Source organism: Rhizobium sp. NPDC090279 (assembly GCF_044769665.1).
Taxonomy (GTDB): Bacteria; Pseudomonadota; Alphaproteobacteria; order Rhizobiales; family Rhizobiaceae; genus Rhizobium.
Map to the genome: position 1 here is coordinate 1 of NZ_JBIVYI010000006.1, position 56,256 is coordinate 56,256.

The following is a 56,256-nucleotide window of genomic DNA, read 5'->3' on the forward strand; positions in this document are numbered from 1 at the left end:
CTCTTCCGCCTTGTGTCTTTTCGCTGCCATTTCAATGTCCTTCTTCGGCTCATAAGCCATACTTCAAGAAGGATCACTTTTCAGGGGGCAGACCAACATAGGGTTGCGCTGCCGGAGGTTGGAGTGCTGCTCGAGAAACGGCTGGCGGCGCACTCTGGATTGCGCCTTGCGGCGCCATCCCCGACGTCAAGATCATCGAGCCTGGGGTGTTTGCCGACGATCGCGGCTTCTTCTTCGAAAGCTTCAGCAAGGTGAAGTTCGAGCAGGCGATCGGGCGCGGCGCCGATTTCGTGTTCGTGAATTATCTGCGGGTTTGCGATTAGACGCGGTCGTCTACCTCCAAAATCGCCTTAATGACTCCCGCTTCAGGCCTCAACCATTCCTTGAATAGCTCCGACCCATCCTCAAGCAAACCTCGGTGCGTGTTCAGCGCCGCTGTTGGCACCAAGCCGTTCTCCATCTGCTTTACCACCTCGGCGAAATCGTCGGGCTGCGCATTGCGGCTGGCAAAGAGCGTGGTTTCGCGCTTGTGAAATTCCGGGTCGGAGAAGGTGATGTCGTCGCGCACCACGCTGACGAGGACGTAGCGGCCGCCGTGGGCGACGAAACCAAAGCCGCGTTGCATGGCGCGGGCGTTGCCGGTCGCGTCGATGACGACGTCGAAGAAGTCGCCGTCGGTCAGGCGCTTCGCTTGGGCTTCGGCGTCGTCGTTGGCAAGCAAAGTCCGGTTGGCGCCAAGCGAGGCGAGGGTGAACTCCAGGCGGTCCTCGCGCATGTCCATGACGGTCACGTCGGCGCCGCGCGCCTTGGCGAAGATGATCGCCGACATGCCGATCGGGCCGGAGCCGACGACGAGGACGCGGTCGGCTGCGATGATGCCGCCGCGCTTGACGCCGTGGGCGCCGATCGCCAGGAATTCTATCATGGCGGCTTCATCGAGCGAGGCCTTGCCGGCTGAGATGACATTCTGCTCGGGCAGGCAGAGGAATTCGGTCATCCCGCCGTCGCGATGGACGCCGAGGACGGCAAGGTTTTGGCAGGCATTGGTCACGCCGCGCCGGCAGGCGACACATTTGCCGCAGGCTAGATAGGGAACGATGTAGACATTCTCGCCCGTCTTGAGGCGGCTCGAACCGTTCGCATCCTCGACCGTGCCGGACAGCTCATGTCCCATGACGCGCGGATATTGTAGAAAGGGATGCTTGCCCTGATAGATATGGAAATCGGTGCCGCAAATGCCGATGCGCCTGATGCGCACGAGGACTTCGCCTTCTGTCGGGGTCGGAATATCGCGCTCGATCAGGGAGAGCCGGCCGGGTTCGTCACAGATCAGTGTTTTCATGGTGAAGCACTTTCGAAGGGTCGGAGAGGCCGACCGTTGGTGTTGCAAGTAAATACGCCATCGAAGCAGCAAGACCATGAACCGGGTCGGCCCGCTGTGCTCATCAGGCAACCCGTTGCCGTTGCCACTTTGCTGAAAGCGCCGGCGGGCGTCATGACGCAGCTTCGATCATGGGATAGCGCGCTGCGATCTGCCTTAGTGTTAGAGCGGCCGACTTGGCTCCGGCTCTATCCGCCCATTCCAGGAAGGTGTGAATGCGACGGACAACCTTCTCGCGGTGATGCTGGCTGATGTCGGAGATGCGATGATCCAGGTACGGATTGAGGAAGCGGTCGAGCGTCGTTGCGACATAGGCCTTCGCCTCGTCACGCATGCCGTTTGCGGCAAAGCCCGGCAATATTTCGTCGTGATAGAGGGCATCCAACCTTGCGCGCATGTCTTTGTCAGCCAGGATGACGCGCACGGTTTCGTCCGCTGGCCGGCTTTCGCGCTGCCAGATTTCGGCGAGAAACGTGTGACCGAGATTGAGAATGTGCAGTTTCAGCCGCTCATAGGGTTCGAGATCATCGGTCAGTACGATGCCTGGATGGTGGCACGGTGGACGGACGCCCGGAGCCCGCTTGATCGCCCAGAGCGCATAGGGTTCGGCAACGGCGCCGATCGGCTCTATCGGCTCGGAAACGATGCGATCGACCAGAGTCTCGGCAAAGGCGACATGCGCATCGAGCCATGTATGGAATTCGGCCGAAACATCGTTGTGTCTTGCGCAATCGACGACCGCCTGCTTCAAGACGCGGCCATTGCCCGTCATCAATTCGCAGGGAAGGATGACCAGGGGGCGGGCGGATGCCTGCCAGCGCCTGACGAGGAGAGCGGCAAGCTTGGCAGGAAAGGATCGGGGAACCTGGCCACCAGCACCAAAGCCATCTTCCTCCGGCCAGGTCCGGTAGCCGGTGTCGCCGGTATTCGAAATGACGAAGTCGGCATCCTCGGCGAAGAGCTTCGACAACTCCTCCCAATGTTCGACGGCCGAGAGGCCGCGATCGACGCTGGTGATCTGTATGGTGTGGTCGATGCGCTGCCCATCCTGCATGCCACGGATGATGACCGGATAGCCCTTCGGATTGGCGAAGGCGGCGACGCGCCCGCTGCGGCTGCTGTCGCCTGAAACCTGAACAACGGCAATGGGACCGACATCCTGGCCGACTTGTCTCGCCTCATGCACGAAGAATGCCGCATGCGCCTGCAGAAATCGGCTGGTGCCGAACTGGATGATCCGCGAACTCACGCCACGATCCTTCTGTGTTCAATGCTGATGGATACAGTTGCTCGATTGGAGCGGAACAGAAAATCCGCAGTCTTCTTGAGATTGTTTTTTATCTATAGAAAACATTCAGTCGTTCGGCGTCAAATGTTTTTTATGAAAAACAAAAAGACGTTTGAGCTGCATTCTTCAACCAGGGCCTCGGAAAAGCGATTACGACAAGGCCACCGCGGTGCTGACGAAGCTCTGCAAGGAACGCTTCGAACAGTTCGGCGCCGCGGGCCATGCCGCGCAGATCCAGCCGCTTTCCGTCGCCGAGATGGCAAAGCGCTGCAAGTCCGCTTCGCTGGACCCCATTTTCTTCCTGAAATTGACGATCAGCGCGCCGGGCTCGCCGCGCGGCGCAGGCTTTCTTCGCTCAGCGTTTGACCGTGGAATTTCGACAGCGACACGACGACATCGTCGATTTCCTTGGCCAGTCGCTGTGCGTCCCATTGCAGGGCGGCTGCCGCGATCGCGCCGATTTCACGCAGGCCCTGGATCGTCAGGAGGCCCTCGATCGCCATGGTCGTACGGCGAAAGACGATGTCAGACAAATGCACGACCAGTTCCTGCCGCACGATCCAATCGATTTCGAGCGTGCTGTGGCGCTGTGCGCCGCTGATGCGCTGACTGTCGCTGTACTTCGAGGCATGGCCGAGGATCGCCGCCGCGGTCGTGCCGTATCGGCCCAGGAGCTCATCCGCTCTGCTTGCCTCGGCGCCGGTCTTTGCCGCGACCGATTTGATCCAGCTCGCGCGCTCATTGGAGCCGACTGGAAAGTCGAGGCCGCCGCCAATGGCGAGGCGCTCGGTGGAGGTCTTGCGGCTTCGCTGAAGGCGCGCAAGCACGGTGTCGGCCACTTCCTCGGCAAAGCCGCGGAAGGTGGTCCATTTGCCGCCGACCAGCGAGATAATCGGGAATGGGCGTCCGGCCTGCGGTTCGAAAACGGGTGCAGAGTGATCGCGGCTAATGAGACCCGGCGACGAGGCGTCCGAGGCGGGCAGGGGGCGGATGCCGCTGTAACTATAGGTCACCTGATCTCGGTCGAAACGCAGGCCTGGCAGGAGCGTCCGCACGCTGTCGAGGAAATAGTCGATCTCCGGTTCCTCACAGCGCACATTGTCTGGATCGTCGCAAGGAATATCGGTCGATCCCACAAGCGCCTGGCCGAGATAGCCGTAGACAAGGCAGATGCGGCCGTCATCGGCTTCGAAATAGATCATATGGCCGTTCAGGCTGCGCACCAGTTCGGGATGGTCGAGGAGGATATGCGACCCCTTGGTGCCGCCGATCAGATGGGCAGGAGCGCCGAGCGCTGCGTTGACGTGATCGATCCAGGGACCTGCGGCATTGACGACCAGCTTCGGTTTGACCGAAAAGGCATAGCCGTCCGAGCGCTGGAAGGTCAGCACGCCATCGACAGCGGAAACAAGCCTTGTCGTATTCGCCGCCAGCGAGCCCTTGTTCGTCGCAAGCCCGTCATTGACCAGTTCATAGACCAGCCGTTCCGGCCGGCTGATCTTGGCATCGTAATAGATGCCGCCGGCGACGATCTCCGGCGTCACATGCGGCATTTCCTTCAGGGCACGGCCCTTCAACAGGAACCGATGGCGCGGCATGACGCGATTGCGCGAGCCGAAGAAGTCATAGAGCGCAAGCCCGATCTTGATGAGCACCGCGCCGCGACTGCGCGGTGCGGTGGTCGAACCCGTCAGCGTGCGAAGAGCGGCCCATATGCCGCGCGTCCAGGAGAAGATCGGCACGAAGGTCGGCAGTGCCTCGACGCAATGCGGCGCATTCTTCAAGAGCAGATTTCGCTCCAGCGCCGATTGCGCGACCAGGCCGAACTCGCCTGTTTCCAGATATTTGAGGCCACCGTGAATGAGCCGAGACGGTGCGGCACTCGTGCCCGAACCGAAATCTGCCTTGTCGACGATCAGGCAGTTGACGCCCTGCGCGGAGAGGTCGCGAAACAGCCCGGCGCCATTGACGCCGGCTCCGAGGATGACGACGTCGATATCCCCGTCTCGAAGTTGGGAGAAACGTTGTTTCAGATCGGCGGCCATATCGGTCATAACATATTCGTCCTGCTGAATTGCCGCGAAAGCACACTGTCTGCGCGGCGCAATTGGCGGTCTAGTCTTGGAAGCGCTGAACTGCGAGATCGCCGATCCGCGGCCAGAGCGGCGTCATCGCTTCGGCAATGTCACGGAAAAGATCGTAGCGGATGCGATAATCGGCGCTCCGGGCAGGGTCGGGATGATATGTCCTTGCGATCTTGCCGACATCGCGTGGGTCGTTTTCCGGGCTGGCGTAGACGCCGATGCCGGCGCCGGCGCAAAGGGCGGCACCCCAGGCGGCGGCTTCATCGGTTTCGGTGACGGTAACGGGCATGCCGAGCACATCGGCAAACATCTGCACGACAATCGGATTGCGCGATACGCCGCCCGCAAGCCTTGCCTGATCAAAAGAAAACCCGTCACTTAGTGCGTCAACGTGAATCTTGTGGTTGAAGGCGATGCCTTCCAGAACGGCCCGCAGCATGTCGCCGCGATCATGCCAGCCGCCAAGCCCGAAGAAGCTGGCGCTTGCGTCAGCGCCATAGGGCGAGCCAAACAGATAGGGGTGGAAGAGAGCGCTCGATGGCCGATTGAACGCCGCTTCGATCTCGGGACCGAGCAAGGCATGAATGGATTGGCCCGCAGCCTCCGCGCTTGCAATTTCGCTGGCGCAGAGCTTGTCCAGGAACCATTCATAATTTGCTGACGACGCCGGTGAGATCGACATGTTGTTCCATTGGCCCGGAGCAATGGCATTGCGGCAAAACCAGCGGCCATCGACGCGGGGTTCCGAGGACAGCGTTTCGTTGATCGAATAGGTGCCGGCGATCACGGCGACGACGCCGTCGGCATAGCCGCCGGCCCCAAGGGCTGAGGCGGTTACGTCATGCAATCCCGCAACGACCGGCGTGCCTTCTGCCAGTCCCGTGCGCTTCGCGACGGCTTCCGTCACATGGCCGACCACTTCGTCGGAGCGGGAAACGGGCGGCAGCGCACCAATCAATTCGCCCACGCCGAAGAGCTTAAGCGCGTCCGGTGAATAGTCCTGCGTCGAAACATTGGTGAAGGATGTGCTCGCCTCGGTCCGGTCCGTGCCGACGACGTCGGTCAGGCAGAAGCGGAGCCAGTCCTTGCAGCTCAGGATATGGCCGATCTCAGCAAAACGCTCGGGTTCATTGGCCTTGATCCAGGCAAGCAAAGCCGATGGAGCCGAGACGTGCGGCAACTGGCCGGTCAGCGCCAGCGCGTCGTCGGCAAGCGGGCTCCTCAGCCATTGTTCGACGATCGATCCGGCGCGGCTGTCGAGCGAGAGAATGGCGCGTCCGAGCGGCGTCCTTGTCTTGTCGAGCAGATAGATGCCATCGCCATGGGCGGTTGCGGCAATGGCCTGGATGTCGCTGGCGGGGCGGTTGCTGAGCTTGATTGCCTCGGCAATGGCGTCGGCCGTTCGGGCCCAGAGTTCGTCCATGTCGCGCTCGACATGGCGGGCCTTCGGCATGAACTGGGTCACACGGCGGCGTGCCACGGCAATCGGCGTTCCATCGATGTCGAAGATGACGGCTTTGGTAACCGTCAAACCGCTGTCAATTCCGAGCAGACTCGGCATTCTCTAGACTCCTGATCGTGAACAATGCGAGGCGGCCCTATCGGGCCGGCCGTCAGGACCGCTCCTTGTCGCTCTTGGCGACCACCACATTGATATTCTTGCTGCGCATGCGCTCCAGATGAGCGGTGGGCGTCTTCTCGTCGACGATGACGACATCGAACTCACTCAGATGCGCGAAACTATGCAGCGCCCGCCGTTCGAACTTCGTATGGTCCATCAGCAGGATGCGTTTGGCGGCGCTCTCAAACATCGCCCGCTTGATATCGACGATCTCTGGCGACTGATGGAAAGCGACGTCATCGATGATGGCCGACATCGAGATAAAGGTAACATCGGCCCGCAGGCGGTTGATTTCGTTGATCGTCATGCGGCCCATAAAGGCGTTGCACCAATTATAGTATTGGCCGCCAAGCGCCAGAAGCGTCACGTCGTGCATGTCCTTCAGCGCATTCATCAGCGTCAACGAGTTGGTGATCGCCGTCAACGGCACCTTGGCGGGCAGCTGCGATGCCATCTGCAGGATGGTGGTGGAATCATCGAGGAAGATCGCCTGGCCTAGTTCGATGAACTGCATGGCGGCAGCGGCAATCATCTTCTTTTCGCTCGCCTGCCGGTTGGCGCGATAGACGTCGCTCGATTCGATCAGGCTGGTTGCCGCGGCGGAGACAATGCCGCGCGTCTTGCGGAACAGGCCCCGGCTGACCAGCTCGTCGACATCACGATGCGCCGTCATCAGGCTGATGCCGAAGCGCTCAGTCAAATCCTCGATGCGCATGGAGCCTTCCGCCATCACCGCTTCGGCGATCATCTGGCGCCGGGCGATCTGACGGGAATGTCGGCTGTCGCTCGGCAGCTCGTCTTGCAGGAATGATACAGGGCTTGTCTTGTCTGTCACGTTGGCCTCTGACGCTGAGCCTTGCGGAGATTAACTTGCTGCAGCGAGTGTCATGCGATGGAAAATAATACAAAAACAGATCGCTACCAGGTTTTCTGCAAGTTCTGTCTGATGTTCAGCCACGGTGCTGTCGTTACGGTCAAGGGGTGGAGACGCCGGTTTCCGGCGTCCCCGATGTCATTACTCGGACAGAACGAACGGTGCCGTGTACTTGTCGACGTTGTCCTTGGTGATCAGGATGCAATCGAAGAGCTGCTTTTCGCTGGCGGCACCCGTCTTGCCGGTCTTGATGAAGCTGTCGGCCTGCTTGACCGCCTCGGCGGAGAAGACGGCAACCGGCTGCAGAACGGTGTACTGCAGTTCGCCGGCCTTGATGGCGGCGACAGCATCCGGCGAACCGTCGAAGCCGCCGACCTTGATGTTGGCGAGCTTGCCGGCTTCCTTGAGAGCGGCAATCGCGCCGAGCGCCATTTCGTCATTGCCGGAGATCACGCCGATAATGTCCGGGTGAGCCTGCAGGATGGACTGCATCTTGTTGTGGCCCTGGGTACGGTCCCAGTTGGCAACTTCCTGGGCAACCTTCTTCAGGTCGGGGTACTGGGTCAGAACGGTTTCATAGCCGTTCGAGCGGGTGGCGGCGTTGTTGTCCGAGGGGGAGCCGAAGAGTTCGGCATAATTGCCCTTGTCGCCGACAGCTTCGACCCACTGCTGAGCGCCGATCGCTGCACCCTGGGCGTTGTTGGAGACGAGCTGTGCCTTGGCAAGGCCTTCCTGGTTGATTTCAGCATTGACGAGGAAAACCGGGATGCCTGCAGCGATGGCCTTCTTGACCGCGCCGATGGAACCGTCGGCATTGGCCGGATCGAGGATGATGGCGACCGACTTGTTGGTGATGGCCGTGTCGATCAGGTTGCTCTCGGTATTGGTATCGCCCTTATGCGCGCTGACCGTTGCCGTATAGCCGAGCTTCTCGGCGGTCGCCTTGGCGATATTGCCTTCCGTCAGCCAGTAGGGGTTGGACGGATCATTGACGATAACAGTCATCTGGCCGGCAGCCCATGCTGCTCCCGTCAGCAGTGGTGCGACGGCAACCGCCGCCATGACGATGCGTAAACCTTTTTTAAACATTAGTCTCTCTCCCTTTGATGAGCTCTGGTGATACCGGTGAACCGGTGGTTCTTTCATCGGCCGGCTTTGTGTGCCAGCCGGTGACAAGTTCGTTTGCAGTGTCAGCTCGATTTGGTCCGACGGCCGTACTGGATGCTGTTCATCAGCACGGCGAGCACGATGACGGCGCCGGTAAAGACCGTCTGCCAGTAGGACGAAACGCCGATGATGACGAGACCGTCCGCCAAGAAGCCGATGACAAAGGCGCCGAGCATGGTACCGCGAACGGTGCCGCGACCGCCGGTCAACGCCGCACCGCCGATGACGACTGCGGCAATCGCCGTCAGTTCATAGCTCGTGCCGGCATTCGGGCCGGCCGATGTCAGCTGCGAGGACAGGACGAGGCCGGCAATAGCGGCGCAGACGCCCGAAAGGACATAGACGACGATCTTGACGCGCTTGACTGGAACGCCGGAAAGGTCGGCGGCGCGCTCGTTGCCGCCGGACGCATAGAGCCAGCGGCCGAACGCCGTTCGGCTGAGAACGAGACCGCAGATGATGGCGAGCACGGCAAGGACGATGACACCGATCGGGACGCCGGCAAGACGGTTGAAGCCCAACCAGTTGAAGCCGGTATTGCCGAGTTCGGCATGACCGCCGAGATTGTTGTAGGTGAGGCCGTTGGTCATCAGCAATGCGATGCCGCGGGCAACATAGAGCACGCCGAGCGAAGCGACGAAGGCCGGCACGCGCAGATAGGCGATGAGCACGCCGTTGACCGCTCCGACCACGCCGCCAAGGACGCAGGTCACCACGACGACGGCCCAGACCGGCAGATAGAGAATGACACCCAAGCTCGAAAGCGTGACGCCCTGCATCAGAAAGCCGGCGATACAGCCGGCAAGGCCGAGCGTCGAGCCGACCGACAGGTCGATGCCGCCGTTGAGGATGACGAGCAACATGCCGATGGCGAGGATGCCGAAGATCGCGACATGCGAGGCCATCGTCAGGAAGTTGCTGAGCGAGAAGTAGTAGGGCGACAGGAAGGAGAAGACCGCGATGATGACGATCAGCGCGAAGAAGGCGCGTCCTTCCAAAATCAGCCGCACGAGACTGAAGTTTCGCCGCTGTCCGTTCGCAATTGGCTTTTTATCTGTGATGTTCGTGACTGACATAATCAGTGCTCCATGAATGCGGCTAGTGCGCGACCACTGCTTCGCCCGAGGCGGCCATGATCTTCTCTTTGGTAACGTCCGGACCGAATTCGGCAGAGATCTTGCCGCGGTGCATGACGATGATGCGATGGGCGATGCTGAGGCATTCGGCGACTTCGGATGTCGAATAGATCACCGCCAGGCCTTCCTTGGCGCGCTCGGCAAGCAGCTTGAAGACTTCCGCCTTCGCACCGATGTCGATGCCGCGGCTCGGTTCGTCGAGCAGGATCACTCTCGGGTCCGTCGCCAGCATCTTGCCGATGACGACCTTCTGCTGATTGCCACCCGACAGCGAGCCGATCGCGGCATCGCCGCCATCGGTCTTGATATGAACCTTGCGGATGGATTCGTTCACCAGAGCCCGCTCGCGCCCGCCTGACGTAAGCAAACCCTTTGTGAAGGCGCCGATACTGGCAAGCGACAGGTTTGAGCCGACTGTCATCGTCTGAACGAGGCCGTCACGCTGCCGGTCTTCCGGCACCAGCACCAGGCCCTGGGCAATGCGCCCGGCAATGCTGAGGCCGCCGACATCGGTATTGCCAAGCAGCACGCGGCCGCTGCTCGATCTGAGCCGTCCCGCCACGCATTCGAGCAGCTCGGTGCGCCCGGCGCCCATCAGCCCATAGATGCAGACGATTTCGCCGGCGCGAACTGCAAGCGACATGCGGTCGACGGCATTATAGGCAGCGCCGGAAGGGCCGGGGACCGTGAGGCTGTCAATCGTCAGCGCGACATCGCCCATCTTGTGGCCGGTCGGCGGGCTGCCGAGGTCGAAATTGTCACCGACCATGTTGCGCACGATCCATTCGAGATCGATGTCCTTGCGCTCGGCATAAGCCGTCATGTTGCCATCGCGCAGCACGACGGCGTGGTTGGTGATCTGCAGCGCTTCTTCCAGATGATGCGAGATGTAGACGATCGATACACCGCGCGCCGTCAGGTCGCGGATGACCTTGAACAGAACCTCGACTTCGGTGGCGCTCAGCGCCGACGTCGGCTCATCCATGATCAGGATGCGCGAATTGACCGACAGAGCGCGAGCGATCTCGACGATCTGCTGCTGGCCGAGACGCAGATCCTCGACCGGCGTCATCGGATCGATATGCTCTTCCAGCTCTTCCATCAGCGCTCGGGTCTGGCGCTCTTCCTCGGCGAAATCGACCACGCCGCCCTTCATGATCTCGCGACCCATGAAGATATTGTCGCGGACGCTGAGGTTCGGCGCCAGGCTCAATTCCTGGTGGATGATGGAAATGCCGCAGGAGCGGGCATGGGTGGAGGAGGCAAAGGAGATCGGGGCGCCATCGAGAATGATCTCGCCCGACGTCGGCTGGATGACGCCGGATAGGATCTTCATCAGCGTCGACTTGCCGGCGCCGTTCTCACCGAAGAGCGTGGTGACTTCGCCACGGCGAATATCGAAATTGACGCCCTTCAGCGCATGGACGCTTCCATAGGATTTGGCGACGTTGCGGGCGGCGAGAACGACTTCGCCCGTCATTGTCCCATTGTGCTGGACCTGGCTCATTTCACGTCGACCTTGACCGGGGTGACGAGCCAGTTCTTCGGATTGATGAGCTTGAACACGCCGACGACCGTAGCGCTCTTGCCCGTCAGTTTTTCCGGATCGAGGCTGCCCAGCGTCGCCTTCTTCATCTCGTTGTTTATGGCGGAGCCGGCGTCCTGATATTCGATCTGGTTGGTGAATTGGCCGAATTGGATATTGCCTGTGGCGTCGCGAAGATCGGTACCGTTGATCGCAGGCCCGGTCTGTACCCGGACTGTGACGCCATCAGGCATGCCGTCAACCTTGAACTCGCTGAGGTTGGCCTTGCGCTCGCCGAACGTGCCTGACAATGAGACTGGAAGCACAGGGCCGGTACTGGTGGCAACGCCATATTTCGTGCCGGCGGCCTTCTTGTCGGCGAGAACGGCATTGGCGAGCGTCACAGCATCAACGGCGCGCTTTTCGACATCCGCCTGCACCTTCGGGAATTCCTCGGCGCCATAGGCCTCCGGCTGGAAGCCCTGTTCGCGCACATCATGCGCGGAGCCGATCTTGACCACCTTGGTATCGGCGGCGATGGCGCCGATCACGATGACTACCGCGGCAATGCCGGTGACGATCTTGAGCTTGGAGCCTGTCGGCTTGGCAGTTGCGTATTGAGCTTGCGTATTCATGTTCAAACGACCTTCGGCATGTCAGCCGGATTGCCTGATGGAGTGGGAGAGGAAGGTGTTGCGATCCGATCTAGCGGAAGCCCAGTTGGCGCAATTGAGCCTGCAGACGCTCCGCCCGGCTTCGGGTTACGCCGTCACCGGAAAGGAAATTCAACATCAGGAGCCTCCTCAGCATGTGGGCGACCGTCTCCTCCAGTCGCCCTTTTCGGATTCACAATCGCCACATCCATGCGACATTCGTGATATAAGTATGTTAATAACCGTATTTCATATGTTATAAATTCTTGAGTGTGTCAACCGCGATCTAGCGTGGTCTACATTCGGTCGGCCTGCATGCACACCTATGTTTTCACCCTTATCCTACTTGATGCTTCCGTTCGACTGGTCTCGCTCTGAGGTTTCATCGTCGGTATCGCTTCGATCGATCTAATATGAGGATGTCGATTTAATATATTGATATTACAATAAAATATCCTGAAACTGTCCGTAGTGCTTCGATCGCACCCCTGATCCTGTATGGGGTATGTCGATTGCTGGCCCGCTTTTCTTCACAGTGCTATCGCAGCTTTCGCCGCGGCGGTCAGGTAATTGATCGCATCTATTTTATATGAAAAAAATTACAACACCAGAAAAATATTACTACAACAGCGATATCTTTGTGTTATAAACGAGTGTACTGATTGAGGGATCGCAGCCGCGCCGGTCCTGTTGCGTGGCCGCTGTCGAGCATGTGCCGGCGCTTCGTTCGCGATCCTCCCTGTGGGCCGGAGTGCGATGGCGATGATATATGCGGCTTGGTGTAGATTATGCCCTTGGCCACGCTGGGAGGAATGAAAATGTTTGTGATGTATGCCTATGCCCCTGTCACATGGTGCGAGACGGTGGAGCTGGCGTGCAATGCCTAAAAATGACGGGATCATCATCGGGATCGATGCGGGTACCTCTGTTCTGAAGGCGGTTGCCTTCGAATTATCCGGCAAGCAGATCGCTTCTGCGTCGGCACGCAATCGCTACGAGACGGGTGAAGACGGGTCGGTCACGCAGTCGCTCGGCCAGACTTGGTCGGATTGTGTGAGCGCATTGCGCGGGCTCGGAGAGAAGGTCGAGAATCTGGCCGCCCGCACGGCGGCCATCTCGGTCACCGGCCAAGGCGACGGCACCTGGCTCGTCGGCTCCGGCAACGCTCCGGTCGATGATGCCTGGCTCTGGCTTGACGCCCGCGCCGCGTCGACCGTCACGCGTCTCAGCGCCACGGCAGGCAATCGCGCTCGTTTCGAGGCGACCGGAACGGGTCTGAACACCTGTCAGCAGGGCACGCAGCTTGCCCATATGGATCGCTTCATGCCGGAGCTCCTCGACCGGGCCGAGACGGCACTGCACTGCAAGGACTGGCTCTATCTCAATCTCACAGGCGTCCGCGCGACCGATCCGTCCGAGGCAAGCTTTACTTTCGGCAATTTCCGTAACCGCCAATATGATACCGTTGTCATCGATGCGCTTGGCCTTCAACGCCGGCGCTCGCTCTTGCCTGAGATCATTGACGGCACGGAAACAAGCCATCCCCTGACCGCAGTGGCGGCCAAGGCTGCGGGTCTGCTTGCCGGGACGCCGGTCTGCCTGGGTTATGTCGATATGGTCATGACCGCGCTCGGTGCCGGCGTGCGCACCGGTGGTGAGAATGCCGCCTGCTCGACGATCGGTTCGACGGGCGTGCATATGCGTGCCAAGGCCGTGCCCGATGTCCAGCTCAATGACGAGGGCACGGGCTATGTCATTGCCTTGCCAATCCCCGGCATCGTCACGCAGGTCCAGACCAATATGGGCGCGACCATCAATATCGACTGGGTCCTGCGGATCGCGGCTGATCTGATGTCTGCAGGTGGAAGCCAGGTTTCCAATTCCGATCTCATTCCCCGCATCGATGCCTGGTTTGCCGAAGCGCGGCCGACCAATCTTCTTTATCACCCCTATATTTCCGAGGCGGGCGAGCGCGGGCCTTTTGTCAATGCCCATGCGCGTGCCGGCTTTACCGGGCTTTCCACCCGGCACGGCTTTGCCGACATGCTGAGGGCCGTGGTCGAAGGCCTCGGCATGGCGACGCGGGATTGCTATGCGGCCATGGGCGACATGCCTTCGGAGCTGCGCATCACCGGAGGGGCCGCCCGTTCCCGCGCGCTGCGGGGCTCTCTTTCTGCCGCCGTCAAGGCGCCGGTGCGGATTTCGGATCGTGAGGAGGCGGGTGCCGCAGGTGTTGCGATGATGGCGGCGGTCGCGATCGGCGCCTACCGCGACATGGACAGCTGCATAGCGGATTGGGTGACGCCGCTGCTCGGTGAAGCCGAGGCGCCGGATCTGGAAAACGTTGAGCGCTATGACCGCTTGTTCGAAGCCTACAAGGATGTGCGGCAGGCGATCGCGCCTGCCTGGGACAAGCTGGCCAAGCACGAGGGCGAAAGCTGACTGGTGCGAGAGCGCCGCCGCGGAAATTTGATTTGATGATGCCGATGGCATCCGAAGGAGCATGACATGACGGAACCGGAAATCTTTGATCTTTTCGTGATCGGCGGAGGCATCAACGGTGCCGGCATTGCCCGCGACGCGGCTGGCCGCGGGCTTTCGGTTGTCATGTGCGAGAAGGGCGACCTCGCCGAGGGAACGTCCTCGCGCTCCGGCAAGCTCGTGCATGGCGGCCTGCGTTACCTTGAATATTACGAATTCCGTCTGGTGCGAGAAGCTCTGATCGAGCGCGAGGTGCTGTTGAATTCGGCAAGCCACATCATCTGGCCGATGCGCTTCGTGCTGCCCCATAGCCCGACGGATCGCCCTGCCTGGCTCGTGCGCCTCGGCCTGTTCCTCTACGATCATCTCGGCGGCCGCAAGAAGCTGCCGGGAACACGTTCGCTCGATCTGCATCGCGATCCGGAAGGGGCGCCGATCCTCGATCAGTATAGCAAGGGTTTCGAGTATTCCGATTGTTGGGTTGATGACGCCCGGCTCGTCGTCTTGAACGCGCTTGATGCATCCGCCAAGGGCGCGCAGATCCTGACGCGGACCGCTTGCGTCAGCGCCCGGCGCGAGCAGGGGATCTGGATCGTCCAGATGCGTGACCAGCGTTCCGGCGAAGTGCGGACCGTGCGTGCCCGCGTGCTGGTGAATGCCGCAGGGCCTTGGGTTAATGACATTATCGGCCGCGTCGTCGGTTCGAACAGCCAGCGCAGCGTCCGGCTCGTCAAGGGCAGCCACATCATCGTTCCGAAGTTCTGGGCCGGCCAGCAGGCCTATCTCGTCCAGAACCACGACAAGCGCGTCATCTTCATCAACCCTTACGAAGGCGACAAGGCGCTGATCGGTACGACCGACATTCCCTATGAGGGCAAGCCGGAAGAGGTGAAGGCCGAGGAGAAGGAAATCGATTATCTGATCACTGCGGTCAATCGCTACTTCAAGGAGAAGCTGCGTCGCTCCGACGTGCTCGAAAGCTTTTCCGGCGTCCGGCCGCTGTTCGACGATGGCAAGGGCAATCCTTCGGCCGTCACGCGCGACTATGTCTTCGATCTCGACGAGACCGGCGGTGCGCCGCTTTTGAGCGTCTTCGGCGGCAAGATCACCACATTCCGGAAACTCTCCGAACACGCGATGCAGAGGCTTGAAAAATTCTTCCCGAAGATGGGCGGTGACTGGACGCGTGGCGCCATTCTGCCTGGCGGCGAAATTCCGAATGCCGACTATGTCGCCTTTTCCGATACGCTGCGCGCCGCCTATCCCTGGATGCCGCGTGCGCTCGTCAATCACTACGGCCATCTCTATGGCGCCCGCACCAGGCAGGTCGTCGGCAACGCTACTTCGCTGGCAGAGCTCGGTCGCCATTTCGGCGGCAATCTCTATGAGGCCGAGGTCCGTTATCTCGTGGCTTCCGAATGGGCGCAGGCGGCTGAAGACGTGTTGATGCGCCGCACCAAGGAGGGTCTGCGCATGACGGCTGAGGAGAAGGCAGCGTTCTCTGCCTGGTTCGATGCCGAATTGGCGCTTGCCGCCTGAAACAACAGACCTGTCGGGAGACCGCAAATGCCGTTGACGCTTTCACTCAACACCAACCCGCTGGTGAACCGCTTTGCCGAGCCGGCCGACCTGATCGAAACGGTTGCGCGCGATCTGCGCATCCGCGATCTGCAGCTCACGCATGAATTCATCAATCCCAGCTGGCAGGCGCCGGTCATACGCCGGCTGACGCGGGATATGCAGTCGGCCATGAAGCGGACCGGCGTCCGCGTCACGTCGGGCATGACCGGCCCCTATGGCCGCCTCAACCATTTTGGCCATCCGGACAAGGATGTCCGGCGCTATTATGTCGACTGGTTCAAGACCTTTGCCGATATCACCGCCGATCTTGGCGGTCTTTCCGTCGGCACGCAGTTCGCGATCTTCACCTACAAGGACTACGACGATCTGGCCCGGCGCGAGGAACTGATCCAGATTGCGATCGATTGCTGGGGCGAGGTGGCCGAACATGCTCGTGCCGCCGGCATCTCCTATCTATTCTGGGAACCGATGAGCATCGGCCGCGAATTCGGCGAGACGATCGAGGCCTGCCTTTCCCTACAGGAGAGGTTGACCAAGGCTCCGTTCGCCATACCGATGTGGATGATGGCTGACATCGATCATGGCGATGTCACCTCGTCCAATCCTGATGACTATGATCCCTATGCGTGGGCGCGTGCCGTGCCGAAGGTTTCGCCGATCATTCACATCAAGCAGAGCCTTATGGACAAGGGCGGACATCGCCCGTTCACGGCGGAATTCAATGCCAAAGGCCGTATCCAGCCGGAACCGCTGCTGAAGGCGTTCGCTGAAGGCGGCGCCAAGGACAATGAAATCTGCCTGGAACTCTCATTCAAGGAGCGCGAGCCCAACGATCGTCAGGTCATCTCGCAGATTGCCGAAAGCATTGCTTTTTGGGCGCCTCATATCGACACGGGCGTCGCCGACTTGCATATCTAGCTGCTGGAGTGGCCGAGTCTTGATGTCGCAAGCACCTCATCTCTCAAAAGAGCGGGGCGGAGCGGGACTATTTGGTCGGATGGAAGGCGGGCGAGGGGCTATGCATATTGAAATGAAAAGGAACGGTCGATGACGGATGCGGATGCTTCACTCGCCGTGCGGGCGGCCTGGTTGCACTATGCTGGCGGGCTGACGCAGTCCGAAGTGGCAAAGCGTCTCGGGGTTCCCTCGGTAAAAGCGCACCGGCTGATCGCGCGTGCCGTCGCCGAAGGCGTCGTCAAGGTGACGATCTATGGCGACATCGTTGAATGCGTCGAACTCGAGACCCAGCTCGCAGCACGCTTCGGCCTGCAATATTGCGAAGTCGCCCCCGATCTCGGCGAGGAAGGCTTCGAATTTCGTTCGCTCGGGCAGGCGGGCGCCGGTTTTCTGCGACGTGAGATCGAGAGTGGCAACAACAGGGTCATCGGCCTCGGCCATGGTCGAACGCTTTCCTCCGCGGTTCATCACATGGCGCGCGTCAACGCCAAGGATCTGCGTTTCGTCTCGCTGCTCGGTGGCCTGACGCGAAACTACGCGGCCAACCCCTATGACGTGATGCATCGCATTGCCGAAAAGACCGGCATGCAATCGCATGTGATGCCGGTGCCCTTCTTCGCCAATACGCGGGAAGACCGCGACGTGCTGCTTGCCCAGCGCGGGGTGAAGGAAGTCTTCGATCTCGCAAACGGCGCCGATCTCAAACTCGTCGGTCTCGGCACGGTCGATACGGATGCACAGCTCGTCTTGTCGGGCATGGTCGAGCCGAAGGAGATCAGGGAGATCACCGCGGCTGGCGGTGTCGGTGAAATCCTCGGTCATTTCTTCGATGCCGACGGCAATATTCTCGAGACGACGCTGACGGCACGAACGCTGTCCGCTTCCCTGCCGCGCAATAGAAGCGAGCGGCTGGTGGCGCTTTCGGGTGGGTTGCCGAAGGTCGAAGCCATTCGCGCCGTGCTCAAGAGCCGCTGTCTTTACGGGCTGATCACCGACGAGAAAACAGCACAGGCGTTGCTGAAGGGCTAAGTGCATGACATCTGCGTGAAACACGATTTCATCACAATATAACAATAGAAATGTTGAGTTGTGAGATTTTTATGTTATATTATGCTTAGTGCTATTTAGGCCGGCGGCCGGGGTGCAGGGTGAAACGCGAAGAGCGCCAACAATCGATCATCAACTTGCTCGTCGAGCACAAGACCGTCGACCTCGACGATCTGGCCGACCGGTTCGTCGTGTCCAAGATGACGATCCATCGCGATCTCGACGATCTCGAGCAGGCCGGCGTGTTGCGCAAGGTTCGCGGCGGTGCGACCATCGATGCCGGCACGCAGTTCGAAAGCGATTTCCGCTTCCGCGAACGTCAGGGCCATGACGAAAAGCTCGCCATGGCCCGCTCGGCGCTCGAACTGGTCGAGCCCGGCATGACTGTCATGATCAACGATGGTTCCATGGCCGCCGTTCTCGGCGAAATGCTGCTGCAGAAGCGACCGCTGACGCTGATTACCAACAATGCCGCGATCATCGATCGCATGAAGAACGAAAGCGGCATCACGTTGATTGCGCTCGGCGGCGTCTATTCCGCCAAGTTCAACGCCTTTCTGGGCGTCGTGACCGAGGAGGCGTTGTCGCGGCTGCGGGCCGATATCGCCTTTCTGTCGACGCCGGCCGTTTCCGGCAAGCTCGCCTATCACATGGACGACAACGTCGTGCGCACGAAGCGGGCGATGATCGCATCGGCAGCCAAGAGCTGCCTGCTCGTCAACCATCACCGCATGGGGCACACCGCCCTGCATGTGATGGCAAACCTTACGGATTTCGATGCCGTGATCACCGATCACGCGCCTGATGCCGCCATCCTCGAGCAATTCCGCCGGGACGGCATCGCCCTGACCATTGCCTCGAACCAGGATATGACATGACAGAGAAGCCTCGTTATTGGATCGGCACGAGCTGGAAGATGAACAAGACGCTGGCGGAGGCGTGCGCCTTCGCCGAGGCCTTGCGTGCCGCCGATGCGCTTCGGGACGAGCGCATCCAGCGCTTCGTCATCCCGCCGTTTACCGCGGTGCGCGAAGTCAAGTCGATCCTCTCGGAAAGCTCCGTCAAGGTCGGTGCCCAGAACATGCATTGGGCCGATCGAGGCGCCTGGACCGGCGAGATTTCACCGCTGATGCTGAGGGATTGCAATCTCGACATCGTCGAACTCGGCCATTCCGAGAGGCGCGAGCATTTCGGCGAGACCAACGAGACCGTTGGACTGAAGACCGAGGCTGCCGTCCGCCATGGCCTGATCCCGCTCATCTGCATCGGCGAGACGCTGGAGGATCGCGAAAGCGGCCGCGCGACGGAGATTTTGAGCGACCAAGTTGTCGGCGCTCTGTCCAAACTTTCCGCTGCCCAGAAGCAGGCTGAGATCCTGCTCGCCTATGAGCCTGTCTGGGCAATCGGCGAAAGGGGCATTCCCGCCGAACCTTCCTATGCCGACGCGCGCCAGGCCGAGATCATTGCGGTCGCACAACATGTGCTCGGCCGAAAGATACCATGCCTCTACGGCGGATCGGTCAATCCGCAAAACTGCGAAGAACTCATATCCTGCCCGAACGTAGACGGGCTTTTCATCGGCCGCTCGGCCTGGAACGTCGAAGGCTATCTCGACATCCTCGCCAAGTGCGCCGCCAAACTCTGAGGAGCATACAATGAAGCTTGCAATTGCTGGAGACAGCGCCGGCGAGGGCCTCGCCAAGGTTCTTGCCGATCACCTCAAGGATCGTTTCGATGTGAGCGAAGTGTCGCGCACTGAGGACGGCCCGGACGACTTCTATGCCAACCTCGCAGACCGCGTCGCTTCCGGCGTGATCGACGGCACCTATGACAAGGCGATCCTGGTCTGCGGTACCGGCATCGGCGTCTGCATTTCGGCCAACAAGGTGCCGGGCATTCGCGCGGCGCTCACCCACGACACCTATTCGGCGGAGCGCGCAGCGCTTTCGAACAACGCCCAGATCATCACCATGGGCGCCCGCGTCATCGGCACCGAACTTGCCAAGGCGATTGCCGACGCTTTCCTGGCGCAGACCTTCGACGAGAACGGCCGCTCGGCTGGTAACGTCAAGGCCATCGACGAGGTCGATGCGAAGTATAACGCTCGCTAAGAGCGATTTTGGGGAAGCCGCGAAGCGATTTTCCGTCCGAAGCCATACAATGAGCGGTGCGGCGAGTCCTCGAGAACGTCGCACCGCCCGGATGGCGATTTCCCGAACGAAATAGAGCCCAACCACATGTCGGGCGGAAACGCTTAAAGCGCTTCCGCCTTATGATGTCTTTACCGGAAGGCACCATACGAGCCGCCTCAAGCGGCTGGCGCCAGTCGCTGCGTGGCCTGATTGCGCGCCCAAGCGATACCGTCCTCGAGCGAAGTCGCCCGGTAGGCGAGATCGGTACCGCCGGAGAATGCCGCCATGAACCGGCGTATCTTGCCGTAACTATTGTCCAGCACCGCATGCGGCCGTCCAAGCAGGATCGAGCAGATGTGGACATGAAGCCGGTCGGTCACGAGCGCCCGGCCGCGGGAGATCTGGCGGATGCCGCGCCGCAGTCGATTATGCGCCGCCGCGTCGAGTTTGCGCAACCGTATTTCAGCTGGTTTAAGGGCTATCAAAGCCGTCGCCGCGCCGAGTGCTTTGGAGATACGCACGCGCCTGGCGGATTCGGTCGTCCAATCCTCTTTCGGAATATCGGGATAGGCCGAAAGGTTGGCGTCTCCGACCTTCTCGAGATCCGATCTCAACATCGCAAGTACGTCAAATTCCGGTTCGTCCGGCTGGATCGTTCCGATGGAGAAGGCCATGTCCGGGCAAAGGCGCACCTCGCAATCGAAGTGCTTGAGGGCGAACTCCTTCGATTCTTCATCGCGCACCAGCAAGACGAAGTTCTTGTGGCGTCCGATGACGCGAGCGCTTTCATCCAGGCGGGCCTGGGACTTGTAGTGAATGGACTGCGGGAACTGAATGACCTGCCGATTGGGAAATCTCTCCAGCACCCGTTCGCGAAAATCCTGATGCGCGTCCCATATGTCGCCGAAATTGCCGCCGCCATGAATGAAGATCGGGCCGGTCGGCATCGTGCGCTCGAGTTGCTCGGGCGAAAAATCATCGATGCGCGAGACATAGGTTGGCCGCTTGCCGTATCGCCTATTGAGATAGGCCATTTCGCCCAGCCATATGGCAGAATCGCCGCAGTTGCGAATGTCCGGAAAGTCGAGGATCGCCAGAGGCTCATCATTGCTGATGTAGTCTTTCAGGCAACCATGGATCATGTTGTCCAGTTTCGCGATCAGCACTTGATTTGATAGTGATGTCATTTCCCCATTCCCCCATTCAGATAATAAGTCAGTCTTCGGCCGGTGTCGGCCGAACGTTCTCAGGCGGGACGAAGTCTCGGCAGCACTTTGCCGAGTATGTTTCGAACCTCCGTTTCCGGGCCGGCCGGCCGCTTCATCAACGTCCAGAGCAGCAGCGTCGAACCGCAATAGAGCAGGGCACCAAGCAGGATCAGCATCGCGAGATGCGTCACGAGCACGAGCTTGTCGTCCGTGGGGACCAGATGGCTCGAGGCAAGCGAAACGCCTGCCGCCATCACCGCCACGCTTGCGAGCGCCCGCAGGTTCACCGACAACTGCTTCGCAACACTGATTCCGGTGAAGCGCCGCACGAGCATCATGTTGACGGCGGTGCTGAAGAGGCCGGTAAACACACGGCCGGCAATGACCCCTGGCAGGCCATAGAGCATCAGGCCACCGATCATGATCGGCACCCGCAGGCAGAACATCTGCGTGTCTCGGACGAAGAGCACACGTGTCTCGCCCTTTGCCATGCCGAGCGGCTGTACCAGCGAGCCCAGCGTCTGCAGTGCGAAGACAGAGGCAAGCGACTGGATGATGAAGATGACAGGCGCCCATTTGTCGCCGAGCGCGAGCCTGACCAGTGGGTCAGCGGTCACGGCAACACCGATGCCGGCCGGAAGTGCGACGGCCGCGACCAGCGCCTGTACGCGCTGATAGGCGGCGGCGAGCCGGGTAGGGTCGTTGTGGATGCCTGCAAAGGCCGGATAGATCGTCTGCGTGAGGGGGGCGGTCGCCTCGCGCGTCGGCATCATGGCGAGGTTGCTCCCCACCGAGTAGTAGCCGAGCTGGATGCCGCCGAGCATCTTGCCAACGAGCAGATAGTCGAAGCGCCAGTTGAGCGTGCTGACGATCTGGCCGGCGGTCAGCCAGGCGGAAAAGGAGAAGAATTCCTTCATGTGCTGGAAGGTGATCCTCGGCCGGAACGGCAGCACGAGATAGGAGACGATGACATTGGTCGCCTGGCTGAAAAGCGTCCCGACCACCAGCGCCCAATAGCTTTGATAGATGATCGCGATCGCGACGGAGGCTACGAAGCCGGCGAACTTCTGTGAAACGGCGAGCACGAACTCCTGCCAAAAGATCAGATCGCGCTGCAGCATGATGCGCCGCGGATTCGTAAGGCCGCCCATCAGCATGCTGATGCCGAGAGCGAACATGACGACTGTCAGTCTCGGCTCATTGAACAGGGCCGCCGCCGGATAGGCGAAGATTGCAAACAGAATGCAAATCGCCAGCCCCCGCGCGGCATTGAGGGTCCAGGCGGCGCTGAAATGGGACTCGTCCGGCGCCGCATGACGGATCAGCGCTTCGGAAAGTGAGAGCTCGGTAATGGTCGTGACGATCATGAGGATCGTCATCCCCAGAGCGACGACACCGAAGTCGTCCGGCGCCAGATAGCGCGCCAATACGAAGGTGCTGAGTGTCGCAAGCCCGTTCACGATGGTGCGGGACAAGCTTAACCACATGCTTCCCTTGACGAGCCGTCCGGTAATGCTGGTCATACGATACTGAAGTCCCACTAGGCTGTGATGCGACCTCTTATCCGCACAGACATTCCCGTGCCGAACCAACATGTTAGGGCTGGGACGGCTGCGCAGAATTATGTAGGATTATATGGTCACTGTGGATGGGGCTGACCCCGGCGTCTCAGCGGGAACTAGTTCAGCGAATCCTTAAGTCAACGTTTCCGGTTCATTTTCGCGTCAGTTTTAATTCATTTTCACATCATTTTATTTGCGGTGCACCATTTGCCTTATTGGGGGACAATATCGGCTGTAGCTACTTATGGGTGCGTCGCGACCCGTAAAGACGCAGAAAGCCCGGACGATCAAAGGATCGCCCGGGCTTTTCCATCTGGTCTTTCAGCTAAAGGCCCAGCTATCTGCCGCTTCTGGTTGCGAGCCATTGCTTGAATTCGACGTTCGTGTCGGTCTGGATAGCACCGACGCCGGCGGCAACGAGTGCTCCCCAGACGCCTTCGGGGTCTTGGATTGCGCGGCTGTCGTTGAAGTCGAGATTGTATGAGACGTCGAGCGTGTTGATCCATAGCCGGATATTCTGGCGTTCCAGCTCGTCGCGTCCGGCGGCAAGGTCGGCGATGTCGGTAAACTTCACCTCGACCATCGGTGCTCTAAGCGGTTCGATCATCCGCAGGTCGTCGGCGAATTTCCCCGGCCGGACGAGAAACATCGGCATATGCGGGATGGAGCCGAACCAATCGGCGTCAAGCGTTGGGAAGCTGCCGCTCTCAGGCTCGACGTCCGACTTGATGATGACGTGATCCTCGGCGCCCAGCCGCCGCACTGCGGCGATGACCAGCGGCAACTCATGCGGAAACTTCGTGTCGATGTTGACGAAAACACGACCGCGCGCTTCTTCAAGCACTTCCTCGAGTGTCGGGATACGTTCATCCGTCAGTGCTGCCGTGTCGCCGCCAGCTCCGGCGCGTAGCCGCGCATCACGAACGGCTGCAAAACTGCTCGCTCCGACGATGCCCTTGGCGGATGTGGTGCGATCCAGCGTTTTATCGTGGATGACGACGAGGTGGCCGTCGGCCGTTGTCTGCGTGTCGATCTCGACGAATTCGACGCCGAGTTCGGCCGCCGCGCGGATTGCCGCCAGGGAATTTTCCGGTGCTGCCGACCAGAGGCCGCGATGCGCAATTGTTAGAATGTCCGGATTGGCGCGTGACAGAAGGTCGTAGATATCGGCAGTGCGAGGCGAGGGAGAGGCGGCGGTCTGGCTGTGCATGAAGGTGGCTTCCGTGCGATTTCGATTTTTCTGGCGAAATGAAGGGTTCGATGTCTGCAATCGAATGCGGTCATCGGTGGCTTGTATGGTTATTAATACACATAAAGTGTAATATTTATGACGAGCCGCCACGAACATGCAAGCACGCGGATTGCGCGCGGGCAGATGAACGGCTAAGGCGGGATCACAGGATCAGGATTGCAGTCATGGCCGCGCTTGAAAAATCCCCACTGGCAAGCGAGAACGAACGCCTCATCCTCGATATTGTCCGCCGACAAGAGCCGATCCCGCGGGCGACCATAACGGGTCACACCAATCTAACGCAGCAATCGGTGCATCGTCTCGTCGAGGCGCTGATGGCACGCGGCTTACTTCGCGCCGGTGCAGCGCACAAGGGTGCACGGGGGCAGCCAAGCCCGACAATCGAACTGGCACGGCAGACGGTGTATTCGGTCGGCATTTCCGTCAATACCGACGCGGCCACGCTGTCGGTTGCCGATTTCGGCTGCGATATCGTCGATCAGGAGACGGTGAGGGGCGTGCTCGCCGACCGCAAGGCAACGCTGGCCGTACTGGCCGAGAAACTGAATGTGATCCTGACGCGGCATGTCATCGAGCGCGAAAGCCTGATCGGGCTCGGTTTTGCCATGTCAGGCTTCTTCGTCGGCGATGATCGCCGCTTCAACGCTCCGGAGCCCCTGCGGGACTGGTCGCTGATCGATCTGCAGCCGGAGCTCGAGGATGTGTTCGCATTGCCGGCCTCGTTGGAAAACAATGCGACCACCGGCGCCATCGGCGAGAGCTTGCGTGGCGTCGGACGCTGGTGCCAGACCTTCGCATATCTGTCCTTCAATTATGGATTTGGCGGCGGCCTTGTCCTTGAGGGCAGGCCCTATCTGGGTTTCCACGGCAATGCGGGGGAGTTCAGCGTCATCTACAATCCGGACGAAGCGCCGCGGCGGCCGGCCCTGCAATATCTCATGCGCATATTGCGGGAGAACGGCGTCGACATAGGTTCCATCGAGGCGCTGAAGCAGGATTTCGACCCTTCGTGGCCGGGTGTCGAGAACTGGCTGTCAGAAACCATGCCGATGCTCGATAGGCTGATAGCCACGCTTACGGGGGTGGTCGATCCACAGGCCATCGTCTTCGGCGGGCAGCTGTCTCCCAAACTCGGGCAAATGATGATCGATCGCGCCCATGTGCCCTCACAGCGCCAGCATCGCTACGGCGCCGCGCCGTCGGGGCCTCGGCTGGTTCTCAGCGAGACGCAAGGCGATGCCAGCGCGATCGGGGCAGCCCTATTGCCGTTAAAATTCCGTTATTTCCTGTGAACCTGCTTAAATCGCGGCCTCATGACGGCTTGGCCGAAGGGATTTCAGTTCTGCATCATCAACTCTTCAGCATTCTGTCAGAATGCCTTGCTAACAGACTGCCGCACTTTCCGGACGATCGCATTGGCGCGTAAGACTGCAGTTATCGTTGGCAATGGAAATCTGGAACGCGATATCTCCGGTATCGTGGATAGCGCGCAATTCGTCATGCGCTTCAACGAGCCGAACCTCGCTGGAGGCATGAGCGGCGAGCGTACCGACATGATCATGTTGGCCGCCTCGAGCAAGACCTTGTATCGGCGGCTGCTCGATCCGGATTTTCTGGACAATGCGGCGCTGAAGGCCGCAGAGGTTCTGATGTTGGCCTATCACCCCGATATCATCCGCAAATATCATCCTCGCCCCAACATCTTCCAACGTCTGCAGGGTAGAAGAGCCGACTGGACGATGCAGGCGATCGAGTTGTTGGGCGGGGCCGGCAAGGAAATCCGCATCATGCCGCCGCAGACTTATATCGACGGCTGCAAAGAACTCGGCATTGCCGGGCCTCGCATGCACAAGGTCTTTCCCAGCACCGGCTTCCTTGGCATTGGCTATACCCTTGCAAGCTTTCCCGCGTCCGAATGGGACGTCAAGCTATGCGGATTCGGCTGGGAAGGATGGAAGCGGCACGATTGGCAGAACGAGCGTGCCTGGGTCGAAAACAGGATTGCCAACGATCGCGTCAGCCTGATCCTCTGATCCACCCGACGGTCCGAGATTGGAGAATTTTGCCGGCTTACTGGCTATTATTGCTGCCAAGCAGCCCCTGGAGCTCCGGTAGTTTGTCATTCACCAGCCAGCCATAGTAATTTTCTTCGGGCAGCTTCTTGCCGCCTGAGGCGTCCGCCGCCTGCCGCAAGGCAAGCGCGCGCCGGCGCGGCTGACCGACATTGTAAAGCGTCGCCGTCAGGCCGGGATTGCCGGTGATGTCGAAGCCCTGAGCGCGATAGGCGTCGATCGCGTCCCGCACGATTGCGGCGATATAGATCACGCTGCGATCGGGGTCCATGATGTCGCGATAGATTGCCTGCGGATCGTCGACCGACAGCTTCGGCAGACCGCTGGTCGCATGCACGAGATCGGTGACCTCGAGCGCGGTCAACGGGCTGATCTGTCCAAGACCGAAGGTCTGGCCGGCAAAGAAGGGCTGGAAGAAGGCGCGCTGGAACGTCATGTTTTCGTAGGTCACGCCATCGATGACCTTGCCGCGAAAACTCTTGTCCCAGGTCTCGTCGCGGCACTCCCACAGTTCGGCGCTGCCGGTAAAGGCGTCGCAATGGGCAAATTCCGGCTTCTTCAGGAAGGTCTGGACGGTCACGTCCCTGTAGGCGAACTTGAACTGCGATTGCGAATAAGCCATCGCCTTGACGTAGTAGGACTTCACCCTGTTGACGATGGTGATGTTGTAGGTGTGTTCGCCGACAAGGGCACCAACGATGTGGATGGGGTCGATCTGGTAGGCCTGCCCGGCCTTCTTGATGGAGGCCATCAGATCCTTGTCGTCGCGCAGCACGCCGACGATCTTCTGGTATTTTTCGTCATAGGTCGTGTCGAACGCCTTGGCCCGCAGCGCCGATGTGTTGGGAATGGGCGGTTGAACGCTGTTGCGATTGCCTGGCGGCACGCGGACGAGTTCATGTCCGAAACTGGCATTCGTCAATGCAAGGACAAGAAGGAGACCCAGTGCCGGGATTGTCGACAGGCGTGTTCGCATTCGCTAAGTGACTTTCCAAAGTTTTCCCCGGCGCGGGGACGATCTTCATACGCGATCGCTGCGTGAAGGCAAGAGCGCATGCTTTGTCTGCCTCGCGAATCACAATAAACTTTGCGTAAAGCAGCTTTCGGCTGCAGATGTGCATGGGACAGCGCCGTTTAAGGTTGCAGCCCTTTGCGTTGAGTTTCGAGAGGATGTCGGTGAAACATCTCGTGATCGCAGGAAGCGTCTTGCTTGCAGCCGCCCCGGGTGAAGCCCTGCCGACGATGGCGGATGTCCCGGCTTTGGCCAAAGCGGCGGTCGCGCGACGGATAGAGGTGCCGCCTTCTGCCATTCATATTCTGGCCGCCAAGCCGAGCGAACGAATGCCGGGCTTCGTTGTCTGCGGCCGTATCGATGCGTCGGCTTTAAATGACAGCGCCGGTGCGGAAGGCGGAGAACGCTTCTTCGTCGTCATCCCTGGCGATTTTGCCATCCTGGAACAGGATGGCAAAGGTCTTGTCGATAGCTATTGGTCTGCCAATCACTGCGATTGAGAAGCCAGCGCCTTGCTGATCATGGCAAGCTCTTCCGGCGTACGTCCGGATTCCAGCCGAACCCAGTTGTTCGGATTGTCGGCCGTCTGGCGCTTGATGAATGTGTAGCCGGTTCCGCTCCAGTTTTTGACCGTATCGGTGAGGTTGTCGAGGATCAGATCGCCGTCATTCGTGCGCGCCATCAGGACAAGATGTCCCTCGTTATGCGTGTCGAGAACGACCGTCAGCAGCAGTGCGGAGCGCGGCCAGCCTGCTTCCACAAGCAATTTCTTCTTCAGAAGGACATAATCGTTGCAGTTGCCGGCGCCGTCATCGGGATAGGTCCACCAGTTGATGATGCCGAGCTTGTAAATGCCATAATGGTCATTGTCGCCGACGCCCTGGATCTCGTGATTGACGAGGCTGTTGATCTGCTGCAGCTGCACCCAATGGTCGCGATCGAGGTTGACGAATTCCGCGCTCTTTTGACCGGCCGCACATTCGGCAGGCTGCGCGCTGCAGAAGCCGGCCCAGCCGACGGGCACGCTTGCATCCGTCACCTCGCGGGCGAATTGGTGCGCGTGTGCGGTGGTGGCATTTGCCACCGGTTTTGCGGTTGTTGCCGTTGAAAACAACAGGCCGGCAACGAAGAGAAAGCTTGCAGCGACTAGAAGTGAACGCATACTCGGCTCCATGAGTTGGGCTCATGAAATCCGATGCGGTCGAATTTACTCGAAACAAGATTGTTCGCATTTTATCGAATCGGCGCTTTCGACCCTCGCGTCGCTCGCGATTTTCAAACCGGAAGCCGCGTTTATGATTTACGATCGGTTACGAAAGGCCGCCGGTGATTGAAGTGGCCTAAATACGATAAGAAAAATACTGTAATATCAAATAGATAATCGGTTAACAGAAGGGTTTCGTCGCGTTTATGATTTATTTGTCTTAAATACGAATCCCTGCCGCGCAACGGCGGAGAAAAACCGGAAACTGGCTTGCTACGCGTCATCATCGGCGATCTGGCGATGGGATAATCTATGAAGGCATGCCGTGCCGCCCTTAGCCGCTGACATCTTTGCGCGCTAGGAGGCAAGCGGGCTGGCTGCCCGCAGAGCAAGGTTATGGGTGGTTCCAATGATGCGCGATCGCGGTTCGTTTCCGAGAATTATTCGGCTGCGCGTGGCATGCGCTCAACGGCGGCGCATGCGCTGGGGCGGTACCCGGCCAGAGAATGCGGATGCCTCATCCTCCGTGGCGGCGGGCTCGTCCTGAAAGATTTGCCCGACAGGCTTCGGTCGGCCAAGGAAGAAGCCTTGCGCCTCGTCGCAACCTTCGACGCGGAGAATTTCCAGCTGGTGGTTAGTCTCCACACCCTCGGCCAGAACCGGAATATCGAGGCTCTTGCCCAGCGTCAGCACGGCGCGGACGATCGCCTTTGCCTGAATGCTGTGATCCACCTCGCTCATGAAAGAGCGATCGAGCTTGATCTTGTCGAAGGGGAACGAGCGCAACGTATCGAGCGAAGAATATCCCGTTCCGAAATCATCGATCGCAACGGTCACGCCGAGAGCCCGAATTTGCCTCAGCACATGCAACGTTCGGCTCTTGTCCGCAATGATAGTGGACTCGGTGATCTCAAGTTCCAGTCTCGACGGCGACAGGCCGGTTTCGAGAAGGATCGCGTGGACGAGCTTGGCAAGATCGGCGTGAGAGAACTGTATGGGCGAGAGATTGACGGCAATCTTGTAGGGCTGCTCCCATGAGGCGGCCGTTCTGCAAGCCGTCCGCAACACCCACTCGCCGATGACAAGGATCGTACCGCTTTCCTCGGCAATGGGGATGAATTCCGAGGGCGGCACTGCTCCGCGCTCGGGATGATGCCAGCGTAGAAGCACTTCATAACCGCAGACCTCCCCGGTGCGAACGGAAGTCTGCACCTGATAGTGCAGGTCGAGTTGATCCAGTTCGACGGCACGGCGCAGATCCTGCGCGAGCGTATGACGGGCGCGGGCGGCTTCATCCATCTTGGATTCATAGAAGCAGACGGCGCGGCCAATATCGGCCTTGGCGCGATACATTGCGAGATCGGCATTGCTGACAAGGCGCTCCTGATCGATGCCGTCATCGGGATAGACGGCAACACCGATGCTGGCACCCGTCACCGTCTCGAAGTCGTCGATGCGGATCGGCTCGAACAGGACCTTCTCCAGACGGGCGACGAAATCGAGGAGCTCGCTCTGATCGCGGAAGCGCTTGGCGGCGGCAAACTCGTCACCCCCGACACGGGCGACGAACTCGCCATCCCGAACGAGGCGCAGCAGCCGGCGTCCAATCGCTTTCAGTGCCTGGTCGCCGGCCTTATGGCCACGCAGGTCGTTGATTTCCTTGAAGCGGTCGAGATCTATTCCGATGACCGCGATCTTCACGCCGTCTTCCTTGGCGTGCTCCATCTCGCCTTGAAGATGGTCGGCGAAGCTGCTGCGATTGGGCAGACCGGTCAGCAGGTCGTTGAGCGCCATATGCTGAAGCTTCTGGATCGATTCACGCGTGGCTTGCTCATCGATCATGTAACTTGCAACGCCAGTGCCGATGATGAGCAATCCGCCGCCGCCAACCGCAACGGCCATGGCCTTCAGCGCATAAGTATCCGCAAGAGCGGCGCCGGTTACGAGCGGTGTGACTGATACGGCTGTCATGGCCGTAAAATGGAGCGAGACCACTGCTATGACGAAGAGAGCGAGCGCGGCGATCCAGGAAAACTCCCAGGATCGGCGGACCGCCTGATTGAGCGCAAGTGCGGCAAAAATCATGGCAAGCAGCACGGAGCCGACGACGTAGCCCTGGTTCCATTCGACGATGCCATCGACATGGTAGGCCATCATGCCTGTATAATGCATGATGGTGATGGCAAGGCCGACGACGGCCCCACCAAACTCCGGCGCGATGCGGGGCAAGTGCGACAAGGCGATCGCAAAACCCGCGGCGCAGCCGACAACAGCCAGAAGAAAGGAGGCCATGGTCAGGATCGGATCGAAGGTGACCGGTGCGCCGACCTCATAGGCCAGCATGGCGATAAAATGCGTGCACCAGATCGATGAGCCGGCCGCGACGGCGGTCAGGAAAATCCAGCCGCCACGTTGAAGTTCGCGCGTCTTTTCGGCTCGCTTGAGCAAGTTGAGCGTGATCCATCCGCCACTGACGCAGACGAATGCCGCGAGAAGAACGAGCCACAGATTGTGTTCGGTGAAGATGCAGGAAAGAACGCGCACGCAAATATCCCAACTACAACAAACAGAGCGAATGCCGTTCCAACCACGGCGGCCGCTCCTGAAATCGATGGCCATTGCATCGCGGGTAAATACTGAAAATCGAGTAAAGATACTTTGATCAAATCTGTGATAGCGCGTTATTTTTGTACCGATCAAATCTGCGTCCGTTACATAAAACATGCTCCTTTTTCACGAGGCAGTCGATTTGACTGCAAACCGAGGTCGATATCCCAAAATACGCTGCTGTATTTTCATCGTTTCACCTGCGATCGCCGGTAATGTATATTTTGGATTCTTGGTGAATTTCTTTTTAAAATATCAATATAAAATGAGAAGTTCGCTTTTATTGGAATCTAAATATTTTAGATTTATACTATAAATAAGTATATTTGAAAGTTTTAATACTTTCAATTCGCGAACGTTTTGAAAATGCAACTTATACTATAGCGAGCTTTCCCGTGAAGAGATTCAGGATCTATCCACAATCGTTTGATGCATTGCGTAAGCTCTCCGTGAAGCTGCTTCTGGACCGTTCGGGCAATTTCGGCATAACGACGGCGCTCGTTGCCGTTCCGTTGATCGCGGTGGGCGGCCTCGCACTCGATGTCACCAATGCGATGCTCGTCAGAACGGAATTGCAAAATGCCGCAGACGCGGCTGCCGTCGGCGCAATCGCGGATTCGTCTCCGGCGGTTGCTGCCGCGATGGCCATGACGACTGATGGTACCGTCAATATCGGTCAAAGCGATGCCAACAAGCTCTTCTTCGGCCAGGCGTCAAGCGACCTGCAGAACACACAGGTCAGTGTTAGCGCCGCGATATTGCGCACGGGGAATATCGTCTCATCGACGGTCAATTTTTCCGCTGCTGTGCCGACTACGCTCAGCCAGATCATTGGAAAAACATCCATTCCCGTCAGCGGCTCGGCATCCGCGCAGTATCAGACGGCTAACTTCATGGATTTCTACATGCTGCTGGATAACACGCCATCCATGGGGATTGGCGCTACTCTGACCGACATTCAGACAATGGTTGCAAATACGCCAGATAGCTGTGCCTTTGCATGCCATAATCTCGATACGACCAACAATTATTATAATCTTGCCAAGAACGTTCTCAAGATCAACACCCGCATCGACGTCGTTCGCCAGGCGACCCAGCAGCTTACCGATACGGCAGCAGCCAATCGGGTAACGCCCGATCAGTATCGCATGGCGGTCTATACGTTCGGCACGCAGGCAGAAAATGTCGGCTTGACGAGCGTGTCGGCGCTGTCGTCGGATATGACACAGGTCAAGAGCACCACGAGCGCAGTCGACCTGATGACTGTTCCCTATCAGGGTTACAACAACGATCAGGATACGAGCTTCGATACGATGCTGACGCAGCTTGGGCCAATCATCGGAACAGGCGGCAGCGGCACGACCAGCGCCGATCGCCAAAAGGTCCTGTTCCTTGTCACGGATGGGGTCGGCGACAGCTACAAACCCAACACCTGCACCAAGGCGACGACGGGTGGGCGCTGTCAGGAGCCGCTCGATACATCCTTCTGCCAGCCGTTGAAGAATCAGAACGTCAAGATCGCCATTCTCTATACGACCTACTTTCCGTTACCGACGAACGGTTGGTACAATCAGTGGATCGCACCTTTCCAATCGCAAATCGGCACCGATCTGCAGAACTGCGCATCAGCGGGCCTCTATTTCGAAGTGAGCCCGACGCAGGGTATCTCGGACGCCATGAACGCCTTGTTCCTGAAGGTCATTCGCACGCCGCGCATCACAAGTTGACGACGGGCGTGCGGCGGTGCCGACAGCGCAAAATGAGCTAGTTGAAGGCTAGCGACTTGACCAGGCCGACGATCTTCTGGCGTGTCTTTGCATCCTTGATCTTCGCAAAGGCCCGGTTGAGCGCGACGCCTTCTTCCGAAGACAGAAAGTTGACAAGATCGTTCCGGATGGATCGCGCCTCGTCGGCGGAGGCCGGATTGTCAGAGGCGGCATTGTCGAAAAAATGCGAGATCGGAACGCCAAGGCAGTCTGAAACACGTTGCAGGCGACTTGCGCCGACGCGATTGGCGCCCTTTTCATATTTCTGAACCTGCTGGAAGGTGAGGCCAAGCTTTTCGGCGAGGGCCGATTGGCTCATGCCCAGCAGGCGCCGTTGTTCACGGATGCGTTTGCCAACTTCAATGTCGATCGGGCTGGGCGGCTTTCTTTTCGGGATATCTTGCACGGGTTCCTCTTCCTGACCGGGAAGCCGCCCATCGAACCGGGAGGCCGATGGCGAATGCCGCGGAGCTCCTGAATGTTCTTTTGGCAAAGCTTTCAGGGTATGACTGCCCAGCGGCGTCGGAGACGGCAATCACGATTCACCTGGATCGCCATGAAGCCCTGCATTTCATGCGCATTTGGTACAAATACTGCGTAATTTGACCATTCGACGGCGTGTCATTGGGGAATTGAGGGCGCTGCTGGCTATGCGGTGGCCGACTCGCGATTGATCTGCCGCACCGTGTCGATGAAGGCTCTAAGCTTTGGCGCCAGCTCGGCGCGACGCGGGAAATAGAGGAAAAGTCCTGCTTCCGTCACCGCATAGTCGCTTAGAAGCTGAACCAGCCTGCCGGATGCGATCTCCGCCTGCACCAACGGTTCGAAGACATAGGCCAATCCCACGCCCGCCAGGGCCAGTTCGATGGCCGAGTGCGATTCCGTGACGATCGCCTGGCCTTTCACAGTGACCGCCACATCCCGTCCATCCTCGACGAATTTCCATTGATAGAGGCCACCGGAGCGGATCAGGCGGTAGCCGATGCAATTGTGGCTGGAGAGATCCGCAAGTGTGTTCGGGCGCCCGAAGCGCCCGATATATCTAGGAGAGGCGACCACGACCGATCGGAAAGAAGGCGTGAGGCGAACGGCCACCATGTCCTGCGCGATCATTTCGCCGACGCGGATGCCGGCATCGAAACCTTCGGAGACGATATCGGTCAGTCTTTCATCGGAAAAGATCTCCACCTCGACCTCGGGATAACGCTCCGCCATGGCTGCGATCACGCGGGTGACCGCCAGCGGCAGGCTGATACGCGAGGCGTTGATGCGCAGCAGGCCGCTTGGCCTTCCCTTGACGGACTTGATGCGCTCCATGCGCTCATGAATATCCTGCAGCGCCGGATTGATGGTGGCGATCAGGCTCTTGCCGGCCTCGGTCAGCGCCACGCTGCGCGTCGTGCGCGCAAACAGCGGCTGGCCGAGCCTTTCCTCCACCAGCCGCACGGCATGGCTGACGGCCGATGCGCTCATGCCCAATTCGCTGGCGGCGGCGGCAAATCCTCCGCGGCGGGCCACGGCGGCGACAATGGGAAGATGTGTCAGCAGATCGCGATCCATTGCTGCACGATATCGCATAATACATGCAAATTAAATGATCTTATCGAACCGTCCGAAAACAGCGAACCTCGGCCCATCGCATCGCCACGGACCTGCTCGATCGTCGAACGAAGCCCCGCGATGTCAAAGAGGAGTGAAGCGATGAGCATGGAATTCTATACGCTGGGAAATAGCGGTCTGAAGGTCACGCGATTGGCCCTCGGCACCATGACTTTCGGCACGGAATGGGGCTGGGGAGCCGACAAGGAAGCGGCACGCGCTATCTTCAATGCCTATGTCGATGCCGGCGGCAATTTCTTCGACACCGCCGACGCCTATACCGGCGGCACGTCGGAAAGCTGGCTTGGCGAATTCATCGCCGAGCGCGGGCTGCGTGACGACGCGGTGATTACGACCAAATTCACCATGAACCTTGCGGCTCATACACCGAACGCCGCCGGTAATGGCCGCAAGAACATCCTGCGATCGGTCGAGGGTTCGTTGAAGCGGCTCAACACGGATTACATCGATCTCTATCTCATGCATTGCTGGGATCGTTTGACGCCGCCGGAAGAGGTGATCCGCACCTTCGATGATCTCGTCCGCTCGGGCAAGGTACGGCACGTCGGTCTGTCCGATGTCCCCGCCTGGTATGCGAGCCGCGCCCAGGCCATCGCCGAACATCGCGGCTACGAGCCGATCTCGGCGCTGCAACTCGAATATTCGCTGGTCGAGCGCAATATCGAGAATGAATTCGTACCGTTCGGCACGCGCTATGGCGCCGGCATCATGGCCTGGAGCCCGCTTGCGAGCGGCCTGCTCAGTGGCAAATATCGGCCAAGCGGTGAAGGGGAGACCCCCGGTCGGCTCGAAACCGTGCGCGGCACAACCAATCCCGGCTTCCAGAAGTTCAACGAGCGCAACTGGGCGATCGTTGCCGAACTCGAGAAGGTGGCTGTAGAGCTCGGCCGCAGCATGGCGCAGGTCGCGGTCAATTGGGCCATGACGCAGCCCGGCATTGCCTCGATCATCGTCGGCGCCACGAAACTAGAGCAGCTGAAGGATAATCTCGGCGCCCTGGAGTTTGCGATACCGCATGAGCTGCGCCGGCGTCTGGACGAGGTCAGCGCCCTGCAGCCGACCTTCCCTTATTCCTTCTTCGGCCCCGAGATCCAGGGCGGTCTCACCGGCGGTCAAACGGTCGGAGGCAAGCCGGCAGGCTACTATCCGGATCTGAATATCTCGGGCAAGTTTGCCGGGGTCAGCTGACGGCCTCGCGACTACGGGCAACAGGCCGGCAGCTGCCGGCGTGTTGCCATGAGACCAAGGGATGCCTTGTTTCTACCGGGTTCTGCTGCTAGAGAGCCCGCAGTGGCTTCCAGAAGCCATGAAATCCGGTCGCAGCCCACCCGGTCAAAACAAGGGATCATACATTATGAAGACTATCGTCATCTGCTCCGGCGGATTGGACTCCGTTTCGCTCGCCCATAAGGTCGCAGCCGAACATCAGCTTATCGGCCTCGTCTCTTTCGACTATGGCCAGCGGCACCGCAAGGAACTGGAATTTGCCGCGGCCTGCGGCAAGCGGCTCGGCGTACCGCATGAAATCATCGATATCACCGCCATCGGCAAGCACCTTAGCGGATCGGCACTGACCGATAATATCGAGGTGCCGGACGGGCACTATGCCGAGGAAACCATGAAGGCGACGGTCGTGCCGAACCGCAACGCGATCATGCTGGCGATCGCCTTCGGGTTGGCCGCCGCGCAGAAGGCGGACGCAGTTGCCGTCGCCGTTCATGGCGGCGATCATTTCATCTATCCCGATTGTCGCCCCGGCTTTATCGACGCCTTCCAGCAGATGCAGAACCGGGCGCTCGACGGCTACGCCAGCGTTTCGCTCTATGCGCCCTACGTGACGATCTCGAAGGCCGATATCGTTACCGACGGCGATCGGCATAAAATCCCCTTTGCCGAAACCTGGTCCTGCTACAAGGGTGGCGAGCGTCATTGCGGCCGCTGCGGCACCTGTGTCGAGCGGCGCGAAGCCTTCCATCTCGCCGGCATCGCAGATCCGACCGATTACGACGATGCCGATTTCTGGGTCGCGGCGACGGCGGGTTTTTCGGCCGAAGAGGTGAAGTGATGTTTCGCATCACCAAGGAGTTTCATTTCTCCGCCTCGCATCAGCTCTCGCATCTGCCCGACGATCATCAATGCGCGCGCATGCATGGGCACAACTACATCGTCGTAGTGGAGCTTTCGGCGGACGAACTCGATCAGAACGGTTTCGTCCGCGACTATCACGAGCTGCAGCCGCTGAAGCGTTACATCGACGAGGCGTTCGATCATCGCCATCTGAACGACGTCCTCGGACATGACCGCGTTACATCAGAATGTCTCGCCAAGCATTTCTATGACTGGTGCAAGGAGCGCTTGCCGCAGACATCGGCCGTGCGGGTCAGCGAAACGCCGAAGACATGGGCGGAGTACCGGCCATGAGCGATGCGCGTATTCGCGTCAGCGAGATCTTCGGGCCGACGATCCAGGGCGAGGGGATATTGATCGGCCTTCCCACGATTTTCGTGCGCACCGGCGGCTGCGACTATCGCTGTTCCTGGTGCGATACGCTGCATGCGGTCGACAGCGATTATCGCGATCAATGGCAGCCGATGTCGGTCGATGAGATCTGGCGGGAGGTGACGCGGCTTTCCGGCGACAAGCCGCTGACCATCTCGCTTTCGGGCGGCAATCCCGCTATCCAGCCGCTCGGCCCGCTGATCGCGCGCGGTCACGCGGAAGGCTATCGCTTCGCGCTGGAGACGCAGGGGAGTGCCGCCAAGGCGTGGTTTAACGAACTCGATGTGCTGGTGCTGAGCCCGAAACCGCCGTCAAGCGGGATGATGACGGACTGGGCGGCCTTCGACGACTGTCTGCGGATGGCGGGCGATGGACCGCAGGTCGCGATGAAGATCGTCATATTCGACGATCCGGACTATGCCTATGCGCGGGAGGCTGCTTCGCGCTATCCCCACCTGCCTCTCTATCTCCAACCCGGTAATCACACGCCGCCGCCTGCCGATGCTGAAGATGCCGTTGTCGATATCGACGGCATTGTCGAGCGTATGCGCTGGCTGGTGGGAAAGGTCAGCGATGACAGATGGTTCGAGGCAAGAGTGCTACCGCAATTGCATGTGATCATCTGGGGGAACAGGCGCGGCGTTTGAACAATTGCCAACCGCGATCGCGCGTCTGCGCCATCCGTCGGCATCCGAAGATTTCAATTGGCGGCCGAAATCGGCGAAGCTCGCCGGTGTAATGTCATGACGTCTCGTCGTGAGCGTCACGGTCGATGGCATTCGTTGCCGGCTTGAGCTCGACGTCGAAGATCCCCGCGAGCGTCTTCAGGATCTGCAGAACGCCCGGATGGTCGCAGGTATAATATCTGAACTGCGCCTGCCGGCGCACTTTGACGATACCGGAGTGATGCAGGCGTGTCAGATGCTGGCTCAGTGCCGATTGTGATATGCCCAGCTTCTTGGCAAGGCTATTCACATCTTCCTCGTGGCCGGAAAGATGAATGCAGACCTCCAGGCGTTTGGGATTGGAGAGCTGGCTGAGAAGATCTGCGTGATAGATGAGACGCTCGTCTTCCGTAGTTTGATCTGAGTACATCGTGCGGCCGATCGTTGATGTTAAACTATAAAGCCCCCGGCATCACGCGATCATAAACGCAAAAGTTGCAAAATTATGGTCTAAATTATTGCAAAAACGTTGCGCCTTCGCGGAGCAAACGGACCTCCCACTTAGGCCGATCACAAATGATCAACCCTTCCTTAGCCGACAACTAGGGTCCTATTGTATTTTGGGAATATGTCCCTCCATTCGATTTGCGATTATTCTGTAACAAAATCGAACGAACTGCCTTGTTTTTGTCCGGCTTTTGACATCGCACTGCTAATTAAGCCGTTTATCTTCTGCTTTAACGAACAGGAGGTAACCATGACCCAAAGGGACTTGACGATCACCGAAGTTCTTAGAGACCCGCTGATCCGCCAGGTCATGCGCGCAGATCGCATATCCGTGGCCCGGATGGCGAACCTGCTGCAAGACGCGGCGCGCAAGCAGGAGCGGGCCCTGTCCGCCAATCTTGTGCCGATCGCGCATGCGGCCGTACGCTCCGTACCGCAAGCCGACTTGCGTTGATATCGCTCCATGCGGAAACGACAATCGCCGCGTGATCGGCGATTGTCGCTGCAATATTTCTGTATCCCAACCTCTCCACCAGTACCCCATGCAGCCAAGGATCGCTGCCTCTTCATCCGGGACCTCGATGAAGTTGCCGTCATTTCCAACCCTCTCTACGGATCGCCTGGCAATGAGTTGGTCCCGATGTCAGAGGGCGCCGCTCCGGTTGAGCGAGATGGCGTAGACGCTGGTGGTTCCCGTCATGAAGAGCCTGTGTTTGCCGCGCCCGCCGAAGCACAGATTGGAAACCGTTTCCGGCACCAGGATCTTGCCCATGAGATGACCGTCAGGCGCGATGCAATGCACGCCATCGGCTGCCGACGACCACAGATTGCCGTCGGTATCGACGCGCATACCATCAGCGCAGCCCGGCGAAATTACATGAAAGACTTCGCCGCCGGACAGGCGCCAATTCTCGCCGACATTGAAGACCCGGATATGCTGCGGATCGCTGCTATGGATACGACCGGTATCGGCGACATAGAGCTTCGTCTCGTCTGGACTGAAGGCTAGTCCGTTCGGGCAATTGAAATCCGTCAGAACCGCCTGTATCGAGCCGGAGGGATCGACGCGATAGACATTGCACGGCAATTCCTGCTCGCTCCTGTGTCCTTCGTAGTCCGTCGCGATGCCATAATGTGGATCGGTGAACCAGATGGCACCATCCGAGGCGACGATTACATCGTTGGGTGAATTCAGGCGCTTGCCTTGATAGCCGTCTGCGATCACCGTGATCGATCCGTCATACTCCGTACGCGTCACGCGCCTGCCGCCGTGCTCGCAGCTGACAAGCCGACCCTGCCGGTCGCGCGTATGGCCGTTCGAAAAATTCGACGGTTCGCGAAAGACACTGATGCCGATGCCCGGTATCCAGCGCATGATGCGGTTGTTGGGAATATCAGAGAACAGCAGGCAGTTCAGATCTCCGAACCAGACCGGCCCTTCCACCCAGTCGAAGCCGGTGGCGATCTGCTTGACGGGAGCGTTGCCAAGAACGAATTTCCCGAAGGCCGGGTCCATGGTCTCGAAGAACGACATTGTAACAATACCTCCCATAAGGTTACATCGAGGGGTCGATGTGTTATCGATAACATATTCAATAGGGTCCGCAAGTCGGGAGGATAGTGCATGAGCCATATTCTGACGTCGAGTGTCTTGAGCGACGAAGGGGTGATGACATTGTTGAGCGCTGCGATCTCGACGGCCTCGCAGATGGAGCAGCCGCAATGCATCGTCATCGTCGATCAGTCCGGCGTGACGCTCGGCTCCTTCCGCATGCGTGGTTCGCGGTTTCAATCACTGAAAAGCGCGCTTGCCAAGGCGCAGACGGCCGCATCCATCGACGCACCGAGCCATTCACTGCCGGAACATGCGAGGGTGCCTTTGGCGGTTGCCACCCATGGCGGGATGACGGGTTTGCGCGGAGGCTTGCCGATCCGCGTTGGAGGTACCCTTGTGGGCGGCATTGGCGTCGGTTCGGGTTCGGGCGAACAGGACGAACAGGTTGCGCGCGCCGCCCTTAGGGCAATCGGTGCTGATCTCGATTAGTTTGGGTCTCGGCGCGAAATCCGTCCACGCTTTCGATGGAGCGGATTTCTCGCCGTTTTTCCCTCAGGCGAAGACGATCTGCGCCTTCATGGCTCGGCTTCGATCCGAGGCGATCTCGAAGGCGCTGATCGCATCGGCAAGCGGCACCGTATGGGTGATGAGCGGCCGCACATCGATAAGGCGCTTGCGCATCAGATCGACCCCCACAGCAAACTCCTCGTGAAAGCGGAAGGAACCGCGCAGCTCCAGTTCCTTGGCGGTGATCGCCAGCATCGGCAGGCTCATGTCGCCGCCGATGCCAAGCTGGACGATGATCCCGCGCGGTCTGAGCGCCGCAATGCCGCCGACGAGGGCCGCGGTGGCGCCCGAGCATTCATAGAGCACGTCGAAAGTGCCCTTGTCCGCGGAATAGGCGGCAAGTGCCTCGGGCTCGTTCTTCGTGTTGATGACCCGGTCGGCACCCGCTTGCCTGGCGAGCGACAAGGTGAAATCCGAAAGATCGGTCGCCACGATTTCGGCGGCGCCCGCGCGTCTCGCGGCCTGAATCGACAGGACGCCGATCGGGCCGCAGCCGGTCACGAGGATGCGCTTCCCAAGCATTTCGCCTGCGCGTCGTGTGGCGTGCAAGGTCACTGCCAGGGGTTCCGCCATTGCCGCTTCACCCGGCGTCAGGCCATCGGCCGGCACGCATTGGATGGCATCGGCAACGAGCGTCTCACGGAATGCGCCCTGAATGTGCGGGAAGGGCATGGCGCTGCCATAGAAGCGCATGTTGAGGCATTGATTGGGCAGGCCCTGCAGGCAATAGCGGCAGGCTCGGCAGGGGCGGGAAGGCGAAACGGCAACAAGCTGGCCGACTTGGAGCTCGTCTACGCCGGGGCCGAGCGCAATCACGGTCGCGCTGACCTCATGGCCGAGAACCATCGGCTCCTTTAATCGCACGGTACCGAAGCCGCCATGATGGTAGTAATGCAGATCGCTGCCGCAGACGCCGCCGGTTGCGAGCCGCAGTTTGACTTCTCCTGCACCCGGTTCTTCGTCCGGATAATCCTCGATCCGCACATCCTTGGCGGCGTGAGCGACGATGGCTTTCATGTCTTCCTCCTCAAAGAACGGGTGTCGGCAATGCCTGGCCGGCAAAATGGGCGGCGAGATTGTCGCGCACCAACTGACCCATGGCCTTGCGCGTCTCCACCGTGCCGGAAGCATGGTGGGGCTGCAGCAGCACGTTATCAAGCGCCAGGAAGCGCGGATTGAGCTTCGGCTCGCCTTCGAAGACGTCAAGGGCGGCCGATCCGAGCTTGCCGGTCTCCAACGCCTCCAGCAGCGCTTCCTCGTCTATATTAGAAGCGCGGGAGATGTTGAGCAGCATGCCCTCCGGACCGAGCGCTTCGATCACCTTCCGACCGACAATATGCCGGGTCGCCGCGGAGGCGGCGAGAGTGACGAACAGGAAATCCGACTGCCGAGCCATTTCGACGGGATCGGCCACGAATGTCAGATCTGGAGCATAGGACTTTGCCTCGACATCGGAGTAGACAATCTGCATGTCGAATCCCTTCAGGCGCTTGGCAACCTCGAAGCCGATGCGGCCGAGACCGAGGACGCCGGCGCGTCGACCCCAGACGCGGCGCTTGAGGGGATAAAGACCCTTTTCGGCCCAGCTGCCGTCACGCACCCAGGTGTCCGCACCCATCATGCCGCGCGACAGGCAAAGCATCATCGCGATCCCGAGATCCGCGACGTCGTTGGTCAGCACGTCGGGGGTATTGGTAACGCGGATTCCGCGTTCGCGGCAGGCCTGCAGGTCTATGGCGTCGAAGCCGACGCCATAGACCGAAATGACTTCCAGATTGGGGCAGGCCTCGATCATGGGACGGTTGGCGCCAAGCTCGCCCCGCGTCGCGATGCCCCTGATCGATGGTCCGACATCGGCAAGCAGTTTCGCCTTGTCGGCGGCCTCGAAATAGCGGTGAACCTGAAACGCCGCGTCGAGCGGCTCTTGATCCCATTGAGGGTAGGGGCCAATCTGCAGGATCGCTGGCTTTTCCATCTTTCGCATCCTCTCTTGACTTCAAATGTTATCGATAACATAAACAAGGGAAGCGATCACTGTCGAGATAAAAAACGGAGGAAACGATGTCTCTTGGCCTCTTCGATCTGAAAGGGCGGCGTGCCCTGGTGACGGGTTCTTCCCAAGGCATAGGACTTGCACTCGCCAAGGGGCTGTCGGCGGCAGGGGCGGAACTTGTTCTCAATGGCCGCGATCAGGACAGGCTCGCCAAGGCGGCGGAAGGCTTCGAAAACAAGGTGCATGTATTGCCATTCGACGCCACCGACCACGAGGCCGTGCGTCATTCCGTAGATACTTTCGAGGCTGAGACCGGCGCAATCGATATCCTCGTCAACAATGCCGGCATGCAGTTTCGCACGCCGCTCGAGGATTTTCCGGCAGACGCCTTTGAGAGGCTTCTGCGCACGAACATATCGAGCGTCTTCAATGTCGGTCAGGCCGTCGCGCGGCACATGATCAAGCGCGGCGCCGGCAAGATCATCAATATCGCAAGCGTGCAGACGGCGCTGGCACGGCCATCGATCGCGCCCTATACGGCAACCAAGGGTGCCGTCGGCAATCTGACGAAAGGCATGGCGACGGATTGGGCCAGGCATGGGCTGCAATGCAACGCCATTGCGCCGGGCTATTTCGATACGCCATTGAACGCGGCCCTGGTCGCCGATGCCGACTTTTCGGCATGGCTTGAAAAACGCACGCCTGCCGGCCGCTGGGGACGTGTCGAAGAACTGGTCGGCGCCTGCGTCTTCCTCGCCTCCGATGCCTCCTCCTTTGTCAACGGTCACGTGCTCTATGTCGACGGCGGCATCACAGCTTCGCTCTGACGGCGCTGGGCTGCGCCGTTTCGTCGTCATGGGCGTCAGCGGCTGCGGCAAGTCGTCCGTCGGGTCGGCACTCGCCGCGCGCATTGGCGGCATCTATGTCGATGGGGATGATCTGCACCCGACGGCCAATGTCGCCAAGATGAGCGCCGGCATTCCATTGACCGACGCCGATCGGTGGCCCTGGCTCGACAAGATCGGTCAATGCCTCGCTTTGGCGGATGAGACGGCGCTCATTGGGTGTTCGGCGCTGAAGCGGGCCTATCGCGATCGGATTCGGCGTGTCGCCGGCGCACCGGTTTCCTTCATTCATCTCGCCGGCACGAAGGAAACCATCCTGAGACGTCTGCAGGCAAGGCGGGATCATTTTATGCCGCCGGCGTTGCTCGATAGTCAGTTTGCCGCGCTCGAACCGCCCGGCGCCGACGAGCAGGCGATCACCGTCGATATCGATCAGCCGCTGGATATGCTCGTTGCGGCCATCGTCGCAAGTTTGGAGGAGACACAATCATGAGCAACAAGGTGGCGCTGATTGGCGCCGGCGCGATGGGGGGAGCCATTGGTAACCGCCTGGTGGAGACAGGCAATCAACTGACGGTTTTCGATCTCGACAAGGATAAGGTCGCGGCGCTGACGGCGAAAGGTGCAACGGCAGCGGCCAGTGCCGCAGAAGCAGCCGCGGTTTCCGATTTCGTTGTCTTGAGCCTCAACTCGCCGAGGATTGTCCACGCCGCAGTCTTCGGATCAGAAGGTGTTGCAGCGGGCGCAAGACATGGCACGCTGATTATCGACATGTCGTCGATCGATCCCGATGCGACCAAGGCGCTTGCCGCCGAGGCGGCAGAAAGGGGCCTGCGCTGGGTGGACAGTCCGCTTTCCGGCGGCGCGCCGAAGGCGCTCGTCGGGCAATTGACCCTGATGGCCGGCGGCAGTGAGCGGGATGTCGCGGATGCGCATCAGGTCCTGCGCCATGTGGCATCGAACTATACGCATATGGGCCCGGTCGGCGCGGGACAGACGACGAAGCTCATCAATCAGGTGCTTTGCGCATTGAACTTTCTCGCGGTCGCGGAGGCGACGCAACTGGCGCTCGATGCCGGTGTCGATGCCGCCAAGATCCCGCAAGCGCTGAAGGGCGGCCGGGCCGATAGCGCAATCCTCCAGGAATACATGCCGCGCTACGTCACCAAGGATTATCGTCGCACCGGCCGGATCGACAACATGGTCAAGGATCTGAACGGTGCGCAAGACCTCGCCCGGCGCACCAACACTGCCATGCCGCTGACGGCCGCCTGCGCCGAGATCCACCGCATGCTGACGGCCGCCGGCCTCGGCGGCCAAGACCAGGCGGTACTGATGGAATTCTTCAAGGGTCCGAACAAGGAGATCGCCGGATGATTACCCGCTACGCATTATTCGAAGGCAAGGTCAGGGATGGGGAGGCAGAGGCGTTTCGAACGGCGGTCATGGAAACGATCCTGCCGAAATGGAAGCAGTTTCCGGGCGCTCTGGATGTCCGCGTGTCTTTCGCCGAAGCGCGGGACGAGGGCGCTCCCGAGTTCCCGATGATTTTGGCCGTCGATTATCCGGACATGGCTGCGGTCGAAGCAGCGCTCGCAAGCCCCGTGCGCAGCGAGGCCCGCGCGGCGACGGAAGCGGTGCTCTCCCGCTTTTTCGAGGGGCGCATCCATCATCATGTGACGCGTGCCAACGAGTTCGTGCTGGGTGCCAATAGCTAGGCGATACCGAAAGGTGCTTCCACAGACATTGTTTCGGCGGAAGAGCCCTGGTTTCGCGGGTACATAGGATGGTGCCCGCGACGAGTGCTCATTACCGCAGGAATATGCCGATCAGCATCTTGGCGCATAGCCAGAGCAAGACGAGCGCCGCGAGGCAGTAGCTGGTTCGAAACCAGATTTGGGAAACCTGTGTTCGTTTCACTCTGGAAGCAGCAAAGGCGATCATCGTGTGCGTCGCGAGGAAAATTATGATGAGCGTTCCGCCGTATGTTCCAATTTGCGCGACGGTTGAGTGTGGTGAATGAGGATCAGCGAACTGGGGCAGCAGCCCCATATAGAAGGCAATCGCTAAGGGATTGAACAGGTTTAGGAAAAGACCCACTGCGATGAGGTCCTTCTCGGACTCCGTTCGTCCCTGGACGGTCGCCGGAGCAGGGCCACGATAGGCCTTCAGCAGATATATTGAGGCAAAGTAGATGAGAAAAACCGCGCCGATAATGGCAATGATGCCGCGGAACATCTGGCTTGAAACGATCAGAGCCCCAAGGCCCACCGAAACGAGGGTGACGTGAGCCGTGTCCGAGAAGAAAATACCCAAGGCAAGCTTGAATCCGGGCCGAAAACCACGGGATGCGCTCGTCGATAGTAACAGAAGTTTGGCTGGCCCGGGTGTCATGATCAACGATGCGGCGGCGGCGGCGAATGGCACGATCTTATCTGGTTCAAACACGGCTTTGACTTCCTCCTCAGGCATCGTGTGAACCTATCAACGGCTTTAAAGCGCTTCAATGTGTCGCCCATGAGTTGTGATGTGATTTAACAACATTCTGTTGAAAGGGTTGGCCAATGGAATGCTCGCAAAGAGAGGGTTTCGCGCTTTCGTTCCCGGATCGGCAAGGCAGCGCTCTTGCCATTCGGGGAAGAGGCATATTACTCTGATGGTAACGATAACATAGGCCATTAATGAGTAACGATCGCAAAGCGCCCACCATGGCAGACATAGCCCGCGTCATGGGAGTTTCTCCGATGACCGTATCGCGCGCTTTCAAGGCTGACAGCCTGGTCAGCCCGGAGACGCGCGAAGCCATCCTGAACGCGGCGGAAGAACTGGGTTATGTTTTCGACAGCACCGCAGCCAATTTGCGCTCGCAAAAATCCGGCTTTGTCGCGGTCACCATTCCTTCGATCAACAACGCTAACTTCGCCGACACGGTCGGTGGTCTTTCCGATACCTTGTCCAGGCGGGATATGCAGATCCTGCTCGGCTATACCAACTATAATGTCGAGGAGGAGGAGCGGCTGATCGAGCAGCTTTTGCGTCGCAAGCCGCAGGCGATCGTCGTGACCGGCGGGACCCACACCGAGCGCGCCCGTCGGCTCCTGCAGACGGTGGCGATCCCGGTGATCGAGACCTGGGACATTCCGGTTGATCCGATCGGCCATTATGTCGGCTTTTCCAACAGGGCCGTCATGCGCGATATGGTCGATCATTTCGTCGAGCTCGGCTGTCGGCGTATTGCCTTTATCGGTGGCGATGTCGAGCGGGATTCACGTGGCAGCGAGCGCAGGCTCGGCTTCATCGAGGCCATGCAGGGGCATGGCCTCGAGGCTTCCAGGCTGATCGCTGTGGGCTCACCGCCGATTTCGATGCGCGAAGGCGCCAATGCCATGGCAAGGCTGATCGAAACCTATCCGGATACGGAAGCGGTCGTCTGCGTCTCGGACCTTGCCGCCTATGGCGCGCTGACGGAATGCCGGAGGCTCGATATTCCGGTGCCGCAACGTTTTTCCATCGGCGGCTTCGGCAATTATGAGATCGGCGAGGTCTGTGTGCCGACACTGACGACGATCAACGCCTTCGCACGGGAAATCGGCGAGCAAACCGCTGAGCTGATCCTCGATATTCTCGATGGCGCGCAGCGGGCTGGCAATGTCCGGATTTCGCCGCAGCTGATTGCGCGCGATAGCAGCCGCCGAGTTTAGTCATCCCGTTGAGGGAAGTGGCGCGACCTAAAGGCCGCGCCACTTCCTGTTGCTGGGATCACTTGCCCCAGATCTTCTTGTATTCGTCCTTATAGCCGTTATCCGGGTCAAAGGCATTATTGGGGCCGCCATCGGACTTAATATTGTCCGCCGTCACCACATGCAGTGGCGAGAGATAGCCGGACCATTTCTCGCCGGAAAAGGCGCGATTGAGCTCGTCGACCAGTTGCCAGCCCTGGAGGTTCAGCGGCTCGGCCACCGTCACCTTCTGATATTGGCCGGCGCGGATGCGCTCATAGGCCGATTGCGAGCCGTCGCCGGCGGCGACATTGATCGGCGCGTCGGTGCCGCCCTTGCCGGCCGAGGCAAGCGAAGGACCCATGAAGTCGAAATAGAGGTCGTTGATGGCGAGTGAATGCGTCCAGCTGTCGCCGTACTTCTGCAAGAGGGACGTGGTCAGCTGCGGCATGCGCTGCGATGTCTCGGCGATCGGGGTGTCGACATATTCGAGCACCTTACCGCCAAGCCGTTCGATCTCCTGCTTCATCCTGTCCGCCTTGGCGATGGCGATCGCATAGGTGGAGTCGGTGAAGATGATGACGCCCGGCTTGCCCTTGGCGTCGACGAAGGCCCAGTCGGCTGCCGCCTTCGAGACTTCCATGGCGTCGGTGCTGACATTGGCGAAGAGACCGTTTTTGTCATCGGGGCCGATGGTCGGGCCGGCATGCCAGGCGACCAACGGAATTTTAGCGGCCTTTGCCTGTTCCAGCGCCGGAGCCTGCTCGACGGCATCGAAGCCATCGATGATGATACCGGCAGGCTGCAGCGCTATCGCTTGGCCGAAGGCGGCCGTGCGTCCGCCGATGGAGCCCGCGCCATCGAGAACCTTGACCTGCCAGCCGATCGCCTTTGCCGCCTCCTCGACGCCGTTGCTGACGCCGAGAATGCCGCCATTCTTGAGGTCGCCTGCGAGCACGACGATGGTCTTGCCGGCCTGCGCCTTTGGCCCGGTCGTCGGGCCGTCCCACTTGGTCACCGGCGTCGCATATTTATCGACGACAGCTTTTGCATCCGCCATGGGGTCGGCATAGGCTTGGCCGGCGTAGAGCACCAGAACGGCGGTCGTGGCCTGCAGGAATTGTCTACGGTTCATGTCTTCTCCTCCCTGACATTTGAACTGAGATGATGGTCATTTCTCCGCCGGTTTGGCGGCAAGCTGTGATGCTTGGGGCGGCGCCATGCGTCCGGCATGGCTGCGGCGGCGCTGCGCATAGCCGGCAATACCGATCGCGACGAGCAGGGTGACGCCGTTGAACAGGGGCTCGACATAGAAGGAGCCGCCGAACTGCTGGATGCCGGCGATGCCGACCGCCAGGATGATGACGCCGATCATCGTGCCCCAGACGTTGACGCGGCCGGGCTTGATGGTGGTCGATCCGAGGAAGGCGCCGACCAGCGCTGGCAGGAGATATTCAAGCCCGACGCTTGCCTGACCGATACGCAGCTTGGAGGCCAGCAGAACGCCGGCGATGGCGGCAAGCGTGCCCGAGGTGACGAAGGCACCGATGACGAAGCGGCGAACGGGGATACCATTCAGGGCCGCAGCCTTCGGGTTGGCGCCGATTGCATAGATGTAACGGCCGATCGGCAGATACTCGAGGACGATCCACATGACGAAGGCAAGCGCGAGAACATAGATGCCGGTGATAGGCAGCCCGAAGACCATCGTGCCGTTCAGCGCATAGAACCCTTGAGGCAGCATGCCCACAACCTGCCGGCCGCCGGTATGCCAGAGTGCGATGGCATAAAGGACCGTGCCCGTGCCGAGCGTCGCGATGAAACTGTCGATCTTCGCAATCTCGACCAGAAGGCCATTCAGGAATCCGGTCAGCGCGCCAAGGGCGATGACAATAAGAACGGCGACCGGCCAAGGCAGCCCGAACATCGTTTGTAGGCTGATCGCAAGCACGTGCCACAGCACGATACCGTAACCGATCGTCAGATCGATGCGCCCCGCCGCCATCGGGATCATCGCCGCAAGCGACAGGATGGCGATGATCGTCTTGTCAGAAATGATCGAACGCAGGTTGAGCATCGTCGGAAATGTCTGCGGCAGCAGAATGGAGAAAAGCAGGATCAGGAAGACGGTCAGGATGACGAGGCCATAGACCGGCAGGAGACGTTGAATCTTCTGGCCGAAGCTCATGGTCGACAGCTCGGCGCGGGTCGGTTCGAGCGCGTTGGATTCGATCGATTGCATGGTTTCCCCCTCCGGTTCAGGCCGCTTCGGATGCAGATGCGGCGGCGATGACCGCCGGTGTTGTGAGTTCAGTGCCGCTGAGTTCGCGCACGATCCTCCCGCGCGAAAACACCAGGGCACGATGGCAGATATGGGCGATCTCCTCGAAATCCGTGGAGACGACAAGAACGGCGAGACCCGCTTCAACGGCCTCGGCGATGAGGCGATAGATGTCAGCCTTGGCGCCGACATCGACGCCGGCGGTCGGGTCTTCGGCAATCAAAAGTTTTCGGCCCGTCGCCAGCCAGCGTCCGACGACGACCTTCTGCTGGTTGCCGCCCGACAGCGCCTCGATGGCAAGGCTCTGGTCGTTGGGCCTAAGGCCGACACGGCTCCCAAGAGAATAGGCAGCTTCCGCTTCCCGGCGTGGCGAGAGGAACGAAAACAGGCGTCTGCCGGAGGCTCCCGGGTTCAGGAAGGTATTTTCACGCAGGCTGAGCGACATGGCGACAGACTCTTCCGTGCGATCCCTGGCGATCAGGCCGATACCGGATGCCATCGCGGCGACCGTGCTGGAAAGATCGGGCTCCGCCCCGTTCAATCGCACGCTGCCTTGCGACGGTTCGCAGCCGAAGAGGGCACGTCCGATCAGCTCTTGTCCGGCGCCTCGCAGGCCGACGAGACCGAGGAGCTCGCCCTGGCGGATATCGAAGGACACCGGTCCGGCGCCGCGGCAGGAAAGCTCCTTCACTGAAACGATCGCAGGTCCAGCGCTTCTTTCTGCTTTGACAAAGAGCTGGTCCGCCTTGCGCCCGACGATCATGCGGATGAGTTCATCGGGCGTCGTCTCAGAGACAGGCTTCTGGCCGACCAATTGCCCATCGCGCAGGACCGCAACGCGGTCGGCAATACGGAAAATCTCGTCGAGGCGATGCGAGACGTAGATCATGGCCACGCCGCGCTCCTTGAGGGGGCGGATGGCGGCAAACAGCTTCTCGACTTCGTCGGCAGGCAGGCTGGCCGTGGGTTCATCGAGAACCAGCACATCCGCCTCGACGGCGAGCGCGCGGGCGATCGCGACAAGCGATTTTTCCGTGCGAGTCAGTTCCTGAACGCGGGTCGAGGGGTCGAAGTCGCAACCGACGAGCTTCAGGGCTTCGGCGGTGCGCCGTTCCGTCGCGCGCCAATCAATCAATCGGCCGCGCAGGGAATAGCCCTGGGCCAGCCCGACATTCTCGCCCACCGTCATCCATTCGATCAGCCCGAGATCCTGATGGATGAAGGCGACCGGCTGGCGCTGGTTGGGTTGCGGCGGGCGGTGGTGATAAGGCTTGCCGCGAAACAGGATCTGCCCGCCATCCGGCTTATAGATGCCCGCCAATGTCTTGATGAGCGTCGATTTGCCCGCACCATTCTCTCCGAGAAGAGCGAGAATTTCGCCCCGCTGCAAATCGAGCGATACGTTCGATAGCGCGCGCGTTCCGCCAAATTCTTTGGTGATATCGGAAAATTCGAGCAGCTTTCCGTCGTCCATCCTGCTCCTCCCAAAGCGTCGATTGGGAAAGGCTATGTTATCGATAACATTCCGTCAAGAGGCATGGCGATGGCTGGCGAACACTCAAGCGTTTGGCAACGCTGAGGGAAGGATTGACGTATTACCCATAATAATTCTTTACACTTAAAATATATTTGGCCAGTTGAGATGATAGTATGAAATTATATAAGTATAATCAAAATATATGCGATGACATGCCGATGTATCCGTGTGGTTGTAAAAGTAATATTTATTACGAAATCCGTTGATTTTGTTCGTCATCTGGAGTTATTTCGTATGGGGATGCGGGCGAGGATTTACTTTCAAGACCAATAGTCGAAGTCTGAGAGGCGATCTGCGGCGCTGCATATGAGGAGATCATTTGACCTACCCCGCGCGCTCGGTGTTCAAAATCGACAAGGCTGACGCCGAGGAAATGACGGCGCATTATGCGAGAACCTTGTTTCCCGCCATTGTCGAGCCTCTTGCCGCGCGCGGCACAATATCGGTGGAAGATCGTCACTATACGGTCGGCTCTTACGGCGTCTGGAGCGGAAAATGTAACTCCGGCATGAGCGTCGCACTGCCGGGCGGCCCCGATGCCTACGGCCTCTATCTGCCGACTGCGGGCGGGATGCTGATCGACACTGATAGCCGGCTGTTGGAGTCAGTGCCGGGCAGGGGACTGCTGGCGGATATGTCATCGTTCAAACAGCTGACATTGTTTGAACAGCGCGGCCATATGGGTATCGCATTCGAAAAGTCTGCCATGGTCAGACAGCTCAGCGAATTGCTGGATGCACCGGTTCCGGGCAACCTGGAATTTGCGGGTCCTGTCGATCTGATGTCGGAGCGGGGGATGCAGATTGCCGCGCTCGGAAATCTGATCTGGCACAACCTGACGGCAGGCGGAGCAGACAGATCCTCTGCCGCGTTCACCGAATGTCTTCTGCAGGCCATGATGATTTCTTTGCTTGAAACTGTACCGCACAACTATTCGGCGCAGCTGCAAAGGCCGGCGTCACCGGCGGTCCCGAGACAGTTGAAACGGGCGATGGAATATATGCACACCAATGCCGGCGCCGACATCAGATTGATCGATGTCGCACGCGAAGCTGGAGCAAGCGTGCGGTCCTTGCAGGCCGCTTTTCAGCAGTTCAAGAACACAACGCCCATTGCCTATCTGCGGATGATCCGCCTGCAGGGCGCGCGCAGAGCCTTGATGGATTCAAGCCACTCACGGCTGATTGCCGACATCGCTCGCGATTGGGGATTTTCCCACATGGGGCGCTTCGCGGCGCTCTACTATCAATGCTTCGGCGAAATGCCCTCCGAGACCGTCAAACAGCCTCGGCACGGGGATAGATAGCGTCGCGATCTGCTCGCCGGCAGAGCCTGGCTTACTCGCCGACGGCATTCACGATACGGCAGAGATTCTTGCTGACACCCGGCGCCACTTGCCCGGCCTGCACGATGAATACAGCATCGACACGACTGCCCTTGCCGCTCTTGCGCACGACGACACGCAGGGTTTGCGGTCTGCCGGAGCCGCTCGTTTCCTGCTGCGCGGTCAGCGTACCGAGCTTCTTTTCGACGTTCACATCGACGAAGCCTTCCGCCAGAACGGCGCGGGATACCTTATCAAAAGCGGCATTGGGATTGACGGATGGAAAAATCATCCAGGTTTTGTAGGTGATGCCCGTGACCAGAGGAACACCGCTGCTCTCATAGTGGTCTGCACAGCCGTCTGCCAGCGCCGGAGAAGCCGAAAGAACTGCAAGCGCGAACGCAAAACCTATTCTTGTAAGCATCATTACGTAGCCTCTTGGTTGAGTCTAGGGGCGATCAAACCATTGAGGCGACACAAATACTATCTTGCCGGGAATATGTCTATCTCAGGTAACGCTCATAAATTGAAGATTTTGAGCATGAGATTTTCATCGACAGGAAGAACGGTAACAATCGCTGAAACGAGGCGTTGAGCTTCACCGGTTACGGATGCGCACCGGCTCCAACAAACGTATCCTGCATTGCGCGTAAGATGATCACAGCCGATGCCGCGCCTGGGTCGATGTGCCCGAGGGATCGTTCGCCCAGGCGCGCTGCACGGCCGCGGGCGGCAACCATGGAGCTTGTCGAGTTTGCGCCGGTTTCAGCTGCTTCCAGAATGGCTTTCCACATGGCGGCAACATCGCGCGAATTTGCCTTTGCGTCGATTGCGGCCTCGGCAGCAGGGACCCATGCGTCGAGCATGGTCTTGTCGCCGCGCTGGCCTTTGCCGCGTTGCTGGATGCCGGCGCGCATCTCGTCGACGATCATCGCCTGGCAGGCAAGCGAAAGGGATTCATCCGTCTTCAAGGCTTGCGAGGCTCGGCGGAAGGCTGTGGCATAGAGCGGGCCGGTCGAGGCGCCGACGGCATCCAGGAAGGCGGAGGCTGCGACGGAGAAGATTTCGGACGGTAATGCCTGCGAGAGATCGAGCTTTGCCAGTTCGGCGTTTACCGCCATGAAGCCGAGGGACATGGTGATGCCGTGATCGGCGTCGCCGATCGCCCCGTCCAGCTCGGAGAGCCGGTCTTTTTCGGCGTTAATCGCGATCGATATGCGCTGAAACATGGTGGCCAGGCATCGCGCGGCTTTTTCCGACATCGTCTTCCTCCCGGTCCCGGCCATTCCTACTGTGGCTGGGCGCATTCTTATAGGTTCATCCGACCTTCAAGGCGAAGGCGTCGCACGGATGGTACAGCATGTCTGTCAGTTCCTGATCGAGATGCAGGATAGATATGGAAGCGCCGACCATGTCGAGCGATGTGCAATAATGCCCCACCCAATTCGCCTCGATCTTGATGTCCTTGGCGCTCAACCTCCGCTCGACGCGGCGGAACAGGATGTAGAGCTCCATCAACGGCGTCGCGCCGAAGGAGTTGATCAACACGGCGACCCGATCGCCTGCAACAGGCTTCATTTCCGAAAAGATCCGGTCCATGACACGGTCGGTGATCTCGTCGGCAGTCATCATTTTCTCGCGGGTAACGCCTCGCTCGCCGTGAATGCCCATGCCGAACTCGATATCGTCAGGGCCGATCTCAAAATTGTGGCGCCTGGTCTGTGGCAGCGAACAAGGTTCGAGCGCAACCCCCATGGTGAAGGTGCGGTCATTCGCCTTGCGTGCAATCGCCTCGCAGGCGTCGAGCGACAGGCCCCTGTCGCAGGCGGCGCCCGCAATCTTGAAGATGAAGAAATTGCCGGCAACGCCGCGCCGGCCCTCGCGGTCTTCGATGGGCGATGATGCGATGTCGTCGGTCGTGAGGATCGTGCGGACTTCGATCTGCTGCTCCTGCGCCATCTCGGCGGCCATTTCGAAGTTCATGACGTCGCCGGCATAATTGCCATAGATGTAGAGAACACCTTTTCCGCCGGAGGCAGCCTTCGTACATTCGAGGATCGGTGTCGGCGGGGGCGACGAGAAGATATTGCCGATGGCAACGGCATCGGCCAGGCCCTTGCCGACATAGCCGAGAAAACCGGGCTCATGGCCTGTGCCGCCGCCGATGACCAAGCCGACCTTGCCGGGCCGCGGGCCATTGCTTGCCACCAGCGCCCGGTTCGATCCCCTGATCGGCACGATATGCGAGGCATGCGCCTTGACGATGCCCTCGAGCATCTCGTCGACAACATCATCGGGATTGTTGAGGAATTTCTTGATGTGGGTCCGGTAGCTGCTGGGCAGCGCGACACTGCTATCCGTTCTCGGACGCTGTTGGGATTTCTGATCGAATTCGGTAACGCCGTCCGCATTGAGAATGCCGCGTCCCGTGGCCGCGTCGGTAATCAGTACGTTGATGTAGCCGCCGCGCAAGGCGGCGAGAATGGCCGGCACCTTGTCGAAGCCGCCGGCAACGGCAATCCGCAGACCGATCGATTTCAGCATGTCGAGGGATATGCCGACGGTGCGATCGTCAAGCGGCCCTGCTACCCGCTGGCCCTTGGCATCGATGAAACGACCGGCCAGAACACCGACGGCGTTCTTGGCCAGATAATCCTGCAGCGACACGGATTCGAAGAAGCCGCTGCTATGGATTGTGGAGTTCGGCCGCAACGAGGCGATGCCGAAGACCGCCTTGTTGGCTTTGGAGAGCGTCGCAAACTGATCCTCGACCAGCGGCTCGCGGAGCAGGATCTCCCGAACCTCCGGCGCGGAGACGATGGCCGGCGCCGTGATATTGATGAGCTTGCCGCCTGTCGCATTCGCGAATGCGGCCGCGCAGAGTTCCGGCGTATAGGCAAAGCGCGCCCTTGTGCCACCGGTCGCCTGAACGATGGTGACATCCTGCAGGTTCGCTACATTGGCCTGCTCGGCAACCGCGAGAACCGTGCGACCCCAGGCGACGGCAAGCGTGTCGCCGGATTTTAGGAGCCTGGCAATGGCCTGGGCACCGGCCGTGCCGAGGCGATCGATCAGTGGTCGCGAGCCGTCGTCGCTCGGCACGACGAGACAGTCATTGAGGCCGAAATGGCGCTTGAGTTCCTGCGCAATGGACAAAGAGCTCAGGCGGGATGGCTCAAGGGAAATATTGACGATGCCGCGGCTGCGGGCATCGGCCAGATAGCTGTTCACCGTCGCCCGCGAAATCCCCATGATTTCGGCGATATCGCCCTGGGTCTTGCCGTCTTCATAATAGAGCCAACAGGCCCAGACATAAGGGTCGTCGCCATAGCGCAGCGGCATGGCGTCGGTTGCGTCCGCCACGCCCGCCTTGCTTGCGCTATTCTTGCCGACCGAAGATGCCTTGCCTGTCATGACGATTCACAATTCCCTTTTTCCGCCCGAACATGAAAGCAATGACGCATGTTTGCAAATGCTTCTTCGAGCGGGGCGGCGCGCGACCCCGTGGTGGAGCACAGGATCGCGCAGCCTTGGGAGAACCCTGTTATCGCAGCCGTGCGCGAGCGCCGAGGGAAAGCTCCTTCAAAATGATCGCGCACGAGGTTGCACCGGCGTCCAGAACGCCGAGCGAGCGCTCACCCAATCGGCTGGCGCGGCCGATCTTGGCCACGAGATTGAGTGTCGAGTCACGACCGGCCTCGGCTGCCGCGATCAACGCATTGAGCGCTTCAGCGAAGGATTTGCCCGCGGCATCAACAGCGTCGAAGGCTTCGATTGCCGGAATTAGCGTATCCAGCAGTGTTTTGTCGCCCAGTTTGGCTGAGCCGATCGATTGGATGCCTTCGAGTCCCGCATGCAGCGCCCGGCTATAGGCGGCGCTGTCGATCGCGTCGATGCCTTCGAGCTTCTCGGCAATTTCGGTGAACATCACGCCATAGAGCGGGCCCATGGAGCCACCGATCTCCGTCATCAGGACAGTGCCGAGCGTATCGAGCGAAGCCGATAGCGACTGGTTCTTGCCCTTCAGACGCTCCGAGGCCATGCCGAAGCCCTTGGCCATGTTCACGCCGTGGTCGCCGTCACCGATCTTGCCGTCGATTTCGCTGAGATAGGCCCGGTTCTCGATGATGCGGTCAGCCATGACAACGACGATATCGCCCGCCGTTGCATTGTTGAACGTCTGCATGTTTGCGTCCCCCTCAGAGCAGCGTCGTGCATTGAACTTCGACGTCCAGAAGCTCTTTCAGCTCGTCGTCGAGTGCCATCACGGTCAGCGTTGCGCCAACCATTTCAAGCGACGTGAAATAGTTGCCGATATAGGTCTTGTAGATCTTCAGGCCCCGTTCGGAGATCTTCGCCTCGATCGTATCGTTGAGGATGTAAAGCTCGTTGACCGGAGTCGCCCCAAGGCCGGACACGATGACGGCAACCTCCGTTCCGGTCGCCAGATTGTGATCGTCGAGCACGATCTGGCACATGTCTTCGGCAATCTCCGCGGCCGACTTCAGCGGCTCGACGCGAACGCCGGGCTCGC

General features: G+C 59.7%; 54 protein-coding genes and 1 pseudogene (1 of these 55 only partly in view). 25 read left to right on the plus strand and 30 right to left on the minus strand.

The features are described from left to right. The first annotated feature begins 176 nt into the window (after positions 1-176). A complete protein-coding gene (locus tag ACIQWP_RS15760) occupies positions 177-323 on the plus strand; it encodes a dTDP-4-dehydrorhamnose 3,5-epimerase family protein (protein ID WP_402789863.1) in 147 nt (48 codons plus the stop codon). Here the strand turns inward: ACIQWP_RS15760 and ACIQWP_RS15765 are convergent. Together ACIQWP_RS15765 and ACIQWP_RS15770 are read right to left on the minus strand one after the other, a co-directional pair. Beyond that, a complete protein-coding gene (locus ACIQWP_RS15765; protein WP_402788759.1) occupies positions 320-1,342 on the minus strand; it encodes a zinc-binding alcohol dehydrogenase family protein in 1,023 nt (340 codons plus the stop codon). The genes ACIQWP_RS15760 and ACIQWP_RS15765 overlap by 4 nt on opposite strands. Before the next feature lie 151 nt (positions 1,343-1,493). Further along, the gene (locus tag ACIQWP_RS15770; RefSeq protein ID WP_402788761.1) at positions 1,494-2,630 is read right to left on the minus strand and encodes a mannitol dehydrogenase family protein; all 1,137 of its coding nucleotides are present in this window, start codon (positions 2,628-2,630) and stop codon (positions 1,494-1,496) included. A 160-nt stretch (positions 2,631-2,790) separates the two neighbouring features. Between ACIQWP_RS15770 and ACIQWP_RS15775 the strand changes: the two are divergent. After that, positions 2,791-2,967 (plus strand): annotated as a pseudogene (locus ACIQWP_RS15775) (fructose-1,6-bisphosphate aldolase); the annotation flags it as partial. A 16-nt stretch (positions 2,968-2,983) separates the two neighbouring features. On the opposite strand, the gene ACIQWP_RS15780 reads toward ACIQWP_RS15775, so the two are convergent. The 7 genes from ACIQWP_RS15780 to ACIQWP_RS15810 form a co-directional block, all read right to left on the minus strand. Then, complete coding sequence (locus tag ACIQWP_RS15780) at positions 2,984-4,723, minus strand: glycerol-3-phosphate dehydrogenase/oxidase (protein WP_402788763.1); 1,740 nt, start codon at positions 4,721-4,723, stop codon at positions 2,984-2,986. A gap of 61 nt (positions 4,724-4,784) precedes the next feature. Then, positions 4,785-6,314, minus strand: a complete 1,530-nt coding sequence (locus tag ACIQWP_RS15785; protein ID WP_402788765.1) for an FGGY-family carbohydrate kinase — start codon at positions 6,312-6,314, stop codon at positions 4,785-4,787. A gap of 52 nt (positions 6,315-6,366) precedes the next feature. Next, positions 6,367-7,122, minus strand: a complete 756-nt coding sequence (locus ACIQWP_RS15790; RefSeq protein ID WP_402789866.1) for a DeoR/GlpR family DNA-binding transcription regulator — start codon at positions 7,120-7,122, stop codon at positions 6,367-6,369. Positions 7,123-7,389: 267 nt separating this feature from the next. Continuing rightward, entirely contained in the window at positions 7,390-8,337 is a 948-nt protein-coding gene (locus ACIQWP_RS15795; protein WP_402788767.1) for a D-ribose ABC transporter substrate-binding protein, read from the minus strand. Between the two features lie 101 nt (positions 8,338-8,438). Continuing rightward, on the minus strand, positions 8,439-9,491 hold the full coding sequence (locus tag ACIQWP_RS15800) for an ABC transporter permease (protein WP_402788769.1): 1,053 nt from the start codon (positions 9,489-9,491) through the stop codon (positions 8,439-8,441). A 22-nt stretch (positions 9,492-9,513) separates the two neighbouring features. Next, entirely contained in the window at positions 9,514-11,058 is a 1,545-nt protein-coding gene (locus ACIQWP_RS15805; RefSeq protein ID WP_402788771.1) for a sugar ABC transporter ATP-binding protein, read from the minus strand. After that, a complete protein-coding gene (locus ACIQWP_RS15810) occupies positions 11,055-11,711 on the minus strand; it encodes a DUF2291 domain-containing protein (protein ID WP_402788773.1) in 657 nt (218 codons plus the stop codon). Before ACIQWP_RS15810 ends, ACIQWP_RS15805 begins: the two co-directional genes overlap by 4 nt. 897 nt (positions 11,712-12,608) lie before the next feature. Between ACIQWP_RS15810 and ACIQWP_RS15815 the strand changes: the two genes are divergently transcribed. The 7 genes from ACIQWP_RS15815 (at position 12,609) to ACIQWP_RS15845 (ending at position 19,906) form a co-directional block, all read left to right on the plus strand. Beyond that, entirely contained in the window at positions 12,609-14,171 is a 1,563-nt protein-coding gene (locus ACIQWP_RS15815; protein WP_402788775.1) for an FGGY-family carbohydrate kinase, read from the plus strand. A 66-nt stretch (positions 14,172-14,237) separates the two neighbouring features. Continuing rightward, positions 14,238-15,749 (plus strand): glycerol-3-phosphate dehydrogenase, encoded by a 1,512-nt coding sequence (locus ACIQWP_RS15820; protein ID WP_402788777.1) that lies wholly within the window; start codon positions 14,238-14,240, stop codon positions 15,747-15,749. Positions 15,750-15,776: 27 nt separating this feature from the next. Then, a complete protein-coding gene (locus ACIQWP_RS15825) occupies positions 15,777-16,709 on the plus strand; it encodes a sugar phosphate isomerase/epimerase family protein (RefSeq protein WP_402788779.1) in 933 nt (310 codons plus the stop codon). 129 nt (positions 16,710-16,838) lie between these two features. Beyond that, positions 16,839-17,777 (plus strand): sugar-binding transcriptional regulator, encoded by a 939-nt coding sequence (locus ACIQWP_RS15830; RefSeq protein ID WP_402788781.1) that lies wholly within the window; start codon positions 16,839-16,841, stop codon positions 17,775-17,777. A 119-nt stretch (positions 17,778-17,896) separates the two neighbouring features. After that, complete coding sequence (locus ACIQWP_RS15835; protein ID WP_402788783.1) at positions 17,897-18,673, plus strand: DeoR/GlpR family DNA-binding transcription regulator; 777 nt, start codon at positions 17,897-17,899, stop codon at positions 18,671-18,673. Further along, a complete protein-coding gene (locus ACIQWP_RS15840) occupies positions 18,670-19,440 on the plus strand; it encodes a triose-phosphate isomerase (RefSeq protein ID WP_402788785.1) in 771 nt (256 codons plus the stop codon). Before ACIQWP_RS15835 ends, ACIQWP_RS15840 begins: the two co-directional genes overlap by 4 nt. A 10-nt stretch (positions 19,441-19,450) precedes the next feature. Then, a complete protein-coding gene (locus ACIQWP_RS15845) occupies positions 19,451-19,906 on the plus strand; it encodes an RpiB/LacA/LacB family sugar-phosphate isomerase (RefSeq protein ID WP_402788787.1) in 456 nt (151 codons plus the stop codon). A 197-nt stretch (positions 19,907-20,103) separates the two neighbouring features. On the opposite strand, the gene ACIQWP_RS15850 is transcribed toward ACIQWP_RS15845, so the two are convergent. The 3 genes from ACIQWP_RS15850 to ACIQWP_RS15860 form a co-directional block, all read right to left on the minus strand. Next, the gene (locus ACIQWP_RS15850; RefSeq protein WP_402788789.1) at positions 20,104-21,114 is read right to left on the minus strand and encodes a polysaccharide pyruvyl transferase family protein; all 1,011 of its coding nucleotides are present in this window, start codon (positions 21,112-21,114) and stop codon (positions 20,104-20,106) included. A gap of 59 nt (positions 21,115-21,173) precedes the next feature. Then, a complete protein-coding gene (locus tag ACIQWP_RS15855) occupies positions 21,174-22,658 on the minus strand; it encodes a lipopolysaccharide biosynthesis protein (RefSeq protein ID WP_402788791.1) in 1,485 nt (494 codons plus the stop codon). A 376-nt stretch (positions 22,659-23,034) separates the two neighbouring features. Beyond that, positions 23,035-23,907 carry a glycerophosphodiester phosphodiesterase family protein gene (locus ACIQWP_RS15860; protein WP_402788793.1) on the minus strand — a complete coding sequence of 291 codons (873 nt, stop codon included), beginning with the start codon at positions 23,905-23,907 and terminating at the stop codon, positions 23,035-23,037. Positions 23,908-24,113: 206 nt separating this feature from the next. On the opposite strand from ACIQWP_RS15860, the gene ACIQWP_RS15865 reads away from it, so the two are divergent. Both ACIQWP_RS15865 and ACIQWP_RS15870 read left to right on the plus strand, forming a co-directional pair. Next, a complete protein-coding gene (locus ACIQWP_RS15865; RefSeq protein WP_402788795.1) occupies positions 24,114-25,241 on the plus strand; it encodes an ROK family protein in 1,128 nt (375 codons plus the stop codon). Positions 25,242-25,364: 123 nt separating this feature from the next. Next, complete coding sequence (locus ACIQWP_RS15870) at positions 25,365-25,982, plus strand: hypothetical protein (protein WP_402788797.1); 618 nt, start codon at positions 25,365-25,367, stop codon at positions 25,980-25,982. A gap of 37 nt (positions 25,983-26,019) precedes the next feature. Here ACIQWP_RS15870 and ACIQWP_RS15875 read toward each other — a convergent pair whose 3' ends face one another. Next, positions 26,020-26,997, minus strand: coding sequence for a DUF1402 family protein (locus tag ACIQWP_RS15875; RefSeq protein WP_402788799.1), 978 nt, complete (start codon positions 26,995-26,997; stop codon positions 26,020-26,022). A gap of 194 nt (positions 26,998-27,191) precedes the next feature. Here ACIQWP_RS15875 and ACIQWP_RS15880 point away from each other — a divergent pair, with 194 nt between their 5' ends. Beyond that, complete coding sequence (locus tag ACIQWP_RS15880) at positions 27,192-27,533, plus strand: hypothetical protein (RefSeq protein WP_402788801.1); 342 nt, start codon at positions 27,192-27,194, stop codon at positions 27,531-27,533. Here the strand turns inward: ACIQWP_RS15880 and ACIQWP_RS15885 are convergent. Then, positions 27,521-28,195: a transglutaminase-like cysteine peptidase gene (locus ACIQWP_RS15885; protein ID WP_402788803.1), complete on the minus strand. Its 675-nt coding sequence runs from the start codon at positions 28,193-28,195 to the stop codon at positions 27,521-27,523. The genes ACIQWP_RS15880 and ACIQWP_RS15885 overlap by 13 nt on opposite strands. Positions 28,196-28,702: 507 nt before the next feature. Beyond that, positions 28,703-30,781 (minus strand): putative bifunctional diguanylate cyclase/phosphodiesterase, encoded by a 2,079-nt coding sequence (locus ACIQWP_RS15890; protein WP_402788805.1) that lies wholly within the window; start codon positions 30,779-30,781, stop codon positions 28,703-28,705. Positions 30,782-31,293: 512 nt separating this feature from the next. Here ACIQWP_RS15890 and ACIQWP_RS15895 point away from each other — a divergent pair. After that, positions 31,294-32,571 carry a TadE/TadG family type IV pilus assembly protein gene (locus tag ACIQWP_RS15895; RefSeq protein WP_402788807.1) on the plus strand — a complete coding sequence of 426 codons (1,278 nt, stop codon included), beginning with the start codon at positions 31,294-31,296 and terminating at the stop codon, positions 32,569-32,571. Positions 32,572-32,608: 37 nt separating this feature from the next. Here ACIQWP_RS15895 and ACIQWP_RS15900 read toward each other — a convergent pair whose 3' ends face one another. Further along, the gene (locus ACIQWP_RS15900; protein ID WP_402788809.1) at positions 32,609-33,016 is read right to left on the minus strand and encodes a helix-turn-helix domain-containing protein; all 408 of its coding nucleotides are present in this window, start codon (positions 33,014-33,016) and stop codon (positions 32,609-32,611) included. 242 nt (positions 33,017-33,258) lie between these two features. After that, positions 33,259-34,170, minus strand: coding sequence for a LysR family transcriptional regulator (locus ACIQWP_RS15905; protein WP_402788811.1), 912 nt, complete (start codon positions 34,168-34,170; stop codon positions 33,259-33,261). Positions 34,171-34,311: 141 nt separating this feature from the next. Here ACIQWP_RS15905 and ACIQWP_RS15910 point away from each other — a divergent pair, with 141 nt between their 5' ends. The 4 genes from ACIQWP_RS15910 to queE all read left to right on the plus strand — a co-directional run bounded on the left by ACIQWP_RS15910 (position 34,312) and on the right by queE (position 37,376). Continuing rightward, positions 34,312-35,418, plus strand: a complete 1,107-nt coding sequence (locus ACIQWP_RS15910) for an aldo/keto reductase (protein ID WP_402788813.1) — start codon at positions 34,312-34,314, stop codon at positions 35,416-35,418. Positions 35,419-35,584: 166 nt separating this feature from the next. Continuing rightward, positions 35,585-36,295: a 7-cyano-7-deazaguanine synthase QueC gene (queC, locus tag ACIQWP_RS15915; RefSeq protein ID WP_402788815.1), complete on the plus strand. Its 711-nt coding sequence runs from the start codon at positions 35,585-35,587 to the stop codon at positions 36,293-36,295. Beyond that, complete coding sequence (gene queD / locus ACIQWP_RS15920) at positions 36,295-36,651, plus strand: 6-carboxytetrahydropterin synthase QueD (RefSeq protein WP_402788817.1); 357 nt, start codon at positions 36,295-36,297, stop codon at positions 36,649-36,651. The genes queC and queD overlap by 1 nt, the downstream gene beginning before the upstream one ends. Next, the gene (gene queE / locus ACIQWP_RS15925) at positions 36,648-37,376 is read left to right on the plus strand and encodes a 7-carboxy-7-deazaguanine synthase QueE (protein ID WP_402788819.1); all 729 of its coding nucleotides are present in this window, start codon (positions 36,648-36,650) and stop codon (positions 37,374-37,376) included. Before queD ends, queE begins: the two co-directional genes overlap by 4 nt. A 94-nt stretch (positions 37,377-37,470) precedes the next feature. Here the strand turns inward: queE and ACIQWP_RS15930 are convergent, their stop codons facing one another. Beyond that, complete coding sequence (locus tag ACIQWP_RS15930; protein ID WP_402788821.1) at positions 37,471-37,824, minus strand: ArsR/SmtB family transcription factor; 354 nt, start codon at positions 37,822-37,824, stop codon at positions 37,471-37,473. Between the two features lie 327 nt (positions 37,825-38,151). On the opposite strand from ACIQWP_RS15930, the gene ACIQWP_RS15935 reads away from it, so the two are divergent. Next, positions 38,152-38,355: a hypothetical protein gene (locus ACIQWP_RS15935; RefSeq protein ID WP_402788823.1), complete on the plus strand. Its 204-nt coding sequence runs from the start codon at positions 38,152-38,154 to the stop codon at positions 38,353-38,355. 189 nt (positions 38,356-38,544) lie between these two features. Here the strand turns inward: ACIQWP_RS15935 and ACIQWP_RS15940 are convergent, their stop codons facing one another. Beyond that, a complete protein-coding gene (locus ACIQWP_RS15940) occupies positions 38,545-39,435 on the minus strand; it encodes an SMP-30/gluconolactonase/LRE family protein (RefSeq protein WP_402788825.1) in 891 nt (296 codons plus the stop codon). A gap of 90 nt (positions 39,436-39,525) precedes the next feature. On the opposite strand from ACIQWP_RS15940, the gene ACIQWP_RS15945 reads away from it, so the two are divergent. Then, a complete protein-coding gene (locus ACIQWP_RS15945; RefSeq protein WP_402788827.1) occupies positions 39,526-39,945 on the plus strand; it encodes a heme-binding protein in 420 nt (139 codons plus the stop codon). 63 nt (positions 39,946-40,008) lie between these two features. Here ACIQWP_RS15945 and ACIQWP_RS15950 read toward each other — a convergent pair whose 3' ends face one another. Next, positions 40,009-41,040 (minus strand): L-idonate 5-dehydrogenase, encoded by a 1,032-nt coding sequence (locus ACIQWP_RS15950; protein WP_402788829.1) that lies wholly within the window; start codon positions 41,038-41,040, stop codon positions 40,009-40,011. 10 nt (positions 41,041-41,050) lie between these two features. After that, a complete protein-coding gene (locus tag ACIQWP_RS15955; RefSeq protein WP_402788831.1) occupies positions 41,051-41,998 on the minus strand; it encodes a 2-hydroxyacid dehydrogenase in 948 nt (315 codons plus the stop codon). Between the two features lie 86 nt (positions 41,999-42,084). Between ACIQWP_RS15955 and ACIQWP_RS15960 the strand changes: the two genes are divergently transcribed. Genes ACIQWP_RS15960 through ACIQWP_RS15975 form a run of 4 tightly spaced genes read left to right on the plus strand, consistent with a single transcriptional unit; the run spans position 42,085 to position 44,579 of the window. Further along, on the plus strand, positions 42,085-42,843 hold the full coding sequence (locus ACIQWP_RS15960; protein ID WP_402788833.1) for an SDR family oxidoreductase: 759 nt from the start codon (positions 42,085-42,087) through the stop codon (positions 42,841-42,843). Then, a complete protein-coding gene (locus tag ACIQWP_RS15965; protein WP_402788835.1) occupies positions 42,812-43,354 on the plus strand; it encodes a gluconokinase in 543 nt (180 codons plus the stop codon). The genes ACIQWP_RS15960 and ACIQWP_RS15965 overlap by 32 nt, the downstream gene beginning before the upstream one ends. Next, positions 43,351-44,238: an NAD(P)-dependent oxidoreductase gene (locus ACIQWP_RS15970; protein WP_402788837.1), complete on the plus strand. Its 888-nt coding sequence runs from the start codon at positions 43,351-43,353 to the stop codon at positions 44,236-44,238. Before ACIQWP_RS15965 ends, ACIQWP_RS15970 begins: the two co-directional genes overlap by 4 nt. Further along, complete coding sequence (locus ACIQWP_RS15975; protein WP_402788839.1) at positions 44,235-44,579, plus strand: hypothetical protein; 345 nt, start codon at positions 44,235-44,237, stop codon at positions 44,577-44,579. The genes ACIQWP_RS15970 and ACIQWP_RS15975 overlap by 4 nt, the downstream gene beginning before the upstream one ends. 91 nt (positions 44,580-44,670) lie before the next feature. On the opposite strand, the gene ACIQWP_RS15980 is transcribed toward ACIQWP_RS15975, so the two are convergent. After that, positions 44,671-45,333: a LysE family translocator gene (locus ACIQWP_RS15980; protein ID WP_402788841.1), complete on the minus strand. Its 663-nt coding sequence runs from the start codon at positions 45,331-45,333 to the stop codon at positions 44,671-44,673. A gap of 209 nt (positions 45,334-45,542) precedes the next feature. On the opposite strand from ACIQWP_RS15980, the gene ACIQWP_RS15985 reads away from it, so the two are divergent. After that, positions 45,543-46,562 carry a LacI family DNA-binding transcriptional regulator gene (locus ACIQWP_RS15985; RefSeq protein WP_402788843.1) on the plus strand — a complete coding sequence of 340 codons (1,020 nt, stop codon included), beginning with the start codon at positions 45,543-45,545 and terminating at the stop codon, positions 46,560-46,562. A 58-nt stretch (positions 46,563-46,620) separates the two neighbouring features. Here ACIQWP_RS15985 and ACIQWP_RS15990 read toward each other — a convergent pair whose 3' ends face one another. Genes ACIQWP_RS15990 through ACIQWP_RS16000 form a run of 3 tightly spaced genes read right to left on the minus strand, consistent with a single transcriptional unit; the run spans position 46,621 to position 50,335 of the window. Beyond that, positions 46,621-47,715, minus strand: coding sequence for a substrate-binding domain-containing protein (locus ACIQWP_RS15990; RefSeq protein ID WP_402788845.1), 1,095 nt, complete (start codon positions 47,713-47,715; stop codon positions 46,621-46,623). A 36-nt stretch (positions 47,716-47,751) separates the two neighbouring features. After that, positions 47,752-48,822: an ABC transporter permease gene (locus ACIQWP_RS15995; protein WP_402788847.1), complete on the minus strand. Its 1,071-nt coding sequence runs from the start codon at positions 48,820-48,822 to the stop codon at positions 47,752-47,754. A gap of 16 nt (positions 48,823-48,838) precedes the next feature. Beyond that, on the minus strand, positions 48,839-50,335 hold the full coding sequence (locus tag ACIQWP_RS16000; protein WP_402788849.1) for a sugar ABC transporter ATP-binding protein: 1,497 nt from the start codon (positions 50,333-50,335) through the stop codon (positions 48,839-48,841). A 436-nt stretch (positions 50,336-50,771) separates the two neighbouring features. Here ACIQWP_RS16000 and ACIQWP_RS16005 point away from each other — a divergent pair, with 436 nt between their 5' ends. Next, entirely contained in the window at positions 50,772-51,704 is a 933-nt protein-coding gene (locus ACIQWP_RS16005) for an AraC family transcriptional regulator (RefSeq protein WP_402789869.1), read from the plus strand. A gap of 31 nt (positions 51,705-51,735) precedes the next feature. On the opposite strand, the gene ACIQWP_RS16010 is transcribed toward ACIQWP_RS16005, so the two are convergent. The 5 genes from ACIQWP_RS16010 to ACIQWP_RS16030 all read right to left on the minus strand — a co-directional run. Beyond that, entirely contained in the window at positions 51,736-52,149 is a 414-nt protein-coding gene (locus ACIQWP_RS16010) for a hypothetical protein (protein WP_402788851.1), read from the minus strand. Positions 52,150-52,327: 178 nt separating this feature from the next. Continuing rightward, positions 52,328-52,984 (minus strand): dihydroxyacetone kinase subunit DhaL, encoded by a 657-nt coding sequence (gene dhaL, locus ACIQWP_RS16015; RefSeq protein WP_402788852.1) that lies wholly within the window; start codon positions 52,982-52,984, stop codon positions 52,328-52,330. A gap of 55 nt (positions 52,985-53,039) precedes the next feature. After that, positions 53,040-55,136: a bifunctional sugar-binding transcriptional regulator/dihydroxyacetone kinase subunit DhaK gene (locus ACIQWP_RS16020; protein ID WP_402788854.1), complete on the minus strand. Its 2,097-nt coding sequence runs from the start codon at positions 55,134-55,136 to the stop codon at positions 53,040-53,042. 130 nt (positions 55,137-55,266) lie between these two features. Beyond that, positions 55,267-55,908 carry a dihydroxyacetone kinase subunit DhaL gene (gene dhaL / locus ACIQWP_RS16025; RefSeq protein ID WP_402788856.1) on the minus strand — a complete coding sequence of 214 codons (642 nt, stop codon included), beginning with the start codon at positions 55,906-55,908 and terminating at the stop codon, positions 55,267-55,269. Positions 55,909-55,921: 13 nt separating this feature from the next. Continuing rightward, positions 55,922-56,256: the 3' end of a dihydroxyacetone kinase subunit DhaK gene (locus ACIQWP_RS16030; protein WP_402788858.1), read on the minus strand. The gene runs 658 nt beyond the window's last position; only the last 335 of its 993 coding nucleotides appear in the window; its start codon lies beyond the right edge, outside the window; its stop codon occupies positions 55,922-55,924.

Excerpts from the sequence above, each read along its gene's own strand:
- queC (WP_402788815.1), top strand. The coding sequence starts at position 35,585 with ATGAAGACTATCGTCATCTGCTCCGGCGGATTGGACTCCGTTTCGCTC.
- ACIQWP_RS15880 (WP_402788801.1), top strand. The coding sequence starts at position 27,192 with ATGTCGGTGAAACATCTCGTGATCGCAGGAAGCGTCTTGCTTGCAGCC.
- ACIQWP_RS15990 (WP_402788845.1), bottom strand. The coding sequence starts at position 47,715 with ATGAACCGTAGACAATTCCTGCAGGCCACGACCGCCGTTCTGGTGCTC.
- queE (WP_402788819.1), top strand. The coding sequence starts at position 36,648 with ATGAGCGATGCGCGTATTCGCGTCAGCGAGATCTTCGGGCCGACGATC.
- ACIQWP_RS15795 (WP_402788767.1), bottom strand. The coding sequence starts at position 8,337 with ATGTTTAAAAAAGGTTTACGCATCGTCATGGCGGCGGTTGCCGTCGCA.
- ACIQWP_RS15790 (WP_402789866.1), bottom strand. The coding sequence starts at position 7,122 with ATGATCGCCGAAGCGGTGATGGCGGAAGGCTCCATGCGCATCGAGGAT.
- ACIQWP_RS15985 (WP_402788843.1), top strand. The coding sequence starts at position 45,543 with ATGAGTAACGATCGCAAAGCGCCCACCATGGCAGACATAGCCCGCGTC.
- ACIQWP_RS15765 (WP_402788759.1), bottom strand. The coding sequence starts at position 1,342 with ATGAAAACACTGATCTGTGACGAACCCGGCCGGCTCTCCCTGATCGAG.
- ACIQWP_RS15905 (WP_402788811.1), bottom strand. The coding sequence starts at position 34,170 with ATGGATCGCGATCTGCTGACACATCTTCCCATTGTCGCCGCCGTGGCC.
- ACIQWP_RS16020 (WP_402788854.1), bottom strand. The coding sequence starts at position 55,136 with ATGACAGGCAAGGCATCTTCGGTCGGCAAGAATAGCGCAAGCAAGGCG.
- ACIQWP_RS15935 (WP_402788823.1), top strand. The coding sequence starts at position 38,152 with ATGACCCAAAGGGACTTGACGATCACCGAAGTTCTTAGAGACCCGCTG.
- ACIQWP_RS15875 (WP_402788799.1), bottom strand. The coding sequence starts at position 26,997 with ATGCGAACACGCCTGTCGACAATCCCGGCACTGGGTCTCCTTCTTGTC.
- ACIQWP_RS15825 (WP_402788779.1), top strand. The coding sequence starts at position 15,777 with ATGCCGTTGACGCTTTCACTCAACACCAACCCGCTGGTGAACCGCTTT.
- ACIQWP_RS16000 (WP_402788849.1), bottom strand. The coding sequence starts at position 50,335 with ATGGACGACGGAAAGCTGCTCGAATTTTCCGATATCACCAAAGAATTT.
- ACIQWP_RS15830 (WP_402788781.1), top strand. The coding sequence starts at position 16,839 with ATGACGGATGCGGATGCTTCACTCGCCGTGCGGGCGGCCTGGTTGCAC.
- ACIQWP_RS16005 (WP_402789869.1), top strand. The coding sequence starts at position 50,772 with ATGACGGCGCATTATGCGAGAACCTTGTTTCCCGCCATTGTCGAGCCT.
- ACIQWP_RS15910 (WP_402788813.1), top strand. The coding sequence starts at position 34,312 with ATGAGCATGGAATTCTATACGCTGGGAAATAGCGGTCTGAAGGTCACG.
- ACIQWP_RS15980 (WP_402788841.1), bottom strand. The coding sequence starts at position 45,333 with ATGCCTGAGGAGGAAGTCAAAGCCGTGTTTGAACCAGATAAGATCGTG.
- ACIQWP_RS15820 (WP_402788777.1), top strand. The coding sequence starts at position 14,238 with ATGACGGAACCGGAAATCTTTGATCTTTTCGTGATCGGCGGAGGCATC.
- ACIQWP_RS15845 (WP_402788787.1), top strand. The coding sequence starts at position 19,451 with ATGAAGCTTGCAATTGCTGGAGACAGCGCCGGCGAGGGCCTCGCCAAG.
- ACIQWP_RS15950 (WP_402788829.1), bottom strand. The coding sequence starts at position 41,040 with ATGAAAGCCATCGTCGCTCACGCCGCCAAGGATGTGCGGATCGAGGAT.
- ACIQWP_RS15955 (WP_402788831.1), bottom strand. The coding sequence starts at position 41,998 with ATGGAAAAGCCAGCGATCCTGCAGATTGGCCCCTACCCTCAATGGGAT.
- dhaL (WP_402788856.1), bottom strand. The coding sequence starts at position 55,908 with ATGCAGACGTTCAACAATGCAACGGCGGGCGATATCGTCGTTGTCATG.
- ACIQWP_RS15975 (WP_402788839.1), top strand. The coding sequence starts at position 44,235 with ATGATTACCCGCTACGCATTATTCGAAGGCAAGGTCAGGGATGGGGAG.
- ACIQWP_RS15805 (WP_402788771.1), bottom strand. The coding sequence starts at position 11,058 with ATGAGCCAGGTCCAGCACAATGGGACAATGACGGGCGAAGTCGTTCTC.
- ACIQWP_RS15850 (WP_402788789.1), bottom strand. The coding sequence starts at position 21,114 with ATGACATCACTATCAAATCAAGTGCTGATCGCGAAACTGGACAACATG.
- ACIQWP_RS15930 (WP_402788821.1), bottom strand. The coding sequence starts at position 37,824 with ATGTACTCAGATCAAACTACGGAAGACGAGCGTCTCATCTATCACGCA.
- ACIQWP_RS15945 (WP_402788827.1), top strand. The coding sequence starts at position 39,526 with ATGAGCCATATTCTGACGTCGAGTGTCTTGAGCGACGAAGGGGTGATG.
- ACIQWP_RS15785 (WP_402788765.1), bottom strand. The coding sequence starts at position 6,314 with ATGCCGAGTCTGCTCGGAATTGACAGCGGTTTGACGGTTACCAAAGCC.
- ACIQWP_RS15780 (WP_402788763.1), bottom strand. The coding sequence starts at position 4,723 with ATGACCGATATGGCCGCCGATCTGAAACAACGTTTCTCCCAACTTCGA.
- ACIQWP_RS15965 (WP_402788835.1), top strand. The coding sequence starts at position 42,812 with ATGTCGACGGCGGCATCACAGCTTCGCTCTGACGGCGCTGGGCTGCGC.
- dhaL (WP_402788852.1), bottom strand. The coding sequence starts at position 52,984 with ATGTCGGAAAAAGCCGCGCGATGCCTGGCCACCATGTTTCAGCGCATA.
- ACIQWP_RS15995 (WP_402788847.1), bottom strand. The coding sequence starts at position 48,822 with ATGCAATCGATCGAATCCAACGCGCTCGAACCGACCCGCGCCGAGCTG.
- ACIQWP_RS15885 (WP_402788803.1), bottom strand. The coding sequence starts at position 28,195 with ATGCGTTCACTTCTAGTCGCTGCAAGCTTTCTCTTCGTTGCCGGCCTG.
- ACIQWP_RS15940 (WP_402788825.1), bottom strand. The coding sequence starts at position 39,435 with ATGTCGTTCTTCGAGACCATGGACCCGGCCTTCGGGAAATTCGTTCTT.
- ACIQWP_RS15865 (WP_402788795.1), top strand. The coding sequence starts at position 24,114 with ATGGCCGCGCTTGAAAAATCCCCACTGGCAAGCGAGAACGAACGCCTC.
- queD (WP_402788817.1), top strand. The coding sequence starts at position 36,295 with ATGTTTCGCATCACCAAGGAGTTTCATTTCTCCGCCTCGCATCAGCTC.
- ACIQWP_RS15860 (WP_402788793.1), bottom strand. The coding sequence starts at position 23,907 with ATGCACAGCCAGACCGCCGCCTCTCCCTCGCCTCGCACTGCCGATATC.
- ACIQWP_RS15840 (WP_402788785.1), top strand. The coding sequence starts at position 18,670 with ATGACAGAGAAGCCTCGTTATTGGATCGGCACGAGCTGGAAGATGAAC.
- ACIQWP_RS16010 (WP_402788851.1), bottom strand. The coding sequence starts at position 52,149 with ATGATGCTTACAAGAATAGGTTTTGCGTTCGCGCTTGCAGTTCTTTCG.
- ACIQWP_RS15810 (WP_402788773.1), bottom strand. The coding sequence starts at position 11,711 with ATGAATACGCAAGCTCAATACGCAACTGCCAAGCCGACAGGCTCCAAG.
- ACIQWP_RS15800 (WP_402788769.1), bottom strand. The coding sequence starts at position 9,491 with ATGTCAGTCACGAACATCACAGATAAAAAGCCAATTGCGAACGGACAG.
- ACIQWP_RS15855 (WP_402788791.1), bottom strand. The coding sequence starts at position 22,658 with ATGACCAGCATTACCGGACGGCTCGTCAAGGGAAGCATGTGGTTAAGC.
- ACIQWP_RS15815 (WP_402788775.1), top strand. The coding sequence starts at position 12,609 with ATGCCTAAAAATGACGGGATCATCATCGGGATCGATGCGGGTACCTCT.
- ACIQWP_RS15960 (WP_402788833.1), top strand. The coding sequence starts at position 42,085 with ATGTCTCTTGGCCTCTTCGATCTGAAAGGGCGGCGTGCCCTGGTGACG.
- ACIQWP_RS15970 (WP_402788837.1), top strand. The coding sequence starts at position 43,351 with ATGAGCAACAAGGTGGCGCTGATTGGCGCCGGCGCGATGGGGGGAGCC.